The sequence below is a fragment of the Azohydromonas lata genome, from assembly GCF_034427735.1.
GTDB classification, from domain to species: domain Bacteria; phylum Pseudomonadota; class Gammaproteobacteria; order Burkholderiales; family Burkholderiaceae_C; genus Azohydromonas; species Azohydromonas lata.
Map to the genome: position 1 here is coordinate 1 of NZ_JAXOJX010000026.1, position 53766 is coordinate 53766.

Sequence of the window (53766 nt, forward strand, 5' to 3'; positions counted from 1 at the left end):
CATGAGGCGGCGCTCCCAGTCGGCCACGGCGGCGCGCAGCACGGGATGGGCGGCGAGCAGGGTTTCGAAGCGGCGGCGGGCGGGGCCGCGCAGGGTGCCGGCGACGTATTGGGCGGCCAGGGCCTCGGCGCGGTTTGGGCGGGCGTAGTCCATCAGTGCGCCTGCCCGGCTTGCGCCGTGTCGCGCTGCGCCGCGCGCTCCAGGCACTGGCGCAGCGTGGCCAGCGCGCGCCGCACCCAGGACTTCACCGTGCCCAGCGGCTGGTGCAGGCGGTCGGCGACCTCGGCGTGGCTCAGGCCGTCGTAAAAGGCCAGCGCCACGCTCTGGCGCTGCTGGGGCGTGAGGGCCTGCACGCAGCGTTCGAGCTCGCGCGCGTCGCTGGCGCGCTGCAGCAGCTCCAGCGGGCCGCCGCCCTCGGGGGCGGGCGGCTCGGGGGCCGCGTCGTCCTCGTCGCGCGGGGTGGTGGAGACGGTCTGCGGCTGCGCTTGGGCGCGGCGCAGGCTGTCTATGGCGCGGTGGCGGGCGATGCTGGTCATCCAGGTCAGCGGCTGGCTGTGGGCTGCGTCAAAGCTGGCCGCCGCCTTCCAGATGCTCACGTAGATGTCCTGGAGCAACTCCTCGGCTTGGGCCCTGTCGCGCTGGATACGCAGCACCACGGCGAACAGATGCGCGCTGCTGCGCTGGTAGAGCGCGGCGAAGGCGCGGCGCTCACCCAGCGCACAGCGGGAAAGCAGCTCGGCCAGCTCGCGGCTGCGCTCGTTCCAGTCCTGGAGGTGGGTCTTCATCGGCGGGGCGGATGATGGCCCCTCCCTACAATCCGCGGCAAGGAACATTTGCCATGCCGCGCGAACAGGAATTCATACTCACCCTCTCCTGCCAGGATCAACCCGGCATCGTCCATGCCGTCTCGGGGCTGCTGTACCAGGCGGGCTGCAACATCATCGACTCGCAGCAGTTCGGCGACGTCGGCGCGGAGGACTCCACGGGCCTCTTCTTCATGCGCGTGCACTTCGAGGCGCCGGCCCACCTGGCCGACGCCGCCACGCTGGAGCGGCTGCTGGGCAACATGCGCCAGCAGTTCCGCATGGATGCCAAGCTGCACGCCGTCACGCAGCGCCCGCGCGTGCTGCTCATGGTCAGCAAGTTCGGCCACTGCCTCAACGACCTGCTGTTCCGCTGGCGCAGCGGGCAACTGGCGGTGGACATCCCGGCCATCGTCTCCAACCACCCCGACTTCGCCGAGCTGGCCGCGAGTTACGGCCTCGCCTTCCACCACCTGCCGCTGCCCACGGGCGCCTCCGCCGAGGCCAAGCGCGCGCAGGAAAGCGAGATCGAGGCGCTCATCGAGCGCGAGCGCATCGACCTCGTGGTGCTGGCGCGCTACATGCAGATCCTCAGCCCCGAGTTCTGCAAGGTGCTGCATGGTCGCGCGATCAACATCCACCACAGCTTCCTGCCCAGCTTCAAGGGCGCCCGGCCCTATGCGCAGGCGCATGCGCGCGGCGTCAAGCTCATCGGCGCCACGGCCCACTACGTCACGGCCGACCTGGACGAAGGTCCCATCATCGAGCAGGACGTCGAGCGCGTGGACCACGCCCTCTCCGCCGACGACCTCACCGCCGTGGGCCGCGACGTCGAGAGCGTCGTGCTGGCGCGCGCCGTGCGCTGGCACGTCGAGCACCGCGTGCTCATGAACGGGCACAAGACGGTGGTGTTCCGCTGACGGAGAAACGAACGCCATGGCGCGACCGAAGTCCCAGACCGCCGCGCTCATGGCCTCGCCCGAGGACATCGAGGCCGAGTTCTACGAGGCGCTGCAGCGCGGCGACCTCGAGCGGCTCATGGCCGTGTGGAGCGACGACGAGGAGATCATCTGCGTGCACCCCGGCGGCCCGCGGGTGATCGGGCCGCTGGCCGTGCGCGCGACCTTCGAGGCGCTGTTCGCCGAGGGCCCCGTCAACGTGCGGCCCGCGCAGGTGCGCCGCGTGCAGGCCGCGGGCTGCGCCGTGCACAACCTGCTGGAGCGGGTGGAAGTGCTCACGGCCGAGGGGCCCTTGACCGCGTGGGTGCTGGCCACCAACGTCTACGTGAAGGGTGCGTTGGGCTGGCGACTGGTGGCACACCATGCAAGCGGCGGCTCCAGCGAGGAGCCGCCGGAAATCTCCGAGGCTCCTCCAGTCCTGCACTGAAATCCGAGATGGAATACACCGCTCCGTACTGGCTGCCCGGCGGTAACTTGCAGACCATCTGGCCAGCGCTGTTTTCCCGCCGCTTCGAAGGCCCCGCCCCCAACTACACGCGCGAGCGCTGGCGAACGCCGGACGGCGACTTCGTGGACGTGGATTTCCAAAGCGGCCCGCCCGGCGCGCCGCTGCTGGTGCTGTTCCACGGGCTGGAGGGCTCGTCCAGCAGCCACTACGCCCAAGCCTTCGCCGCCACGGCGCGCGCGCTGGGCTGGGCCTACGCGGTGCCGCATTTCCGCGGCTGTTCCGGCGAGATCAACCTCGCGCCGCGCGCCTACCACTCCGGCGACCATGCCGAGGTCGGCTGGATGCTGCAGCGCCTGCGCGAGCGCCACGGCCGGCCCTTCATGGCCGTGGGCGTTTCCTTGGGCGGCAACGCGCTGCTGCGCTGGGTCGAGGAAAGCGGCGACATGGCCGCGCGCTGCGTGCAAGCGGTCGCCGCCATCAGCTCGCCGCTGGACCTCATGGCCGGCGGCCACCACATCGGCGCGGGCTTCAACCGGCTGGTCTACACGCGGCTGTTCCTCAACACCTTGAAGCCGAAAGCGCTGGCCAAGCTGGCGCAGCACCCGGGGCTGTGCGACCGCGACAAAGTGCTGGCCGCGCGCACGCTCTACGAGTTCGACAACGCCTTCACCGCGCCGGTCCACGGCTTCCGCAACACCGAGGACTACTGGACGCGCTGCTCCTCCAAGCCGCATCTGCACCGCATACGCGTGCCGGCCCTGGTGCTCAACGCGCGCAACGACCCTTTCGTCCCCGCAGCCAGCCTGCCGCGGCCGCAGGAAGTGGGCGACCATGTGACGCTGTGGCAGCCGCTGGACGGCGGGCACGTGGGCTTTCCGCACGGCGCCTGGCCCGGCCACGTGCTCACGCTGCCCAGCGCCGTCACGCGCTGGCTGCAGTCGCCGCGCTGAACGAAGTTTTTGGAAATACCGACATGGACGACATCGTCAAGGCCGCGATGAGCAAGTGGCCCAACGTGCCCGCCGCCCGCGGCTGGCTTGGGCTGGACGCACGGGGCCAGTGGTTCCTGCGCGACGAGGCCACGCAGGCCGCCGGCGGCTTCCCGCAGTCCAAGGGCAGCCGCATCGAGCACGAGGCGCTGTGCGCCTTCATAGGCCGCAACTACATGAGCGACGGCGCCGGCGCCTGGTTCTTCCAGAACGGCCCGCAGCGCGTGTACGTGGAGCTCGAAGCCGCGCCCTGGGTATGGCACCTGGACGATGCCTTCCACATCCAGGCCCACAACGGCGCCGCGGCTCAGTGGCGCGGCGCCTGGCTGGACGAGCTGGGCCGCCTCTTCCTGGACACCGACCTGGGCCTGGGGCTCGTCCACAGCCGGGACGTGCCCCTGGCCGCGCAGGCGCTGGAGCAGGGCCACTGGACGCTCAACGGCGAGCTGCGCTTCGAGGAGCTGCCCGCGCGCTTCAACTACCGCCTGAGCCCCGCCGCCCTCGTGGACCGCTGGGAACAGGCCGGCGCGCAGCCGCCCAAGCTGCCCGCAGCCTGAAGCGCGCATCGAGGCGCCCATGAAAAAGCCGGCCCGCGGGCCGGCTTTCGTTGGAGCGCGAGGCGCTTACTTGGACGCGTTGACCATGTAGGTGACGACGGCCTTGATGTCGGCATCGGAAGCGGCCGAGCCGCCCTTGGGCGGCATGGCGCCCTTGCCCTTGATGGCGCTGGCGGTCAGGGCGTCAATGCCCTGCGCGGCGCGCGGGGCCCAGGCGGCCTTGTCGCCCACCTTGGGCGCACCGGCGACGCCGGCGGCGTGGCAGGCCTGGCAGGTCTGGGTGAACAGCGCCGGGGCGGCATCGCCCTGGGCCGCCGCGGGCGCGGCAGCGGGTGCGGCCGCCGTCGCCGTGGCGGCAGGAGCCGCGGCAGCCGGGGCGGCGGCGGTGTCGCCGGCCGGGGCCTTGGGCTCGGGGAACTTGGCGCCGGCCTTGTTGGCCATGTAGACCACGGCGCGGCCGACTTCCACCTCGCTCAGCGCGCCGCCGCCTTGCGGCGGCATGGCGTTCTTGCCCTTGAGCGCCGAGCTCAGCAGCGCCTCGTAGCCGCTCTTGATGCGCGGCGCCCAGGCGGCCTCGTCGCCGAACTTGGGCGAGCCCGCGGCGCCGGTGCCGTGACAGGCCGAGCACTGGGCCTGGAACACCTGCTCGCCGGTCTTGAGCACGCCCGCGCCGCCGGCATTGGCCTCGCGGATCGTCACCGTGCCCACGGGCTGGATGCGGCGCGCCACGGCCTCGGCGGCCATGAAGTCGGAGCCCGCGCCGGGCTTCTTGCCCGCGCCCACGTAGGTCACCAGCAGCACGATGCCGGCGATGGGCACGATGAAGGCGAACAGCACGGCCCAAATGAGCTGCCTGGGCGTCTTGATCGGACCTTCGTGCGGCGCTTCGTGGTCAGGGGTGTGGTGGCTGTTGCTGGTCATAAATCCTCGGCCAAATTCCGGTTGGGCCCGGCGGCGGCTCGGCGCGCACGACGCGCACGCTTTGGGGCGCAAAAAAACCGCCGAAGTATATCGGCGCACCCCCTGGAGAAAGGGGCCTGCGGCGGGGCTTGCCGCGACTTGCCACACGGTCCCGTGCGGCAAGGAAGCGCCCCCGAGTGCACGGCCCAGGCAGCGGCTTGAACACGCCTTTGCACGCACGCGGCGGTAGGGCTTCGCGGCATGGCTACAATGGCGGTTTCGGCGCCTGTAGCTCAATGGATAGAGTACTGCCCTCCGAAGGCAGGGGTTGCTGGTTCGATCCCAGCCAGGCGCGCCAATAACACCAACAACTCAAGCAGTCTCAGACGCCTTCGGCCTGCAACGGGCCCTGGTTTTCCGGAAGGCGTCCGAACAATCCACCGCAGTTCTGTCCACCGGTCGGGTGTGCGTGTCCCGGCCAGCACTGCGGCTGGGCTGGTCGTCCTTGCCGGCGCCTGGCCTTGCCGCCTTCATGAAAGGTGCCGCCGATGCAACGCTCGACGAAACGACTGGCCCTGCTGCTGGCCCTGCTGGCCGGCTGCGCCACGGGCCCGTCCCTGGCCGACACCCCCGCTGCGGCCGACACCCCCGCGCAAGTGCCGCAAGACCTGGTGCAAGGCACCGCCGCCACACCGGCCGACCTCGCCGCCCAACCCGCTGACGCCGCCGAGCGCCCCGCGCCGTCCCGCTCCCTGTTGAGCCAACTGCTGCAGCGCGGCCGCGCCTCCTGGTACGCGCACCACTTCCACGGCCGCCGCACCGCCAGCGGCGAGCGCTACGACCGCACCGAGCTCACGGCCGCGCACCGCACGCTGCCCCTCAACAGCTACGCCCGCGTGCGCAACCCGGCCAATGGCCGCGAGGTGGTGGTGCGCATCAACGACCGCGGCCCCTTCAACCGCGGCCACGTCATCGACGTGAGCCACGCCGCCGCGGCGCGGCTGGGCATCCTGGGCAGCGACCGCGAGGTGGAAATCGAGCCGCTGGCCAACGGCGGCGCGCGCCACGCCAGCCAGGAGCCCACGGCCTCCCGCCTGGTACCCACGTCCTTCTCCAGGCGTGTGGCCGCCAGGACCGCCGCGAAGGCCGCAAAGGCCTCCACCAAGACGGCCGCGAAGACCCGCACGACCACCACCGCCAAAGCCACCGGGAAGGCGGCCCGCAAGCCGCAGCTCGCCGCCGTGTCGGCGCCGTCCCACAAGCTGCGGCGCCACCGCCTGACAGACCGCACGTCGGCCCGCACCTAGTCTCTGCAGCCATCGAGGCTGCGGAGACTTTCATGGCACGGCACAAAGGCAAGGCGGCGCTGGCCCTGGCTTGGGCGCTGTGCGGTGCCCTCGCCTGGGCACAACAGCCCGGCACGGACGCCGGCAGCATGGTGGAGACGGTCGCAACACCCGCCGCCGTGAAATACCTCAACGGCGGTGCGGGCGACGAGGAACGCTCCGCGCTCATGGCGCAATGGCCGCAATTTCCGCTGCTCATCGTCTTCAGCGCCTCCGGCGGCGCCTACGCCGTGGCCGACGGCGTGCGCGTGGCCAACGCCCAGGGCACCACCGTGCTGGAGGTGGCGCAGGCCGGCCCGTTGCTCATGGTCAACCTGCCTCCGGGCGAGTACCGCGTGCAGGCCCGCGTCGGCGACGCCGTGCAGGAACGCCGCCTGCAACTGGGCAGCCAGCCTCAGCGCCTGGACTGGCGCCTTTAAATCCCCGCGCGTGCCGGCCCGGCCTGCCAAAAAAAACGCCCGCCCCTTGCGGGGTGGGCGCGTGAAGTCCTCATGAAAAGGACGTCGTTGGGACCGGCAGGCCGGGTGCGCCGCACGGCTGTGCGGCGCCCTGGGCAACTCTCGCAATTTAGGCAAGGTCGGCACGAGCCAAACCCCCGGACCAGGGGACAATGCCGCGATGAGCCCGCGAAACGCCCCCGAACTTTCCCCACTGGACGAACGCGAGCTGGAAGAGCTTGAAGCCCTGCTCGACGCTGTGCCCGCCCCGCTGGAGCCGCTGGACGTGTCCATGACCGACGGTTTCCTGGTCGGCGTGCTGCTGCAGCCCCAGACCGTCCCGCCCGCACAGTGGCTGCGCCACATCACCGATGCGGACGGCCGCGAACCGCCCAACACCCCGTCGCTGCAGCGGCTGCACGCCCTGGTGCGCCGCCGCCACGCCGAGCTGGAACGCACCATCGCCCAGCGCCAGTGGTTCGACCCCTGGGTGTGGGAGCTGGACGAGGACGCCAGCCCCTCGGAGGCCGTCATGCCCTGGGTGGCCGGTTTCGCCACGGCCATGGAGTTCTTCCCCGCCCTCATGCGCATGGACGGCCCCGCGCTGCTGGAGCCGCTGGCGCAGCTCTTCATGCACCTGGACCCCGAGGACCTGGAAGACGCCGACGAGCTGCTGGCCGAGATCGAAACCCTGGAGCCGCCCGCCGACATGGCCGAGGCCGTGGAGATGCTGGTGCGCGCCAGCCTGCTGCTGGCCGACGTCTCGCGCCCGCGCAAGGTGAACCCTCCCGCACGCAAGACGCACCGCCCGCGCCCGGCGGGCGCCGCCCCCGCCCCCGCCCGCCGCCCGCCGCCACGGCGCTGAGGCCTGCGCCGACGCTCAGCCGCTCAACCGCCCGCCTGGAAGCAGCGCGCCGCGTGCAGCCCTAAACCCTGGGCCACGCTGGCGAAGCGCTCGCCGCGCACGCTGCGCGCGGCCGGGAAGGCGGCGGCAATGCGGCTGGTCAGCGGCTGCAAGCCCGTGGAGCCGCCGGTGAAGTACAGGGCGTCCACCCGGTCCGGCGCCACGCCCGCGCGGCGCACCGTTTCCACAGCGGCGTCGGCAATGCTTTGCAGATCGGCATCCAGCGCCTGCAGCGCCTGAGGCTCGTCCAGTTCCGAGAACAGTCCCGGCTCCAGCAGCGACAAATCCACTCGGGCTTGGCCGGACGACGCGACGTCGATCTTGGCGCCCTCGGCCAGCGCGCCCAGCGCGTGGCCCAGCCGCTCCTGCACGGCCTTCATGAGGCGGCGGTGCTGGTTCGCGTCGGCATAAAAGTCCTTCATGGCGCGCAGCTCGGCCACACGCGGCGGCGTGTAGACGGTATTGATCAGGTGCCAGGTGGCCAGGTCGAAATACACGGCGCTGGGCACCTCGCGCCCGCCCGGGCCCCGGCCCTTGAACCCGCAGGCCGGCAGCACGGACAGCAGCTCGATGCGGCGGTCGAAGTCGGTGCCGGCCACGTGCACGCCGTGGCTGGCCAGGATGTCGTCCTGCCGCTGCAGCCGCGCCGCGCGCTTTGGGCCCACACGCACCAGCGAGAAGTCCGAGGTGCCGCCGCCGATGTCGGCGACCAGGACGAGCTCCTCGCCCTGCACCGTGCGCTCGTGGTCCAGCGCCGCGGCAATGGGCTCGTACTGGAACTGCAGCTCCTCGAAGCCGACGGAGCGCGCCGCGGCCTCCAGCGAGGCTTGCGCCGCCGCGTCGCGCGCGGCGTCCTCGTCCACGAAGAACACCGGCCGGCCCAGCACGGCGCGGGTGATGGGCGCCCCATGCGCGCCTTCGGCCTGTGCCTTCAAGCGGCGCAGGAAGGCGGCAATGACGTCCAGGTATTTCACGCGGTGGCCGGCGCCAATGTCCGTGTCCTGCGTCACCAGCGGCGAGCCCAGCACGCTTTTCATGGAGCGCATCAAGCGGCCATCGAAGCCGTCCACGTAGGCGGCGATGGCCGCGCGGCCGTAGTGCAGCTCGGGGCCGGCCGCCGAGTCGGGGTCCACCGCGTAGAACACGGCGGTGGGCATGGTGGGCTGAGGCCCCTCCAGCGCCACCAGCCGCGTGGCGCCCGCGGCGGCGGCCTGGTCAGGCACGGCCACGGCGGAGTTGGAGGTGCCGAAATCGATGGCGCAGAAGGACATGGGCACTCGCGCAGCGCCGCAGGGGCGCCGGAAAAAAGGGCGCGATTGTAGGCGCGCCCTTCTCAACCGCGGCCCGCGCGGGCCTTCGCCCGGCTCAGACCGCCAACAATTGCCAGGCCACGGCCCCCATGGCCAGCGCCACCAGGGCGTCCACGCAGCGCCAGGTGCGCGGCTGCGCGAGCTTGGGCGCCAGCGCCGCCGCGCCAAAGCCCAGCGCCGTGAACCACATCACCGAGGCCGTGGACGCGCCCGCGGCGAAAACGGCCGGTTGCGCCTGCTGCGCGCCCAATGCGCCGATGAGCAGCACCGTGTCCAGCCAGACATGCGGATTCAGCCAGGTCAGCGCCGCCGTGGTCAGCAGCACGCCGGCGCGGCTCTGCGAGGCGCCGCCCGCGGCCAGCGCGCTGTCCCCCCGCCAGGCGCGCCGCGCGGCGTTCCAGCCGAACCACAGCAGGTACAGGGCGCCTGCCCAGCGCAGCGGCGCCATCAGCGCGGGCGCCTCGCGCAGCAGCCCGCCCAAACCCAGCACGCCGGCGAAGACCAGCACCGCGTCGGACAGCGCGCACAGCGCCACCACCGGACCAACGTGGGCGCGCAGCAAGCCCTGGCGCAGGACGAAGGCGTTCTGCGCGCCAATCGCGACGATCAGGCCGGCCATCGAGAGCCAGCCCTGGACGAAGACGGAAGTTGAAACAGTCATGCCGCACATTGTCGAAAGCCTGGGCTCGCGCATGAAGCTGATTTAATGAAACTCCGCCTTCATCAGAACAGCTTATGGACAACCTGGACTCCGCCGCACTGGACTGCCTGGCCGCGCTGGCCGACGAGGGCAGTTTCGAAGGCGCCGCGCAGCGCCTGGCGGTGACGCAATCGGCCGTGTCGCAGCGGCTGCGCGTGCTGGAATCCCAATTGGGCCGGCCGCTGGTGGTGCGCGCGCGCCCGCTGCGCCTCACGCCCGCGGGCCAGGTGCTGCTGCGGCTGGCCCGGCAGTGGCAGGCGCTGCGGGTGGATGCCGCGGCCGAGCTGGGCCTGCCGCTGCCGCGCTTGAAAATGCCCATTGCCGTCAACGCCGACAGCCTGGCGACCTGGGTGTTGCCGGCGCTGGACGCGCTGGTGCAGCAGGAGGAAACGCTGGCGCTGGAGCTGCTGGTGGACGACCAGGCGTTCACGCAGGAGTGGCTGCGCGATGGCTCGGTGTTGGGCTGCGTGAGCACGGGCCGCGAGCCGCTGCGCGGCTGCAGCGCGCAGGCGCTGGGCGTCATGCCCTATGGCGCCTTCGTGAGCCCCGCCTTCCTGGCGCAGCGGCTGCCGCAGGGCCTGCACGAGGGCAACGTGGCGGCCATGCCTTTCATCGTCTTCAACCGCAAGGACGACATGCACCAGCGCTGGGTGGAACGGGCGATGGACCTGCGCGCGCCGCGCCTGCTGGAGCGCCACGTCCCCTCCAGCGAGGCCTTCATGCAGGCCACGCTCATGGGATGGGGCATCGGCGTGCTGCCGCTGCTGCAGGTGCGCGCGGCGCTGGAGCGCGGCGAGTTGGTCGCGCTGCGGCCGCAGGCACAAGTGCCTGTGGCGCTGTACTGGCACCAGTGGACGCTCAAGGCACCCTCGGCCGCGCCGCCGCTGCTGGACCGCATAGGCCAGGCGCTGCTGGCCCAGGCGCGGTGCGACCTGGAGCCCCCGCCTGCGGCATAGAAAAAGCGCCCCGGAGGGCGCTTTGGCGAGGCGCCGCAGCGGGCGCCGGACGGTGCCGTTGAAACGCTTTTCAGCGCACCAGCAGCACGGGCGTCTTGCAATGCGCCATGACCTTGGTGGCGACGGAGCCCATCACCAGGTTGCCCAGGGCGCTGTGGCCGTGCGAGCCCATGATCAGCAGGTCGAACTGGCCCTTGTCGGCGAGGCCGGCGATGTGGTCGGCGGCATGGCCCACCTTGCTGACGTACTCGATGGCCACGTCCTTCTTCTTGAAGAAGGCGCGGATGGGCTTGAACACCTTGTCGGCCTCGCTGTCGTAGTAGGCCTTGACCACGTCCTTGTCCAGCGCGGCTGCGGCGCGCGGCGGCACCGCGGGCACCACGTGCAGCAAGGTGTACTGGTGCGACCCGGAGAGCCACTCCTCGTGCTCCGCCAGGTAGGCCAGCATGTGCTTGGTGTAGGGGCTGCCGTCGACGGGAACGAGGATCTTCATGTGCTGCCTTCCAGGGGGTATTGGAAAGGCCAGTGTCGCACGCACTCCTCGGGGCGCCTTGTCCAAAGTCAAGGCGCACGCCGCGCGTGCGCCCACGGCCGGGGCCTACAGCTCTATGAGGCGCAACGGGTCAAAACCGTCCGGCTCTCCCTTGTTGGCCGTGCCGCGGGCCTGGCTGACCACGCGGGTGTGCCGACCGTCGGGGTGCTCCACCACGTAGTCGTGGCGCAGGTGCACGTGGCCGTGCAGCCACAGGTCCACGCCGGGGAAGAGGTCGTCGTCGGCGTTGCAGAAGCTCGCCGTGCTGGCCTGGCGGCCGTAGCGCGGGTCGGCGCTGCGCAGGCTGGGGGCGAAGTGCGTCACCACCACGGTGGCGTCCCAGCGCCCCTCGGCCGGCTCGGCCAGCTCCTGCTCCAGCCACTGGCGGCACAGGAGGCCCTCCTCGCGCACCGCGGCGGCGTCGAACACCGCGCCGCCGCGCGTGGACTGCTGCACCCGCGCGAAGTAGCCGCCCGCGCGCTGCGCCTTGGTGCGCTGCAAGGCGCCGAAGACTTCGAAGTCGCTCCAGCGCACCGTGCCCACGAAGCGCACGCGGCGTCCGTCGGCAGCGGTCCAGACGAGGCGCTCGCGCTCCAGCAACGTGAAACCCAGCTCGGCGCAGCGCGCGCGCAGGCCGGTCCAGGCCTCGTCCATGTCGCGGCGGTCGAACTCGTGGTTGCCGGCCACGAAGATCACCGGCACCGGCCAGTGGGCGAACAGTTCCAGCCCCTTCCAGCGGCTGTCCAGGTCGCCGGCCAGCACCAGCAGCTCCGCGCCCGGGGCGGGCTGCGGAGTGAACGACTCGGTTTCGAGATGCAGGTCGGAGAGCAGCTGCAGCCGCATGCGCTTGCTCAGCTCAGGCCTTGCCGTGGCACTGCTTGAACTTCTTGCCGCTGCCGCAGGGGCAGGGGTCGTTGCGGCCGACCTTGGGCGCGTCGCGGCGCACCTGCTGCACGGCGTAGCGCTGGTCCTGGGTCAGGTCCCACAGCTCGGCCACGGCCATGATGAGGTCGTCGATGGCCTCGTCCACGCTGGCCAGGGGCAGTTCCTTGTCCATGGTGGAGAGCACCTCGCGCTCCTCGTCGGACTGCGCGGGCAGGTGCCGGAAGATGCGCGCCAGCGTGAGGTCCACGGCGTCGTCGTCGGACTCCATGAGCGCCGGGAAGCACAGCGTGGCGTGCTGGAAGCCGGCCACCCAGGGCATGAGCGGGCGGGAGGTTTCCGGCAGCGACGCCTGCAGCGCCTTGGCGTCGTCCACGGCCTGCTGCTCGTACTCGCTCAGCGGCACGTCCGGCTCGGCAGCCTCGCCCTCTTCTTCCGGCACGTCCGGGTCGAGGATGATGGGATCGAAACCGCCGTCCTCGGCCAGGGCGCGGTTGAGCGCCTCGTAGCGGCGGCGGATGAGCGTGGTGCAGCGCTCCAGCCAGGCGCCGTCCACGTCGGCGGGCAGCGGCTGCTGCTCGATGTCGAAGATGGGCGGCAGCCAGTCGGCCTCGTCCAGCAGCTGCGGCTGCACCAGCACGCCGCAGAGGTAGCCATCGAGCATCACCACGTCCAGCGGCTGCAGGTCTTCGGGGGCGGCTGCGAGGAGCTCGTCGAGCTCGCCGAGCTCCTGGTCGGTCAGGTCTTGTTTCATGGTTGGGATTGTCGGCGATGGCGCCGCCACGGCCGGCAAAGGGCCGGCGGCGCCGTCAAAAACGCAAAAAGGCCCGCGCGGGGCGGGCCTTCAGAGCGGGGCAAATGCCGCGCCGGGGGCTCAGGCGGCCAGGTGCTGCTCCAGGCGGGCCTTGGCGGCGGCCAGCTCGGCGGGCAGGTGGCTCTTGAGCATTTCGAACAGCTCGTCGTGCAGCTTGATCTCGTGCTGCCAGGCCTCGCGGTCGATGCTGGTGACGCTGTCGAACTGCTCGCGCGAGAAGGCGAGGCCCGTCCAGTTCAGGTCCTCATAGCGCGGCGTGGTGCCGAAGAGGTGCTCCTCGCCCGCCGGGGCGGTGCCGTCCACGCGGCCCAGGATCCACTGCAGCACGCGCATGTTCTCGCCGTAGCCCGGCCAGGTGAACTTGCCGTCGGCGCCCTTGCGGAACCAGTTGACGCAGAAGATGCCGGGCAGCGTGGCGCCCTGCTCCTGCAGCTTGGCGCCCAAGTTGAGCCAATGCTTGAAGTAGGCGCCCATGTGGTAGCCGGCGAAGGGCAGCATGGCGAACGGGTCGCGGCGCACCACGCCTTGCTGGCCGGCGGCCGCGGCGGTGGTCTCGCTGCCCATGGTGGCGGCCATGTAGACGCCCTCGACCCAGTCACGGGCCTCGGTCACCAGCGGCACCGTGGTGGAGCGGCGGCCGCCGAAGATGAAGGCGTCGATCACCACGCCCTCGGGGTTGTCCCACTCGGGGTCCAGCACCGGGTTGTTGGTGGCGGCCACCGTGAAGCGCGCGTTGGGGTGCGCGGCCTTGCGGCCGGTTTCCTTGGCGATCTGCGGCGTCCAGTCCTGGCCCTGCCAGTCGATGAGGTGGGCCGGGGCCTCGTCGGTCATGCCTTCCCACCACACGTCGCCGTCGTCGGTGAGCGCCACGTTCGTGAAGATCACGTCGCGCTGCAGCGAGTCCATGCAGTTGGGGTTGGTCTTGCTGTTGGTGCCCGGGGCCACGCCGAAGTAGCCGGCCTCGGGGTTGATGGCGCGCAGCTTGCCGTCGGCGGTGGGCTTGATCCAGGCGATGTCGTCACCGATGGTGGTGACCTTCCAGCCCTCGAAGCCCGCCGGCGGCACCAGCATGGCGAAGTTGGTCTTGCCGCAGGCGCTGGGGAAGGCGGCGGCGACGTGGTGCTTCTTGCCGGCCGGGTCGGTCACGCCGAGAACCAGCATGTGCTCGGCCAGCCAGCCCTCGTCGCGGCCCATGTTCGAAGCGATGCGCAATGCAAAGCACTTCTTGCCCAGCAGCGCGTTGCCGCCGTAGCCGGAGCCGTAGGACCAGATCTCGCGCGTGGCCGGGTAGTGGACGATGTACTTGGTCTTGTTGCAGGGCCAGGCCACGTCCTTCTGGCCTTCGGCCAGCGGCGCGCCCACGGTGTGCACGCAGGGGACGAACTCGCCGTCCTCGCCCAGCAGCTCCAGCACGCGGCGGCCCATGCGGGTCATGATGCGCATGTTGACAGCCACGTAGGGGCTGTCGGAGAGCTCCACGCCCAGCTGGCTGATGGGCGAGCCCAGCGGGCCCATGGAGAACGGAACGACGTACAGCGTGCGGCCGCGCATGGCGCCGCGGAACAGCGCGTTCTCGCCGGTCTGCAGCAGCGCGCGCATCTCGGCCGGGGCCATCCAGTTGTTGGTCGGGCCGGCGCCTTCGGCGGTTTCGGAGCAGATGAAGGTGCGATCCTCGACGCGGGCCACGTCGCTGGGATCGGAGCAGGCCAGGTAGCTGTTGGCACGCTTGGCCGGATTCAGCCGCTTCATGGTGCCGCCGTCCACCAATTGCTGGCAAAGGCGGTCGTACTCTTCTTGAGAACCGTCGCACCAGTACACGTCGCGGGCTTCGGTCAGCGCAGCGATTTCGGCGACCCAGGTGATCAAACGGCTGTGACGAACATAAGCGGGAACGTTCAAGCGCAAGCCTTCCATGGCGGGTTGGTTCATGAGAACTCCGATCTCTGACTCTGGAAAAAACAAGGCGGCATTGGGTCAACCTCGCCCTCGCGCGAAGTTGGCCGAATACCGTCAGGCTGTGCGACGCGCCCTGGATCGCAGGGGCGGTTTCGCCCGGGTACGGCCTTCGATTCCAACCGCCGGGCGTGCAGTGTGGCGGCAGTGTAATGGCGTGGTAACCGCCCCGGACCTGGGATAGCGCAAGCTTGGTGCATGGCAATTGGAGGGACGTGGGGTCTTTCACGCTGGAGTGCGCCCGGCGGCAAGCGACATGCCGTGGTGCAATTCCGACACCGGCACCTGACTTTTTTCACGATGCAGCTCTTGAGCCTCAACACCCTGATCCTCCGCGCCGACGGCAGCGCCGAGCCCCGCCGCCGGCCTGCGGCCGAAGCCATGGACGTGCAGCGCTTCGGCCTTGCCGGCGAACCGCCCGCACCCACGCTGACACGGGCCCTCTTCGCCTATCCCGCCGAGCACTACCCGCTGTGGCAAACGCTGCGCGCCCAAGCCCGCGCGGGTGAATGGGGCGAGGTCCTCCCCTACGGTGCGTTGGGCGAAGCGCTGACGCTGCAAGGCCTCACCGAAGCCCAGGCCTGCGTGGGCGACGTGCTGGTGTTCGACAGCGGCTGCGAGCTCGCCGTGAGCGAGCCCCACGTGCCCGGCCCCGAGCTGGATGCGGCCCTGGGTTTCAAACACGCGGTGCGCATGATGTTGCAATCCGGCTTCACCGGCTTTCACTTGGGCGTGCGCGTCGGCGGCACGATCCGCAGCGGCGACCGTTTCACGCTGCGGCCCGGGCCGCGCGACGTGAACATCGCCGAGCTGTTCCGCGCCCGAAAAGGTTGAGTGGGAGAGCGGGCCCTGACGGGCCTTCAAGCGGGCGGCCCCGGCGGGCCGTTCCAATCCGGCCGCTGTCAGGTTGCCGCGCGCAGCGCCTGGCGGCGCAGCCGGCGCCGCTCCACCAGCGTGAACAGCGGCCCCATGAGCACCAGCACGGCCAGGTAGCGCATGACGTGGAAGGCCGTCACCAGCGGCACGCCCAACTGCAGCACCTGCGCCGTGATGCACATTTCCGCCATGCCGCCGGGCGAGTTGCCCAGCAGCACCGCCGCGGGCGCCAGGCCCGCCACCTGCGCCAGCAGCCAGGCAAAACCGGCGGAGACGGCCAGCAGCGCCAGCGTGCCGGCGGCCACCGTGCCCATCCAGCGCGGCGCGGCGCGCAGGAATTCCGGCGTGAAGCGTGTACCCAGCGACACGCCAATGAGCAACTGCGCCGCGCTGGTCATGAACTGCGGCACCACCGACTCCGGCAGCACGCCACTGCCCGCCAGCGCCATGCTCACGATCAGCGCCCCCAGCACCCACGGGTTGGGCGTGCCCAGCCGCCGCAGCACCAGCGCGCCCCCCAGCGTGGCCGCGCCCAGCAGCGCCAGTTGCGCAGGCGCCAGCACATGAATGCCGGCGCGCGCTTCCAACGGATGAAAGCCCGCGAGCTGCAGCCCCCACGGCACCGTCAGCACCACCAGCAGCACGCGCAGCGAGTGCGCAGCGGCCACCCGGTCCACCTGCCCGCCATGGCGCTCGGCCAGCACCGCCATTTCGGAGGCGCTGCCAATCGCGCCGGCAAAAAACGCCGTGGCACGGTCCGGCGCGCCGCCATGCCTGAGCAGCAGCCGGAAAAACAGGCCGCCCAACAGCAGTGCCCACAGCACGCCGGCCAGCAGCGCCGGTGCCAGCCCAAGCAACTGCTGCAGCACCAGCGGCGTGAAGTGCAGCCCAAGCGCCATGCCTATGACCCACTGGCCGCCGTTGCGCATCACCTGCGGAATGCCCAGCCGCGCGCCGGCCGAGCAGGCCAGCGCCGTGGCCAGCAGCGGCCCAAGGGTCCAGGCCAGCGGCACGCGCAGCCGCTCGCACACCAGGGCGGCAGCGACGGCCAGCGCCAGCGTCAGCGGCCCGCGCGCCCAAGTGTGGGCGGCGGCGCGCAAGGGGCTGGCAAGGGCCATGGGCCGCGCGGCCTTCAGGCCAGCGTCGGGTAGTCGATGTAGCCGCTGGCGCCGCCGCCGTACAGCGTGTTGGCGTCCAGCGGATTCAGCGGCGCGCCGCGCTGCAGGCGCAGGCCCAGGTCGGGGTTGGCGATGAACGCCTTGCCGAAGGCCACCAAGTCGGCCGCGCCGCTGGCGACGACGTCCATGGCCATGCGGCGGTCGTAGCCGTTGTTGACCATCCAGGCGGCTTGCGTCTGGCGGCGCAGCGCGGCGTAGTCGAACGCAGCGACGTCGCGCGGGCCGCCGGTGGCGCCTTCCACCACGTGGACGAAGGCCAGCTTGTACGGGGCCAACTGCGCCAGCGCGGCCTCATAGAGCGCCTGCGGGTTGCTGTCCTGGCCGATGTCGTTGGCCGGCGTCACCGGGCTCAGGCGCAACCCCGTGCGGCTGCCGCCGATCTCGGCCGTCACGGCCTCCACCACCTCGCGCAGCAGCCGGGTGCGGTTCTCGATGGAGCCGCCGTAGGCGTCGGTGCGGTCGTTGCAGCTGTCGCGCAGGAACTGTTCGATCAGGTAGCCGTTGGCGGCGTGGATTTCCACGCCGTCGAAACCCGCCTCCATGGCGCAGCGCGCGGCATGGCGGTAGTCGGCCACGATGCCGGGGATTTCCGAGGTCGCCAGCGCGCGCGGCGTGCTCACCGGCTCGAAGCCCTTGGCGGTGTAGGTCTTGCTGTTGGCCGCGCGCGCGGTGGAGGACACCGGCGGCTGGCCGCCCGGCAGCAGCGAGACGTGCGAAATGCGGCCCACGTGCCAGAGCTGGATCACGATGCGCCCGCCGCGCGCGTGCACGGCGTCGGTGACCTTCTTCCAGCCTGCGACCTGCTCCGGCGTGTAGATGCCCGGCGTGTCCAGGTAGCCGTGGCCGAAATCGCTGATGGGACTGGCCTCGGTGATGATCAATCCGGCCCCGGTGGCGGGCGTGGCGCGCTGCGCGTAGTACGCCACCATCAGCGCGTTGGGCACGTGGCCGGGGGCGCGGTTGCGCGTCAGCGGCGCCATCACGACGCGGGTATCCAGGGCGATGTCGCCAATGCGTAGGGGGTCGAACAGGCTGGGCATGCTGAAGATGCGTGTACGGAATGAGAAAGTTCGCAGCCTAAGCGATTCAGTACTTACCCGCAGTCCCTGCCGGCGTAAGGCCCGCGGGTGCAACGGCTACAGTGCCGCGCATGCTTGCCTATCGACACGCCTTTCACGCCGGCAACCACGCCGATGTCCTCAAGCACCTGGTCCTGGCCCAGGTGCTGCGCTACATGAACGAGAAGGACAAGCCCTACACCCTCATAGACACCCATGCCGGCGCCGGCGGCTACTCGCTGCAAGGCCGCTATGCACACAAGAAGGACGAGTTTGAAACCGGCATCAAGCCGCTGTGGAGCGAAGCCTCCGGCCTGCCCGCGCCGCTGGCCGACTACGTGCAGCTGGTGCGCGACTTCAACGACGGCGGCAAGTTGACGCAGTACCCGGGCTCGCCGGGCATCGCGCAGCGCATCCTGCGCGAGACGGACCGGCTGCGGCTGTATGAGCTGCACCCCACGGACTGCCGCATCCTGGAGTCCTTCCTGGGCACACGGGCGCACACGCAGGTGTCCATGAGCGACGGCTTCGCCGCCATCGCCCGCGAGCTGCCCCCGCCGTCGCGCCGCGGCGTGCTGCTCATCGACCCGTCCTACGAGCTCAAGACCGACTACGCCCAGGTGGTGCACGCGGTGCGCGACGCGCTGCAGCGCTTCGCGCAGTGCGTGATCCTGGTCTGGTACCCGCAACTGCAACTGGTGGAAGCGGCACAGTTGCCCAAGCGGCTCACCGCCGCCGCGGCCGCCGCGCCCAAGGGCTGGCTCAACGCCAGCTTGAGCGTGGCCCAGGCCGGGCCGAACGGCTTCGGCATGACGGGCAGCGGCATGTTCGTCATCAACCCGCCGTTCACGCTGCACGACGCCCTGGCCGAGAGCCTGCCCGTGCTGGTCAACAAGCTTGGGCAGCACGACGGGGCGCGCTTCAGCATCGAGCAGCAGGCGGCCTGACCTGGCCGCGGCGCACCGATACTGCGCCGCCTATGAATACCGTCGCCTGGATGCCCCGGCGCGCCGCGCTCGTCCGCTGCGCGCCCTTCGCCCTCTTCATGCTGCTGCTGGCGCTGCGCGGCGCCGCGGCCGACCACGGCTGGCCGCACGCGCCCTGGCTGTACGCGCTCAACCTCGTGCTGGTGGGCGGCCTGCTGTGGGCCTGGCGGCGCGAGTACGCGGAACTGCGCGAGCGTCCGTCCGCGCGCGAGGCGCTGCTGTCCGTGGCCGTGGGCCTGCTGGTGATGGTGCTGTGGATTCACCTGGACGCGCCGTGGATGCAGATCGGCGAGCCCACCGCCGCCTTCGTCCCACTGGATGCCACCGGGCAGCCGGACTGGCCGCTGATCGCCGTGCGTTGGACCGGCGCGGCGTTGCTGGTGCCGGTGATGGAGGAGCTTTTCTGGCGCGGTTTCCTCATGCGCTGGCTGGAGCAGCCGGCTTTTGAAACCGTGGACCCGCGCCGCGTGGCGCTGCGGGCGGTGGCGATCTCCACGGCCCTTTTCATGCTGGCCCACACGCTGTGGCTGGCGGCCATCGTCGCGGGCCTGGCCTACGCGCTGCTGTACATGCGCACCGGGCGGCTGTGGAACGCCGTCATCGCCCATGCCGTGACCAACGGCGCGCTGGGAGCCTGGGTGGTGGCGACGGGGAACTGGCAGTTCTGGTGAGCGCCCCTCAGCGGGCCGCCGCTGCGGCGGCCCGCCCGGGTCAGACCCCGCGCGCGCGATCCGCGGCGAACTGCGCGCGGAACTGCTCGAACGTGCCCGCGTCCAGCGAGGCGCGGATCTCGCTCATCAGGTTCAGGTAGTAGTGCAGGTTGTGGATGCTGGTGAGCATGGGGCCCAGCATCTCGCCGCAGCGGTCCAGGTGGTGCAGGTAGGCACGGCTGAAATGGCGGCAGGTGTGGCAGCTGCAGGTCTCGTCCAGCGGGCGCTCGTCGCTGCGGTGGCGGGCGTTGCGGATCTTCAAATCGCCGAAGCGCGTGAAGAGATGGCCGTTGCGCGCGTTGCGGGTGGGCATCACGCAGTCGAACATGTCCACGCCGTTGAGCACGCCGTCCACCAGGTCCTCGGGCGTTCCCACCCCCATCAGGTAGCGCGGCTTGTGCTGCGGCAGCCGGTGCGGCGTGTGCGCCACGATGCGCTGCATCTCCGCCTTGGGCTCGCCCACGCTCACGCCGCCAATGGCGTAGCCGGGCAAGTCCAGCTCCAGCAGCGAGGCCAGCGACGCCTCGCGCAGCTGCTCGAACATGCCGCCCTGCACGATGCCGAACAGCGCGTTGGGATTCTCCAGCCGTTGGAATTCGGTGAGGCAGCGCCGCGCCCAACGCAGGCTCAGCTCCATGGACGACTTGGCCTCCGCCTCCGTCGTGAGGTGGCCCTTGGTCTCGTAGGGCGTGCACTCGTCGAACTGCATGACGATGTCCGAATTCAGCACCGTCTGGATCTGCATGCTGACTTCCGGCGTCAGGAACAGCTTGTCGCCGTTGACCGGCGAGGCGAACTTCACGCCCTCCTCGCTGATCTTGCGCATCTCGCCCAAGCTCCACACCTGGAAGCCGCCGCTGTCGGTCAGGATGGGCTTGTTCCAGGCCTCGAAGCGGTGCAGCCCGCCAAACTGCTTGACCACGTCCAGGCCCGGGCGCATCCACAGGTGAAACGTGTTGCCCAGGATGATTTGGGCGCCCATTTCCTCCAGCGAGGCCGGCAGCACGCCCTTGACGGTGCCGTAGGTGCCCACGGGCATGAAGATGGGCGTCTCCACCACGCCGTGGTTGAGCGTGAGGCGGCCGCGGCGCGCGCGGCCGTCGGTCTTGAGCAGTTCGAATTTCAACATGCGGGAATTGTCCCAAACCCCCGCCACCCGGCCGGTGTCTGGGGCCTCAAACGCCGCCGCCCCGGCGTGCACTTGGGCACGCGCGGGGCGGCGGTTCAAGCGAAAGCGGCGGATCGCGGCTCAGGCCGACCAGCGGCCGGGCGCCATCCGGCGCGGCCTTACTTCTTGGCGGTGTCCAGGGCCAGGATCCACTTCACCAATTGCTTGGCGTCGGCTTCCTTGATAGCGACGTGGTTGGGCGGCATGGCCAGGCCGGAGACCTTGCCCTTCCAGTGGCTCTCGTAGGGGTTGGAGCCGTTGAGCACGGTCTTGGTCAGCTGCTCCTCGGCGCCCTTGACGCCCTTGTACTTGGCCGACACGTCCTTCCAGGCCGGGCCGATGGGGGCCATGCCGTCCGGGCCGCTGGCACCGGGCTCGATGTGGTGGCAGGTCATGCAGCCGCTCTTGGTGGCCAGCGCCACCATGGCGTCGTCCTTCTTGTCGGCGGCCAGGGCGGCGGTCGAAGCCACGGCCAGACCGGCCAGCAGACACAAAGCTTGCTTGTTCATGGTTTACCCCTCTTGCGGTGTTGAATGGCCACACGGTACGCGGCGCAAGAGGCGGCAATTTGACTGACATCAATGTCGCTGGCGCTTTTGCCAGGCTGGAGCAACCGCAGCGTGACCCCTGCAACAGGGCTGCTCCAGGCCGGAGCAGCATGCAAAAACCGGGCAAGGGGCCTTGACGTCAAGCCGCGGCCCGCCCCGCGCCTCCGGCCGCGGTGCCGTATTTTCAGCGCCGGCGCTGCAGCACCATGGCGTCGCCGTAGCTGAAGAAGCGGTAGCGCGCCTCCACCGCGTGGCGGTAGAGCGCCCGCACATGCTCATGGCCGCTGAAGGCGCTGATGAGCATGAGCAGCGTGCTCTTGGGCAAATGGAAATTCGTGACCAGCAGGTCCACCACGCGGAACTCGAAACCCGGGGTGATGAAGATGTCGGTCTCGCGCGCGCCGGCCTGCAACTGGCCGCCGACGGCCGCGGACTCCAGCGCGCGCAGCGTGGTGGTGCCCGCCGAGATCACGCGCCCGCCCGCGGCCCGCGTTTCGCGAATGGCGGCCACCGTCGCCTCGCTGACCTCGAACCACTCGCTGTGCATGCGGTGCTCGGCCAGGTTCTCGCTGCGCACGGGCTGGAAGGTGCCCGCGCCCACGTGCAGCGTGACGCTGGCGCTGCGCACGCCACGGGCTTTCAAGGCGGCGAGCACGGATTCGTCGAAGTGCAGCGAGGCCGTGGGCGCGGCCACGGCGCCCGGGCGCGCGGCGAACACGGTCTGGTAGCGCTGGGTGGCCTGCGCCTCGTCGGCCTCGGTGATGTAGGGCGGCAGAGGCACGTGGCCGTGGCGCTCCAGCAGGGTGAGCGGGTCGCCGGGGAAGCGCAGGTGAAAGAGCGATCCGTCCACCCCGCCGCGGCCCAGCACCTGGGCCTCGAAGCCCTGGGCCAGGTCGTCGCCAAAGCGCACCACGCTGCCCGGCTTGGGCGACTTGCTGGCGCGCAGGTGGGCCAACACCTCGTTGTCGGGAAGCAGCCGCTCCACGAGCGCCTCCACCGCGCCGCCGGTGGACTTCTCGCCGTACAGCCGCGCCTTGATCACGCGCGTGTCGTTGAACACCAGCAGGTCGCCGGGCATCAGCAGCGAGGGCAGCTCGCGAAAGCCGCGATCCACCGGCAGCGGGCCGCGGCCGTCGAGCAGCCGGGAACCACTGCGCTCGGCCGCCGGATGCTGGGCGATGAGCTCGGGGGGCAGGAAGAAATCGAAATCGCTGAGGGTGTAGGTCGTCATGGCACAGGCTGTACCGGCCTGGGAGAGGCGTGGAATGAGCATGGAATGGGAGAAGGCAGAATTGTTCCATGCCAGTCACCGCCGAGTCCGTTCCTTTGCCGCAACGCCCTGCGCCGTCTGGGCGTTCGGCCAGCCCGGCAGGCAAGGCCATGATCAAGCTGGGCCTGGTGCGCGACATCGACCTGGCGCTGCACCTGCCCCTGCGCTACGAGGACGAGACCAGCATCACCCCCATCGCCCGCGCCCGCGAGGGCGACAACGTGCAGGTCGAAGGCATCGTCCGCCACGCCCAAGTGGAGCTGCACCCGCGCCGCCAACTGGTGGTGCGCATGTCCGACGCCAGCGGCGAGCTCACGCTGCGCTTCATTCACTTCTACGCCACGCAGCAGAAGCTGCTCGCGCCCGGCGCACGCGTGCGCGTGCGCGGCGAGGTGCGCGGTGGCTTCTTCGGCCGCGAAATGGTGCACCCGGTGTTTCGCGCCGTGGAGGCCGACACGCCGCTGGCCACCTCGCTCACGCCCGTCTACCCGGCCAGCGCGCAACTGCCGCAGGCGTATTTGCGCAAGGCCGTGGTGTCGGGGCTGGCGCGCGCGCCGCTCAACGAGATCCTGCCGCCGCAGGTGCTGCCCGCGGGCCTGCCCACGCTGCGCCAGGCGCTGGACTTCCTGCACCACCCGCCGCCGGACGTGAGCATGGCCACGCTGGAGGACCACAGCCACCCGGCCTGGCAGCGGCTGAAATTCGAGGAGCTGCTGGCACAGCAGATCAGCCAACTGCAGGCGCAGCGCGAGCGCGCCAAGCTGCAGGCGCCCTCCCTCGTGGCGCGCGAGGACGGTTTACGCCAGCAACTGCTGGGGCAACTGCCCTTCGGCCTGACCGGCGCGCAGCAGCGCGTGGTCGACGAGATCGCCGCCGACTTGGCGCTGAGCCAGCCCATGCACCGCCTGCTGCAGGGCGATGTGGGCTCCGGCAAGACCGTGGTGGCCGCCCTGGCCGCGGCGGTGGCCATGGACGCCGGCTGGCAATGCGCGCTGATGGCGCCCACCGAAATCCTGGCCGAGCAGCATTTCCGCAAGCTCATCCAGTGGCTGGAGCCCTTGGGCGTGGGCATCGCCTGGCTCACCGGCAGCCGCAAGGGCAAACAGCGCCAGCAGATGCTGGAGCGCGTGGCCAGCGGCGAGGCGAAATTGGTGGTGGGCACGCACGCCGTCATCCAGCAGGACGTGCATTTCGCCCGGCTGGGCCTGGCCATCGTGGACGAGCAGCACCGCTTCGGCGTGGCGCAGCGGCTGGAGCTGCGCAAGAAGCTCGCGCTGGAGGCGCTGGAGCCGCACCTGCTGATGATGAGCGCCACGCCCATCCCGCGAACCCTCGCGATGACCTACTACGCCGACCTGGACGTGAGCACCATCGACGAGCTGCCGCCGGGCCGCTCGCCCATCGTCACCAAGGTGTTCGCCGACACGCGGCGCGAGGAGGTGATCGCCCGCATCGCCGACGAGGTGGCCAACGGCCGCCAGGCCTACTGGGTGCTGCCGCTCATCGAGGAAAGCGAGACGTTGGACCTGCGCAACGCCACCGAAACCCATGCCGAGCTGCAGGACGTCCTGCCCGGCGTGAAGGTGGGCCTGCTGCACGGGCGCATGCCCGCGGCGGACAAGGCGGCCGTGATGGCGGCGTTCTCGGCGGGCGCCATGGGGTTGCTGGTGGCCACCACGGTGATCGAAGTGGGCGTGGACGTGCCCAACGCCAGCCTGATGGTGATCGAGCACGCCGAGCGTTTTGGCCTGTCGCAACTGCACCAGTTGCGCGGCCGCGTGGGCCGCGGCGCGGTGGCCAGCGTGTGCGTGCTGGTCTACACCGGGCCGCTGTCGCAGACGGGCAAGTCGCGCCTGCGCGCCATGGCGGAAACGACGGACGGGTTCGAGATTGCCCGGCGCGACCTGGAAATCCGCGGCCCCGGTGAATTCATGGGCGCGCGCCAGAGCGGCGACGCCTTGTTGCGCTTCGCCGACCTGGTGCAGGACGCGGCGCTGCTGGAGCGGGCGCGGCGCGTGGCGCCCAAGCTGCTCGACCAGTTCCCCGACGCGGCCCAGGCCCACGTGGCGCGCTGGCTGGGCAGCAAGGCGGAGTTCCTGAAGGCGTGAGCCCCCGGCCCCGCCGGGCCGGCACCGTCGTTCAGGCCCCTGGCCGCCCCGGACAGCCGGGACCGCCCGCGATGGCGTGCGCCAGCTTGCCGTCGCCGTAGGCGTGCAGCACCTGCGCCACCACCACCTGGTAGCCCGCCAGCCAGCGGCCCTGCCGGGCCTTGGCCTCCAGGTGGCGGGGATGCTCCATCAGCGCGCGCAGCGCCTCCAGGGAGCTCCAGTAGTACACGTTGCAAAGCTGCCCCGTGGCCGCGTTCTCCCAGGACTCCTCGCCCAAGTAGCCGGGAATGGACTTCGCGGCCTGCGCGATGGCCGCGTCCAGGCGGTGGAACTCCTCGTCGTACTCGCCCTTGGCGAAGGTGAACGTCGAGGTGTAGAGGGCCGCAGCGGCCCCGGGCGAGCCGGGCGCCATGGCGTCAGATCTCCACGTTGTCGATCAGCCGCGTCTTGCCCAGCTTGGCCGCGGCCAGCACCACCATGGGCTCCTGCAGGCTTTGCGGCTCCAGCAGGTCGGCCTGGCGGCGCACGACCACGTAGTCGGGCTGCCAGCCGCGGCGCTGCAGCGCGGCCATGGCCTCGCGCTCCAGGGTGTGGGCGTCGCTGCCGCTGTCGCGCACGGCGCGCGCCATGGAGTCCAGCAGCCGGTGCAGCTCCACCGCCTCGGCGCGCTCGGCCGGGCTCAGGTAGCCGTTGCGCGAGGACAGCGCCAGGCCGTCGGCGGCGCGGCAGGTCTCGCCGGCGACGATCTCCACCGGCAGCGCCATCTGCCGCACCAGGGCCTTGATCACGAGCTGCTGCTGGTAGTCCTTCTTGCCGAAGTAGGCCGCCGCGGGCTGGACGATGTTGAACAGCTTCAACACCACCGTGCACACGCCGGTGAAGAAGCCGGGGCGGAAGTGCCCTTCCAGGATGTCGGCCAGCTCGGACGGCGGCTGCACCTTGAAGGCCTGCGGCTCGGGATACAGCTCGGCCTCGTCCGGCGCGAACACGACGTCGCAGCCCGCGGCCTCCAGCATCGCGCAGTCGGCCTGCAGGGTGCGGGGGTAGCGGTCGAAATCCTCGTGGGGGCCGAACTGCAGCCGGTTGACGAAGATGCTGGCCACCACCGGGCGCCCCGAGGCCTTGGCCTGCCGCACCAGCGCCAAGTGGCCCTCGTGCAGGTTGCCCATGGTCGGGACGAACGCCGGGCGCGGCCCCTGGGCCAGCGCGGCGCGCAGTTCGGCAATGCCGTGCAGCACTTGCATGTTCTCAGCCTCTCCTCGTTGTTTTGGTCAATAGCCGTGCAGGGCGTCGTCCGGGAAACGGCCCGCCTTCACCTCGCGCACGTAGTCGCGCACGGCAGCCTCGACGCTGGGCGCGCCTTCCATGAAATTGCGGACGAAGCGCGGCTTCTTGCCGCGCGTGATGTCCAGCATGTCGTGCAGCACCAGCACCTGGCCGCTGCAGCCCGGGCCCGCGCCAATGCCTATCGTCGGGATGGGCAGCGCCTGCGTGATCTCGCGCGCCAGCTCGGAAGGCATGAGCTCCAGCACCACCATGGCCGCACCCGCCTCGGCCAGCTCACGCGCGTGGCGCTTGAGCGTGGCGGCCGCCTCGCCGCTGCGGCCCTGCACGCGCCAGCCGCCCAGGGCGTGCACCGCTTGCGGCGTCAGGCCCAGGTGGGCGCACACCGGAATGCCGCGATCCACCAGCGCGCGCACCAGCGGCGCCGTCCAGCCGCCGCCTTCGAGCTTGACCATGTGGGCACCCGCCTGCATCAGCGCCACGGCGCTACGCACGGCCTGCGCCTCGCCCTCGTGGTAGCTGCCAAAGGGCAGGTCCGCGATGACCCACGCCGTGCGGTTGCCGCGCGCCACGCAGCGCGTGTGGTAGGCCATCTCCTCCAGCGTCGCCGGCAGCGTGCTGGGCTGGCCCTGCAGCACCATGCCCAGCGAATCCCCGATCAGCAGCATCTCCACGCCCGCGGCATCCAGCACCTGGGCAAAGGCGGCGTCGTAGCAGGTGAGCATCGTGAGCTTCTCGCCGGCGGCGTGCAGCTCGCGCAAACGGTGCAGGGTCAGGGGCTTGCGGTCCATGATGTTTCCACTCCATGCCGGCGCATGGCTCGCGCGGGCGGGCCGGGATTTGAGCACAATCCCGGGATGACCCTGACCGAACTGCGTTACATCGTGGCCGTGGCCCGGGAGAAACATTTCGGCCGCGCCGCCGAGGCCTGCTTCGTGTCACAGCCGACGCTGTCGGTGGCCATCAAGAAGCTGGAGGAAGAGCTCGACGTGAAGCTCTTCGAGCGCGGCAGCAACGAAGTGAGCGTCACCCCGTTGGGCGAGGACATCGTCCGCCAGGCCCAATCCGTGATCGAACAAGCCGCCGCCATCAAGGAAATCGCCCGCCGCGGCAAGGACCCGCTCAGCGGCCCGCTGCGCCTGGGCATCATCTACACCATAGGCCCCTACCTGCTGCCGGAGCTGGTGCGCAACGCCATCGCGCAAACGCCCCAGATGCCGCTGATCCTGCAGGAGAACTTCACGGCCAAGCTGCTGGAGATGCTGCGCACCGGCGAGCTGGACTGCGCCATCATGGCCGAGCCCTTCCCCGACACGGGCCTGGCCCTGGCGCCGCTGTACGACGAGCCCTTCGTCGTGGCCGTCCCGAAAAGCCACCCGCTGGCCGAGCGCCGGGCCATCAGCGCCGAGGAGCTCAAGCAGGAAACCATGCTGCTGCTGGGCACGGGCCACTGCTTCCGCGACCACGTGCTGGAGGTCTGCCCCGAGTTCGCCCGCTTCTCCAGCAACACCGAGGGCATCCGCAAGAGCTTCGAGGGCAGCTCGCTGGAGACCATCAAGCACATGGTGGCCTCGGGCATGGGCATCACCGTGGTGCCGTCGCTCTCGGTGCCGCGCGAGCCCAACAACCTGGTGAAGTACGTCCCCTTCCAGGCACCGGTGCCCTCGCGCCGCGTGGTCCTGGCCTGGCGCCGCACGTTCACGCGCTACGAAGCCATCGCCGCGCTGCGCAACGCGGTCTATGCCTGCGAGCTGGACGGCGTCACGCGGCTGAGCGCCTGAGCGCCGGCGGCGGCCCGGCGATGGCAGAGCTATCGCCGTTTTAGGCTATTTGAATGGCATTTATGATAGTTCAGCACTATCATTCTTCGCATGCCGTCGCGCTTGAAAGTCTGGCGCGACACCCAGGCCCAACGAGGAGAACCGCCATGCAACGAGCCGCCACCGCCCTGCAAGCCCAAGATGCACAGCGCCTGCGCCGCGCCATCGGCTGGACGGTCCTCGTGGCCGGCGCGCTGCACGGCTTGTCGCAGGCACTGCCTTTGCTCACGCGCGGCTTCTGAATTTTTCCGCCGCGGGTCTGCCACAAGGTCTGGCCGCTGCGGCATCCCTCGCCGTCTCGCACAACGCCACCAGGAGAAGCACATGCCCTCGCCCATCAATATCGGCATCAGTGAAGAGCACCGCGCCGCCATCGCCGGCGGCTTGAACAAGCTGCTGGCCGACACCTTCACGCTCTACCTGAAGACGCACAACTTCCACTGGAACGTCACAGGGCCGATGTTCAACACGCTGCACACCATGTTCATGACGCAGTACACGGAGCTGTGGAACGCGGTGGACCCGATTGCCGAGCGCATCCGCGCCCTGGGCCACACGGCCCAGGGCTCCTACGCGCAGTTCGGCCAGGCCGCCACGGTGGCCGACGCCCCGGCGCAGCCGCCCAAGGCGCTGGAGATGGTGCGGCAACTGGTGGAAGGCCACGAGACCGTGGCCCGCACCGCGCGCGAGCTCTTCCCCATCGCCGACGAGGCCGGCGACGAGCCCACGGCCGACCTGCTCACCCAGCGCCTGACCATCCACGAGCAGACCGCCTGGATGCTGCGCTCGCTGCTGGAAGAGTGATTCCGGGCTGAACGGCCCTGGGCCGCCCCGCCCGGGGCGGCAGCCCTGCACGGCGCGGCGGCGCCGGCAATGACCGCTTGCGGCCAAGACCCGGCGCCAACACCGATAATTGAGGGTTTTCCTTCACACGGGCGGTCGGGTTTGCGGCCGCGAGCCGCATGTCCGCCGATCTGCTTTCCCAGGTGCGCCGCCGCCGCACCTTCGCCATCATTTCCCACCCCGACGCGGGCAAGACCACGCTCACCGAGAAGCTGCTGCTGTTCTCGGGCGCCATCCAGATCGCCGGCTCGGTCAAGGCGCGCAAGGCCAGCCGCCACGCCACCTCGGACTGGATGGAGATCGAAAAGCAGCGCGGCATCTCGGTGGCCTCCTCGGTCATGCAGATGGAGTACCGCGACTGCGTGATCAACCTGCTCGACACCCCGGGCCACCAGGACTTCTCGGAAGACACCTACCGGGTGCTGACCGCCGTGGATGCGGCGCTGATGGTCATCGACGCCGCCAACGGCGTGGAACCGCAGACCCGGCGCCTGCTGCAGGTCTGCCGCGCGCGCAACACGCCCATCCTCACCTTCGTCAACAAGATGGACCGCGAGGTGCAGGAGCCGCTGGCGCTGCTGGACGAGATCGAGCGCGAGCTGGGCATGTCGGTGGTGCCCTTCACGTGGCCCGTGGGCATGGCCAAGCATTTCGGCGGCGTGCTGGACCTGCGCCGCGACCAGATGCGCGTGTTCTCCCCCGGCGAGGACCGCCACCACGACGACGACGAGATCATCGACGGCGTGCACAACCCGGCGCTGGCGCAGCGCTTCGGCATGTCCTACGAGCAGGCCGAGGGCGAGATCGAGCTGGTCCAGGAGGCCGCGCCGTCCTTCGACGAGGCCGAATTCCTCGCCGGCCGCCAGACGCCCATGTTCTTCGGCTCGGCCATCAACAACTTCGGCGTCAAGGAAGTGCTGGACGCCCTGGTGGAGCTGGCCCCCGCGCCGGGCTCGCGCATGGCCATACAGCGCGAGGTGCAGCCCGAGGAGCCCAAGTTCACGGGCGTGGTGTTCAAGATCCAGGCCAACATGGACCCGGCGCACCGCGACCGCATCGCCTTCCTGCGCGTGGCCAGCGGCCACTTCGAGCGCGGCATGCGTTTGAAAGTCGTGCGCTCCGGCAAGGAGCTGCGGCCCAACTCGGTGGTGAGTTTTCTTTCGCAGCGCCGCGAGCTGCTGGACGAGGCCTTCGCCGGCGACATCATCGGCATCCCCAACCACGGCGTGCTGCAGTTGGGCGACACCATCACCGAGGGCGAGGCGCTGCAGTACACGGGCCTGCCCTTCTTCGCGCCGGAAATGTTCCGCGCGGTGGAAGTGGCCGACCCGCTCAAGACCAAGCAGTTGCGCGCGGGCCTGACGCAGTTGGGCGAGGAAGGCGCGATCCAGGTCTTCCGCCCCGCGGCCGGCTCCGTGCTGCTGCTGGGCGCCGTGGGCCAGCTTCAGTTTGAAGTGGTGGCGCACCGCCTGGAGCACGAATACGGCGTGCGCGCCCGCATACAGCCCGTGCGCTACAACGTGGCGCGCTGGGTGACCTGCCCGGATGAGAACGGCGGCGCCAAGGAACTGCAGCGCTTCATAGACCACAACGCCCACCGCGTGGCGTTCGATGCCGTGGACGCGCCCTGCGTGCTGTTGGAATACGCCGGCGAGCTGCGCGCCATGCAGGACAACTGGCCCAAGATCAGGTTCCACGCGCTGCGCGAGCACGCGGGCCTGATGTTCCAGCAGCGGCTGGATGCGTGAGGCGCTTGGGCGGACTCAGCGCTCCGCCTGGGGCCTGTCCTCCCGGATCGCCTGGCTCACGTCCGCGCGCGTCAGGCCCCAGCGCAGCAGCAGGTAGTCGAACAGCACGCGCTCGCTCTCCTGCACGCGGCCGTCGGCGGTGATGGCAGCCGCCCCGAGCCGCGCCACCAGCAGCCGCTTGGCCGGGTCGCGCACGGCCTGCAGCTCGGCTTCTATGAGCGCCTGCTCCGACAGCGACAGCCACGGCCGCGCCTGCAGCCGCTCGCCCAACTCTTCGCACAAGTCGCTGGCCACGCGCATGAACTCGGCGCGCTCCAGGCCCAGCCGGCCAAAGGCGTCCAGCTCATCCAGCATGGCCAGCTCGCGCGGGTCCAGCTTGGTGTCGGCCACGATCAGCAGGGCGATCAGCCGGGCCATGGCCTGGGGGCTGTCGATGTCGCGGGCATTGAGGGACATGGCGGCTCTCCTTGAGGTGTGAGGGATAAAAGGCCCCCGTGCGCGGCCTGGGCTCACCGGGGCACACCCGCCGTGGAGCAAGCCCCGTGCGCCGGAGTTCCCTGCGGCGGCCGCGCGAAAATCCGCCGCCATGAGCACGCATGCCGTTCCCACCCCTTCCCGCCTCACGCTGTACCTGGACCTGATTCGCTGGAACCGCCCGGCCGGCTGGCTGCTGCTGCTGTGGCCCACGCTCTCGGCGCTGTGGATGGCGGCCGACGGCTTTCCCGGCTGGCACCTGCTGGCGGTGTTCGTCCTGGGCACCATCCTCATGCGCAGCGCCGGCTGCTGCGTCAACGACGTGGCCGACCAGGAATTCGACCGCCATGTGAAACGCACGGCGCAGCGACCCATCACCCGCGGCGCCATGGGCACGCGCGAGGCGCTGCTGGTGGGCGCGGCGCTGGCCCTGCTGGCGTTCTTCCTGGTGCTCACCACCAACGCGCCCACCATCGCGCTGTCCTTCCCGGCCCTGGCCATCGCCATTGCCTACCCGTGGGCCAAGCGGCTGGTGTCCATGCCGCAGGCGGTGCTGGGCGTGGCATTCAGCTTCGGCATTCCCATGGCCTTCTCGGCAGTGCTGGGCGGCAGCGACTGGCACTTGGCCGCCATCGCCGACGCCGTGCCCTGGCACGCTTGGGCGCTGCTGATCTCGAACCTGTTCTGGGTGCTGGCCTACGACACCGAGTACGCCATGGTGGACCGCGACGACGACATCCGCATCGGCATCAAGACCTCGGCGCTGACGCTGGGCCGTTTCGACGTGATCGGCGTGACGGCCTTTTACCTGCTGCACCTGGCGAGCTGGGCCGCCATCGGCCTGTATCTCGGCCTGGGGGCCTGGTTCCTGGCCGGTATCGCCGCCGCGCTGGCGCAGGTGGCCTGGCACTGGGGCCTGATCCGCCACCGCACGCGTGAAGGCTGCTTCAAAGCCTTCCGGATCAACCACTGGCTGGGGTTCGCAGTGTTTGCCGGGACGGTGGTGGATTTGGCGCTGCGCTGAAAAGCCGCGCCCACGCGTCCCGGTTGGAGCGAGGCGTAAGGGGCGTTACCGGCCGCGACGGCAGGCCGGCAGCGATGGCGCAAACGCCTCGTAGACCCGCAATTTCACCCCGTGCCGGACGAACACCGAGCTGCGCCCGGCCACTACCGCGCCGCCCCAGTGGCCGCCGGTGAAGGCCTGCCAATCGCGCCGGACCCGCCCGTGCCCTTCGCCGCCGCGGCACCAGCGGTGCGGTTTCAAGGGCGAGCGCGCCACGCGCGCGTCATCGAACAGCAACTGACCGAGCGGCCGCGTGCCCAAACCACCCAGCGCCCGCCAGGGGCCCGCAAGAGAGCGTGCCGGCGCCACGCTGCGCGCCCACACCAGCGGCTGCCCATCCACGAGCAGGATGACTTCACGCACCAGGAAGCGCCCAACGCCCAGCTCGCGCCGCTCTTCGCGCAGCAGCGGCGCCACGCGCTGGCGCAGCGTCTGCACCTCGAAGTGCTTACCCAGTTGCTTGAGCCGGGCCGTCAGCGAGCCCGGCGCGCGCTGCCAGCGCCCAAGCGCCAGGCTCACGCCCGGCCGAACTCGTCGCCCAGCTCGCGGGCGCGGGTCTGTGCGGCCTGCAGCGCACGGACGAAGGCGTCGCGAACGCCGTCCTTTTCCAGCGAGGTCAGCGCCGCGTAGGTGGTGCCGCCCTTGGACGTGACGCGCTCGCGCAGCACCGCGGGGCTCTCGTCGGACTGCTGCGCCAGCGCCGCCGCGCCAGCCACGGTGGCCAGCGCCAGTTCGCGGCCCTGCGCGGCGGTGAGGCCCATCTGCTCGGCCGCGGCCATCATGGCCTCCACCACGTAGAAGACGTAGGCGGGGCCGGAGCCGGAGAGCGCCGTCACGGCGTCCAGGTCGGATTCCTGATCCACCCACACCGTGCGGCCCGTGGGCGCCAGCAGCGCGTCAACTTCCGCCTTTTGCGCATCGCTCACGCCGGGACGGGCGTAGAGGCCGGCGATGCCCTGGCCGATCAGCGCCGGCGTGTTGGGCATGGCGCGCACCACGGCCTGGCTGCCCGTGGCCTGGACGATGGCGTCGCTGCGTATGCCCGCCATCACGCTGAGCTGCAGCGCGCCGTTGATGCGCCCGGCGCAGGGCGCGGCGGCTTCCTTGAACAGCTGGGGTTTCACCGCCCACACCACGATTTGCGCCTGCGACAGCGCCGGCGCCGCCGCGGGCAGCGCCACCACGCCGAAGGTCTGCAGCAGCTTCACGCGCTGCGCCTCGAAGGGCTCCACGACCAGGATGGACGAGGCCGGACGGCCGGACTGCAGCAGCCCGCCGATGAGGGCGCCGGCCATGTTGCCGCCGCCGATGAATGCAACTGTGCTCATCCGGAAAGTGTAGGCGGGCCGCGCAGCCCGCCGGCCCGGGCACGGCGGCTGCCCGCGGGGCGCGCGAGCCTGGCACGTCTTGCCAAGCTTTTCGCTCCTGGGAGGCCTACAGTGCCCTTGACGGCCCAAGAGAAAGCGCCGCCGGGCACAACGTCCAACATGAGAGGAGAGCACTCGCCATGTCCATGAACCTGTCCTACGTGAATCCCACGGCCGACAGCCCCTGGGGCACCTACCTGTCGCAGGTCGAGCGCGTCACGCCCTACCTGGGGCACCTGGCACGCTGGGTGGAAACGCTCAAGCGGCCCAAGCGCGCCCTCATCGTGGACGTGCCCATAGAGCTGGACGACGGCACCGTCGCGCACTACGAGGGCTACCGCGTGCAGCACAACTTGAGCCGCGGCCCCGGCAAGGGCGGCGTGCGCTACCACCCCAGCGTCACGCTGGAGGAGGTCATGGCGCTGGCGGCATGGATGTCCATCAAGAACGCCGCCGTCAACCTGCCCTACGGCGGCGCCAAGGGCGGCATTCGCGTGGAGCCCAAGCAGCTCTCGCGCAAGGAGCTGGAGCGCCTCACGCGCCGCTACACCAGCGAGATCGGCCTGATCATCGGCCCGCAGCAGGACATCCCGGCCCCGGACGTCAACACCAACGCCCAAGTCATGGCCTGGATGATGGACACCTACTCCATGAACACCGGCGCCACCGCCACCGGCGTGGTCACGGGCAAGCCCATCCACTTGGGCGGCTCATTGGGCCGGGTGAAAGCCACCGGCCGAGGCGTGTTCGTCACCGGGCGCGAGGCGGCACGGCGCATCAACCTGCCGCTGGACGGCGCGCGCGTGGCCGTGCAGGGCTTCGGCAACGTGGGCTCGTCGGCGGCGGAGCTGTTCGTCCAGGCCGGCGCCAAGGTCGTCGCCATCCAGGACCACACGGGCACCCTCTACAACGGCGGCGGCATCGAGTTCGCCGATCTCATGCCGCTGGTGCAGCGCCAGGGCTCCATCGCCGGCTTCACCGGCGCGGAGGCGATGGCCGACGAGGACTTCTGGGACGTGGACTGCGAGATCCTCGTCCCCGCCGCGCTGGAGGGCCAGATCACCCCAGCACGCGCCCAGCGCCTGAAGGCGAAGCTGGTGCTGGAAGGCGCCAACGGGCCGACGCTGCCCTCGGCCGACGACGTGCTGGCCGACCGCGGCGTGCTGGTGGTGCCGGACGTGATCTGCAACGCCGGCGGCGTGACGGTCTCCTACTTCGAGTGGGTGCAGGACTTCTCCAGCTTCTTCTGGACCGAGGACGAGATCAACGTGCGGCTGGAAAAGATCATGATCGGCGCGCTGCGCCGCATCTGGGACACGGCCGACCAGCACCGCATCTCGCTGCGCACCGCCACTTTCGCCGTGGCCTGCGAGCGCATCCTCACGGCGCGCGAGGAGCGCGGGCTCTATCCCTGACCGGCGCCCTGCGCGCGGCGCGCGGCGCGCGGCGCGCTTAGCATGCGCGGTTTCGTCCGATTCCCTTGCCCGCCATGCACCGCCGATCCCTGCTGGCCGCCGCCGCGGCCCTCGCGCTTCCCACCGCAGCCGCCCTCGCCCAGGGCGGCTGGCCCAACCGGCCGGTACGGCTGATCGTCCCGGCCCCGGCGGGCAGCTCGCTGGACATCATTGCCCGCCTCCTGGGCGACAAGTTGAAAGACCGCTGGGGCCAGAGCGTGGTGGTGGAGAACAAGCCCGGCGCCGGCGGGCTGCTGGGCATGGACGCGGCGGCCAAGGCGCCGCCTGACGGCCACGTGCTGGCACTGGGCTTCAACGGCCCCATCGCCTTCGCGCCCTTCATGTATTCCAAGCTGCCGTTCGACCCGGCGCACGACCTGGCACCCGTGGCCATGACCACCTCGCAGCCCAACGTGCTGGCCGTGCACGCCGCGCTGCCGGTGAGGACCGTGCGCGAGTTCGTCGGCTGGGCCCGCGAGCGCGGCGGGCGCATGAGCTACGCCTCGCTGGGCAAGGGCAGCAGCTCGCACCTGACCATGGAGCTGTTCATGGCCGAGGCCGGCATCCAGGGCACGCACATTCCCTTCAACGGCTCGCCGCCCAGCGCCATGTCGGTGGCCCAGGGCGAGACGGACGCCACCATGATGGTCGCCCCCGCGCTGCTGCCCCATGTGCGCTCAGGCCGCGTGCGGCTGCTGGCCGTCACCAGCCGCCAGCGGCTGGACTCCCTGCGCGACGTGCCCACGCTGGCCGAGTCCGGCTACCCGGACATCGAGGCGCTGGCCTGGAACGGTTTTTTCACCGCCGCGGCCACACCGCAGGCGCTGGTGGAGCGCATCAACGCCGACGTCAACGCCGTGCTGCAGGACGCCGGCGTACGCGCCGCGCTGGAGCAGCAGGGGCTCACGCCCGTGGGTGGCAGCGCGGCGGCCTTCCGCGAGCTCGTGGCCAACGACACCCGGCGCTGGGGCGCCATCATCCGCAAGATCGGCCTGAAGCTGGAGTCCTGAGCGGCGGCGGTGCTCAGCGCGCCGCGAACAGGCCGGCGTGCAGCGCGTCGGCCATGGCGTCCAGCATGGCCCAGCGGCGGCGGTACATGGCGCGCTTGCGCGAGGGCACGTCCGAGAGGTCGCGCGGCAGTGGCTTGAGGGTGGTTTCCCAGTAGCCGTCCTCGCGTTGCCCGGCGCCCACCTCGCTCCAGAAGCGGCGGTAGTCGAAGCGCAGGCGGCGCCCGCGCAGGTTCCAGCGGCCCTTGATGTGGTCGAGCGGGTCTATGCCCACCAGGGCCGTGACGCCCCAGGTGGCGGCCGCGGCGCGCAGCGCCTCGAACAGCAGCCAGGCCGGACGCATGCCCTCGGCCGTCTTGGTGATGTCGCGCACCACCTCCTCCATGCCCGGCGCGCCCTGCACCGAGCCCACCAACAGCGCACCACAGGGCAGGAAGCCGAAGCTGACGTAGTACAGCCGCTGCCCGCTCGTGCTGCGCAGGCTCAGCGTCCAGCGGCCCTCGTGCCAGCTCACGTCGTTGATGCTGAGCACCAGGTGGCAGTCCTCGCTGAGCGACCACAGCTTCACCTGCTCGCCGCGCGCCAGGCGCAGCGCCAGGCGCCGGCCAAAGCGCGACTCGGCTTGCTCCAGGTCGGCCCGTGCCACGGTGAAGCGCTCGCGCAGGCTGAACCGCCGGTCCAGGAAGTAGGTGAGCGTGGGGTAGTAGCAGTCAGGGAAGCGCTGGTGCAGCTCGCGCCACACCGGCGCGCCCTGGACGAAATCCATGAAGCCCCGGCGCTGCGGCTGCGACAGCAGCAGCCGCAGGCGGTACTTGAAGCGCTTCATCACGCCCGGCCAGCCCGGGCGCGTGGGCAACTCGTCCGGGCGCGGCCAGCGGCCCTCCACGCAACCCAAGTCCCCTGCGCCCGCAAACTTCAGCGCCAGCCCGCCGCTTGACTCCATGCCCACCTCTCGAAAAAAAGCGTAGGCAAATTTAGCGTTCAGTTATGTACGACAGCTTTCAGCAATCTTGCAGCAACATGGCATACGTCACGCCGTGGCGCGGCGCGTGCGGCCGCCGAAGATGGCCGTTCCGATGCGCACGATGGTGGCGCCCTCGGCCACGGCCGCTTCCAGGTCCGCGCTCATGCCCATGGACAGCGTGTCCAGCGGCAGGCCCTGCCGTCGCAGCGCCTGCAGCAGCGCGAACAGCTCGCGGTGGGGCTCGCGCTGAGCGTCGAACGTGCCGGCAGGCTCGGGGATGGACATGAGCCCGCGCAGCCGCAACCTGGGCAGCGCCGCGACCTGTGCCGCCAGGGCGGGGAGCGCCTGCGGCGCCACGCCGCTCTTGCTGGCCTCGCCGCTGACGTTGACCTGCAGGCACACCTGCAGCGGCGGCAGGTGCGGCGGGCGCTGGGCCGACAGCCGTTCGGCCACCTTGAGCCGGTCCACGGAATGGACCCAGTCGAAGCTCTCGGCGACCACGCGCGTCTTGTTGCTCTGCAGCGGGCCGATGAGGTGCCATTGCAGCCCGGCGCGCAGATCGGCCAAGGCGGCGATCTTGTCCAGAGCCTCCTGCACGTAGTTCTCGCCGAAGGCGCGCTGGCCGGCGGCATGGGCCTCGCGCACGGCGGCGGGGCCAAAGGTCTTGCTCACCGCCAGCAGCGTCACGTCCTGCTCGGCCCGGCCGGCGGCGGCGCAGGCGGCGGTGATGCGCGCGTGCGTGTCTTGAAGGGTGTCAGCTATGCCAGTCATGGGCGGCGAGCCTAGCCCATGCCACGCCCTGGGCGGCTGACGGCCGTCGATGCCGCCTGAAGCCGTCCGGCGCCGGGCAGCCGGGGCGTTCTGGGCCATGATTTGCGCTTTGCCGGCGCGGCCCAAGCACTGTTTGGGCCGTGCGGGACGGATCAACGCGCCGGGCGCGGGAGTAAATGGCAATGAGCGAACAACAAGCAAGCGGACAACCAGCGGCAACGGCGTCCATGGGCGGCGCGCGGGTGGCTTTCCTGGGCCTGGGCGTCATGGGCTACCCGATGGCCGGCCACCTGGCCCGCGCCGGGCACCAGGTGACGGTCTACAACCGCACGGTGGCCAAGGCGCAGGCCTGGGCCGCCGAGCACGGCGGGCGCGCCGCGGCCACGCCGCGCGAGGCGGCGCAGGGAGCGGACTTCGTCTTCGCCTGCGTGGGCAACGACGACGACCTGCGCAGCGTGGTGCTGGGTGCCGATGGGGCGCTGGCGGGCATGCGCGAGGGCGCGGTGTTCGTGGACCACACCACGGCCTCGGCCGAGGTGGCGCGCGAGCTGTACACGGCCGCGCGCACGCTGGGCCTGCATTTCGTGGACGCGCCGGTGTCCGGCGGCCAGGCCGGTGCCGTCAACGGCGTGCTCACGGTGATGTGCGGCGGCGACGCGGCGCCTTTTGAAGCCATGAAGCCCGTGGCGCTGGCCTACTCGCGCGCCGTCACGCGCGTGGGCCAGGCGGGCGCGGGGCAACTGGCCAAGATGGTCAACCAGGTCTGCATCGCCGGGCTGCTGCAGGGCCTGTCCGAGGCCCTGGCCTTCGGCCAGCGCGCGGGGCTGGACGTCAAGCAGGTGCTGGAAGTCATCTCCAAGGGCGCAGCGCAGAGCTGGCAGATGGAGAACCGCGGCGCGACCATGGCCGATGGGAAATTCGACTTCGGCTTCGCCGTGGACTGGATGCGCAAGGACCTGGGCCTGGTGCTGGAAGAAGCCCGCCGCAACGGCGCGCGGCTGCCGGTGACGGCGCTGGTGGACCAGTTCTACGCCGATGTGCAGGCCGAGGGCGGCGGACGCTGGGACACGTCCAGCCTGATCACGCGCTTGAAGTAAGGGGTGGCGCGGGCAGCCGCACTGCGGCGACGCAAGCGGCCCATCGTTCGCCGGCGTGTCCATCGGTCCCCCATGGCACGCAGGCCATCGTTCAGATTTCTGAACGATGCGGCCTGCAAACCGCGGGCGGCTCAGCGTGCCGTCTGCAGGTTGGCCAGCTCGGCCTCGGTGAGGATCTCGAACACGCGCACCACCTTCTCCACGCCGCCGATGTTGCGGGCGAGGTCGGCCGCGCGCACGGCCTCACGCTCGGTGACGCGGCCCATCAGGTAGACCGTGCCGCGCTCGGTGACGACCTTGATGGCGTTGGACTGCAGGTCCTTGGCGTCCACGAAGGTGGCCTTGACCTTGCTGGTGATGATGGCGTCGCTGGAGCGCGAGGTCAGCGAGCTGTTGCCCAGCACGCCCAACTCGTTGACCACCGAGCGCAGGTTTTCCACACCGGCGATGGCGCGCTCCACCGACTGGCGCTCGGCCTCGCTGGGCACCTCGCCGGTGATGAGCAGCGTGCGGTTGTAGCTGGTGAGGTTGACGTGGCCGCGCTCGCCCAGCACCTCGCGCACGCGGGTGGCGGCCTTGACCTCTATGGCCTGGTCCTCGACCTGGGTGCCGGAGGTGCGCCGGTCGGTGGCCACCAGGGCGCCGCCCACGGCCGCACCGCCCACCAGCAGCGGTGCGCAACCGCTCATCCACGCGGCAGCGCCCAACGCGGCCAGCACGCGCGCGGCCCGCAGGCCGGCGCTTGTCCAATCAGAAGAAAGCTTGCTCATTCGTCCTGTTCGCCCATGAGTTGGAGGTCCACCGCGTCGCAGATGGCATGCAGCGCCAGCAGGTGCAACTCCAGGATGCGCGCCGTGCGCTCGTGCGGCACGGCGATGTGCACGTCGGTTTCGGCCAGGCGCAGCGCCTGGGCCCCGTTGGCGCGGCCGGTGAAGGCCAGCACCGTCATGTCTCGGCCATGCGCGGCCTGCACCGCGGCCACCAGCACCGGCGTGGCCACCGCGCCCAGCGCGATAAGCACGTCGCCCGGCGCGCCCAGCGCCTGCAACTGGCGCGCCTGCGCGGGCTCGTCCAGCGCGGGCAGGCTCATCAGCCCCGCGTCGCCCAGCGCCAGCGCGGCCAGCCCCGGGCGCTCGCGCTCGAAGCGGCCGGTGAGCTGCGTTGCAAAAGCCTGCGCCAGCCCAAGCCAGGGACCCTGGCCCACCAGCAGCACCTTGCCGCCGCCGGTGATGCTGGCCACCACCACCTGCGCGGCGTCGGCGATTGGGCGCGACAGCGTCTCGGCCACCTGGTAGAGCAGGTCGGCGCTTTCGAAGAAATGTTGTTGGATGCGCTGTTCAAGCATGGGCGGGGATGATAGCGACGCCCTGTGAAGCCCCTGTTGCGGTGCCGCAGCGGGTGCGCGGGCAACCGCATCGCGGGGGCCAGCGGCCAGGGCCGGCCGGGCTCAGTCGATGTCGAAGGCACCGCGCAGCCAGGCGATCTCGCCGCCTTCTATCGTCACCACGTCGAAGCGGCAGGGCGGCAGCACGGGCCAGCGCATGAGGAAAGCCTCGGCGGCGCGGCGCAGCCGGCGCTGCTTGGTGGCGCCTATGCTGGCCGCCGCGCCACCGCAGGCCGCACCGCGCCGGGCGCGCACCTCGACGAAGACCAGCGTGCCGTCGTGCTCGCGCAGGATCAGGTCGATCTCGCCGCCGTGGGCGCCGGGCCCCTGTGCCAGCCGATAATTGCGCATCACGAGCCGCAGGCCGTGGCGCTGCAGATGCGCCAACGCCAGCGTCTCGGCCTCTTCTCCCCGCGCCCTGGTCGTACCCGCCTTGAACATTTCGTCCTTGCTCCAGCAGGCGGCGGCCGCTGCCGCCGGTGCGCAGCAGTATCCCGCCGCAAGCCTTTACGTGGTGGCCACGCCCATAGGCAACCTGGCCGATCTGACGCTGCGCGCCATCCAGGTGCTGGCCCGCGCCGACGCCGTGGCCTGCGAGGACACGCGCGTGAGCGCGGCGCTGCTGCGCCACCTTGGGCTGGACCGGCCGCTGCTGTCCGTGCACGAGCACAACGAGGCCGCCGCCGCACAGGGCGTGGTTGCGCGGCTGGCGCAGGGCCAGCGCGTGGCCTACGTGAGCGACGCGGGCACGCCCGCCGTGTCCGACCCCGGCGCAGTGCTGGTGGCCGCGGTGCGCGAGGCGGGCTACCGCGTCGTGCCCATTCCCGGCGCCAGCAGCGCGGTGACGGCACTGAGCGCCGCGGGCGATGCGCGCACCAGCGGCTTCACGTTCGTGGGCTTCCTGCCGGCCAAGGGCGCGGAGCGCAAGGCCGCTTTGCAGGCACTGGCAGCGCAGCCGCAGGCGCAGGTGCTGTTCGAGGCACCGCACCGCGTGCAGACCCTGGCCGCGGAGCTGGCGCAGGCCATGCCGCAGCGCCAACTGTCCTGCTGCCGCGAGCTGACCAAGCAGTTCGAGAGCATTCATACGCTGGCGGCGGCGGAGTTCCCCGAATGGCTCGCCGCCGACGCGCAGCGCCAGCGCGGCGAGTTCGTTTTGGTGCTGCATGCGGCTCCAGCCGTGCCCGCGGCGCAGGACGAAGACGCCCTGCCCCCGGAGGCCGAGCGCGCGCTGCGCACGCTGCTGGCCGAATTGCCGCTCAAGCAGGCCGTGTCGCTGGCGGCCACGCTCAGCGGCGCGCCGCGCAACGCGCTGTACCAGCGCGCGCTGGCGCTCAAGAACGAGGCTTGAGCATCGGCCGCCCGCCCTGGAACGGCCGGCCTGGCCTGCCAGGCGGCCGGCACCCGGGGCGGCTGCGCGCCACCAGGCCGGGGCCGTCGACATCGCAGCGCCGTTGAACGCCACTTACTGGGCGTGCTGCCGGTCGTGCTTCTGGTGGTGGATGTCGGCGCTGGCGCGTTGCTGCATGCGTTCCAGTCGGGTGCGCTCGGCGCCGCTGACATGGCCGTCGGCATTGGCGCGGGCCTCGGCGGCGCTGATGCGCGACTGCTCGCGCTCCAGGCGTTCGGCCTCGCGGGCGTCTATCTGGCCACTGGCGATGCCCTGGCGAATGCGCGCGTCCTGCGCGGATTCACGGCGGTCCACCAGCGCGCCGGACGTGGGCGGCGCGGCCGGCGCCATGCGGGTGCTGGCGGTGTTGACGTCGTGCTTTTGCTGCGCGATGGCGGCGTTGGCGTTGTTCTGCATGCGGTTGAGGCGCTCGCGCTCGGCGCCGCTGACGTTGCCGTCGGCCTTGGCCGCGGCCTCGGCGGCGTCTATGCGGCCCTGCTGGCGCTCCAGGCGGTAGGCCTCGCGGGCGCTGACGCTGCCGTTGGCGATGCCTTGCTGAATGCGCTGCTCCTGGTGGGCCTCGCGCTGGTCGGCGACGCTGGGAGCGGCGGCCTGCTGCGCGAAGGAGGCGGCACAGGCCAGCGCCAGCGCGGCACCGGTCAGGACATTCGAAAACTGCTTCATGCTGTGGTCCTTGGCGTGGGAACATCTCGCCACGGCTTTTCAACGGTGTCCGGACCACCCAGATGACGGGGCAATTGTCGCCTCGCGTAACGACGGTGGGTCCGGCGTAACCCAGGCGCTGCCCTCGAACCCTCCATGATCTCCCGCGAACCCACTCTTGAACGGCTGGCCCAGGCGCAGTCGCTGCTGCTGGACCCTTATGGCCTGAGCGAGACGACGCTGACGCAGGCGCTGCGCCTGATCAGTGAGCACCGCATCGACGATGCGGATCTGTACTTTCAGACCACGCGCCACGAGGGCTGGAGCCTGGAGGAAGGCATCGTCAAGAGCGGCAGCTTCAGCATCGACCAGGGCGTGGGCGTGCGCGCCGTGGCCGGCGAGAAGACGGCCTTCGCCTACTCCGACGACATCTCCGAAGCCGCGCTGCTGGACGCCGCGCGCACGGTGCGCACCATCGCCGCGGCCGGGCAGAGCCGCCGTGTGAAGGTGCCCTCCTCCGGCACCGTGGCGGGCAGCCGCATGCTCTACGCGCCCACCGACCCCATCAACACGCTGGACAGCGCGCAGAAGGTGGCGCTGCTGGAGAAGGTGGAGCAGCGCGCCCGCGCGCGCGACCCGCGCATCGTCCAGGTGATGGCGGGCCTGGCGGCTGAGCACGACGTGGTGATGGTGGCGCGCGCCGACGGCACGCGCGCGGCGGACGTGCGGCCGCTGGTGCGGCTGTCGGTGACCGTGATCGCCGAATCCAACGGGCGGCGCGAGATCGGCTCCGGCGGCGGCGGCGGGCGCTTCGGCCTCAATTACTTCCAGGACGACGTGATTGACCGCTACGTGGACCAGGCCGTCAACGCCGCGCTCACCAACCTGGAGGCGCGCCCGGCCCCGGCGGGCGAGATGACCGTGGTGCTGGGCCCGGGCTGGCCGGGCATCCTGCTGCACGAGGCCATTGGCCACGGGCTGGAGGGCGACTTCAACCGCAAGGGCTCCAGCGCGTTCGCCGGACGCGTCGGACAGCGCGTGGCGGCCAAGGGCGTGACGGTGCTGGACGACGGCACGCTGCCCGACCGCCGCGGCTCGCTCAACGTGGACGATGAGGGCTGCGCCACGCAGCGCACGGTGCTCATCGAGGACGGCATCCTGCGCGGCTACATCCAGGACTCGCTCAATGCGCGGCTCATGAAGGTCAAGCCCACGGGCAACGGCCGGCGCGAGAGCTACGCCCACCTGCCCATGCCGCGCATGACCAACACCTACATGCTGGCCGGCGACAAGCCCAAGGACGAGATCGTCGCCTCCATCAAGAAGGGCCTGTACGCGGTGAACTTCGGCGGCGGGCAGGTGGACATCACCAGCGGCAAGTTCGTGTTCTCGGCCAGCGAAGCCTACTGGGTGGAGAACGGCAAGATCCTCTACCCGGTCAAGGGCGCCACGCTCATAGGCAACGGTCCGGACGCGCTCACGCGCGTGTCCATGATCGGCAACGACCTGCAGCTCGACACCGGCGTGGGCACCTGCGGCAAGGAAGGCCAGAGCGTGCCCGTGGGCGTGGGCCAGCCCACGCTGCGCATCGACGGCCTGACCGTGGGCGGCACGGCCTGAGCATTCACACCGGGTGCGGGCTGGAGAAATGAACGATCTGGTACGTACCCGAAATGCGTTGACGCGTTCATGGGGTTCACCCCATGATCCGGGACTTATGCGTTTCGCACGATTTTTCTTCGGCTTTTATTGGTTCTCGCACCGCCCCGGCGGAGGAGAGGCCCGCGCTTAAGCCGACAGACGAAGCGCAGAGCAGATTCCTCAAAACCGCCGGGAGACCCCCGGCGGTTTTTTTTCATCCCTACCGACCCGAACCCGTCATTTCCTGGAGCCGAGTGCCATGACCGAGAACCTGAAATCGCCGCCTGCCGTCGCTGAGGGCTGGCAAGCCCCTCCGGATCGAACCAGCCAGACCGACGACGCCCGCATCCAGGACATCACGCCCTTGCCTCCGCCCGAGCACCTCATCCGCTTCTTCCCCATTCGCAGCACGCCCGTGGAGGCGCTGGTGACGCAGACGCGCCAGCGCATCGGCCAGATGCTGCACGGCCAGGACGACCGGCTGCTGGTCATCATGGGCCCCTGCTCCATCCATGACCCGCAGGCCGCGCTGGAGTACGCGCGCCGCCTCATGGAGCAGCGCACGCGCTACGCCGACACGCTGGAAGTGGTGATGCGCGTGTACTTCGAGAAGCCGCGCACCACGGTGGGCTGGAAGGGGCTGATCAACGACCCGTACCTGGACGAGAGCTACCGCATCGACGAGGGCCTGCGCATCGCGCGTCAACTGCTGGTGGAGATCAACCGCCTGGGACTGCCCGCGGCCAGCGAGTTTCTGGACGTGATCTCGCCGCAGTACATCGGCGACCTCATCGCCTGGGGTGCCATCGGCGCGCGCACCACCGAGAGCCAGGTGCACCGCGAGCTGGCCTCCGGCATCTCGGCGCCTATCGGCTTCAAGAACGGCACGGACGGCAACATCAAGATCGCCATCGACGCCATCCAGGCCGCCTCGCGCCCGCACCACTTCCTGTCGGTGCACAAGAACGGCCAGGTCGCCACGGTGCAAACCAAGGGCAACCCGGACTGCCACGTCATCCTGCGCGGCGGCAAGGCGCCCAACTACGACGCCGACCACGTGGCCGCCGCCTGCCGCGACCTGCAGGCCGCCGGGCTGGACTGCTCGCTGATGGTGGACTTCAGCCACGCCAACAGCAGCAAGAAGCACGAGCGCCAGGTGGATGTGGCTCGCGACATCGCGGGGCAGATCCGCGGCGGCAGCCGCTCCGTTTTCGGCGTGATGGTGGAAAGCCACCTGGTGGCCGGCGCCCAAAAGTTCACGCCGGGCAAGGACGACGCCACGAAGCTCGCTTACGGCCAGAGCATCACCGACGCCTGCATCGGCTGGGACGACTCGCTCACCGTGCTGGAAGAACTCAGCGCCGCCGTGAAGGCGCGCCGCGGCTGACGCGCGGGCAGTGCTGCGTTCCGCGCTCGTGCGCGGATGCGGCAGCTTGAAAAGCAACAGCGGCCCTGCCGGAAGGCAAGGGCCGCTGCCGTTTTGAAGACTGGAAAACGGAGGGCGGCGGGGCTCAGCCGCGCTGCAGCCGCTCGCTGTGCCAGTACACGTCGTCTCCACCCAGGCCATCGAGATTGGCGCGGTTGAGCACGCGGGCCAGGACGAAGAGCAGGTCCGACAGCCGGTTGAGGTAGTGGCGCGGCTCGGGACGCAGTGGATCCTGCGCACCCAGCGTCACCAGCGCGCGCTCGGCGCGGCGCGCCACGGTGCGGGCCACGTGGGCCAGCGCGGCACTGCGGCTGCCACCGGGCAATATGAATTCTTGCAGGCGCGGCAAGCGGCTGTTGTAGTCGGCCAGCGCCTCGTCCAGCCGAATCACGGCGTCACCCTTGAGCAACTCGTAGCCGGGGATGGAGAGCTCGCCGCCCAAGTTGAACAGCTCGTGCTGGATGGTCACCAGCAGCTCGCGCACCTCATCCGGCAGCGGCTCGCACAGCAGCACGCCAAGGTGGGAGTTGAGCTCGTCCACCTCGCCCAAGGCATGGATGCGCAGGTGGTCCTTGGGCACACGGCTGCCGTCGCCCAAGCCGGTGGAGCCGTCGTCGCCAGTGCGGGTGGCGATTTGTGTGAGTCGGTTGGCCATCGCGGGATGCTAGCAGCGCCCGCGCGGCCCTCTGGCCGGGTCAGAAGGGCTCAAGACGGTAGGCAACGGACGCACAGCGTTTCGCAGCCGGAAGTGAGACCGCGGTGCGGCCTTCAGAGTACGCAGCCAGAAGGATCTGGACGGGCACGCCCGTTGCCATCAACCAAAGAGCGTGATGAGCGCCTGGTACACCCCCAAGAGCGCAGCACCCAGGCCCACATTGAGGGCCAAGTGCGGCAGGCCGCGGCCGACATGGATGCCTAGGCGCACGCACACGCAGCCCCAGAAGATGACCAGCAGCGTAGCGCCGGCGTTGATGGGTTCGAAGACGCCGCCGCTGGCATGCAGCGCGGCGACGTAGAGCAGCCACAGGCCAGCGGCCATGACGGCAGATGCGGTGACTTCGTTGAAAGAAGGTTTGCGGAGTTGAACGCCCAGAAGTTTCATGCGGGTACTGCGACGGATGGCTCCACCGGCGGCGCGGCGGAAAGATGCGGCAAAGCGGGGCACGGCCACAACGCAACGCGCGGCAAGGCGCGGTGACATCGCGTGTGCAAGAAAGAATGAGGAGCCCAACGGCCTGGCAACCACGGCTCCGTCAAACCCCATTGTTGGGGTTAACACCCGGCAAGTGAAGCGCGGGGGTTTTAAGTTGTCCGCATCTGCCGTGAATTTCCACGCATCGGCAGCTTTTACCGGCATCGCCGCTGGTATCGCGCTGCGCTGCCCAAGTGGTGGGCGCAGCGCAGCGTCAATTCGAACCCCATGAGCCGCTGGAAACAGCCTGAGGCTGCCCGTTGAGGCAGCGCAGCCTCAGGCCCCAAAGCGCCTCAGACCGGCGGTGCCGGCACGGACCAACGCTTGCGCACCTCGCCGCGGCTATCCACGCTTTCCAGATGCACGCCGAATCCCCACAGGCGGGCGACGTGGCGCAGCACTTCCTGCGCAGTGTCGGCCAGGGGGCGGTCTTGGTGCTGCATATGCCGCAGGGTGAGCGAGCGGTCGCCGCGCAGGTTGACGTTCCAGACCTGGATGTTGGGCTCGCGGGTACCCAGGTCGTACTGACGGGAGAGCGCCTCGCGCACGCGGCGGTAGCCCTGCTCGTCGTGGATGGCGCTGACTTCGATCTCGCTGTCCTTTTCGTCATCGACGATGGCGAAAAGGCGGAAGTCGCGCATCATTTTGGGCGAAAGGTACTGGCCAATGAAGCTCTCGTCCTTGAAGTTGCGCATGGCCTCGTCCAGCGTGGGTAGCCAGGGGGCGCCGGCAATGTCCGGGAACCACTGCTTGTCCTCGACCGTGGGCTCCTCGCAGATGCGCTTGAGGTCGGTGTACATCGCAAAGCCCAGCGCATACGGGTTGAGCCCGCTGTAGGCCTTGTGGCCCACGGGCGGCTGGTAGATGACGTTGGTGTGCGACTTGAGCCACTCCATCATCACGCCGTCGGTGAGGTAGCCGTCGTCGTACATCTGATTGAGCAGCCGGTGGTGCCAAAAGGTGGCCCAGCCCTCGTTCATCACCTGCGTCTGGCGCTGCGGGTAGAAGTACTGAGCCACCTTGCGCACGATGCGCACGATCTCGCGCTGCCAGGGCTCCAGCAGCGGGGCATTCTTTTCGATGAAGTAGAGCAGGTTCTCCTGCGGCTCATCGGGGAAGCGGCGCTGCGACTCGGCGGCTTCCTTGGGGTCGTCCTGGCGGCGCGGCAGGGTGCGCCAGAGGTCGTTGACCTGCTGCTGCGCGTAGTTCTCGCGGTCCTTGCGCTCGGCCAGTTCCTGCGCCAGCGTGCGCTTGCTTGGGCGGCGGTAGCGGTCCACGCCGTGGTTGGCCAGGGCGTGGCAGGAGTCCAGGAAGGACTCGACCGTGTCCAGCCCGTGGCGCTCCTCGCATTCGGCGATGTAGTTCTTGGCGTAGACCAGGTAGTCGATGATGGAGGACGCGTCCGTCCACATCCGGAACAGGTAGTTGCCCTTGAAGAAGCTGTTGTGGCCGTAAGCGGCGTGGGCGATGACCAGGGCCTGCATCGCCATCGTGTTCTCCTCCATCAGATAGCTGATGCAGGGGTTCGAATTGATGACGATCTCGTAAGCCAAGCCCATGAAGCCGCGGCGGTAGTTCTTCTCGGTGGCGATGAACTCCTTGCCGTAGCTCCAGTGCCGGTAGTTCACGGGCATGCCCACGGAGGCGTAGGCATCCATCATCTGCTCGGCGGTGATGATTTCGAGCTGGTTGGGATAGGTGTCCAGGCCGAAACGGTCCGCTGTGGAGCGGATCACGTCGTGGTACTGCTGTATGAGTTCGAAAGTCCAGTCGCTGGGACCGGGTAGCGGCTCGCGTGGCCGCGCGGCCAACGGCAGCGGCTCGCGCAGCGGATTCCTGATGACGACGGCGTTCATGCAGCCACCGCTCCTTCCTTTTTGAAGAGGTCGCGGAACACGGGATAAATCTGCGAGGCCTCGGTGGCCTTGCGCATGGCGAAGTGGGCGTGCGTGCCCAGCAGCTGTGTGTATTCCTCCCAGAGGTTTTGCTCTTCCTCGGCCACCTGCACGTAGGCGTAGTAGCGGCACAGCGGCAGGATTTTTTCGGACAGCAACTCGCGGCAGCGACCGCTGTCGTGGTGCCAGTTGTCGCCGTCGCTGGCCTGTGCGCCGTAGATGTTCCAGTCGCCACCGGCGTAGCGCTGGCGCACGATTTCCTCCATCAGCACCAGCGCGCTGGAGACCACGGTGCCGCCGGTTTCCGTGGCGTGGAAAAAGTTCTGCTCGTCCACTTCCTGCGCCTGGGTGTGGTGGCGGATGAAGACGAGCTCGATCTTCTCGTAGTGCTTGGTCAGGAACAGGTAGAGCAGGATGAAGAAGCGCTTGGCCAGGTCCTTGCGCGACTCGTCCATGGAGCCCGAGACGTCCATGAGGCAGAACATGACCGCCTTGGACGAGGGCACGGGCACGCGCACCCGGTTGCGAAAGCGCAGGTCTATCGGGTCCAGGTAAGGGATGCGCGCCAGACGGCTGCGCAGCGCCTGGATCTGCTCCTGGATCTCCGCGATCTCACGCTCGGCCAGGGCCGGCGTGGGATGCGGATGCGCCTGCAGCTTCTCCAGCCGCTCCTCCAGCTCGCGCAGCTCGCGCCGCGACTCCGAGCCCAGTGCGATGCGCCGGCCCAGGGCACCGCGCATGGAGCGCAGCACGTGCAGGTTGTTGGGCGTGCCGTCGGCGGTGAAGCCCGCGCGCTGGCTCTTCCACTCCGGCACCTCGGCGATCTGGGTGCGCACGAGGTGCGGCAGGGCCAGGTCCTCGAAGAAGACCTGCATGAACTCCTCCTTGGAGAGGGTGAAGACGAAATCATCCTCGCCCTCGCCGGAGTCGCTGGCCTGACCGCTGCCGCTGCCCCCCCCACCACCCCCTTTGGGCCGCTGTATGCGGTCGCCGCGGATGTACTCCTGGTTGCCCGGGTGCACGACCTCGCGGATGCCGCCCTGGCCGTGGTGGAACACCGGCTCGGAGATGTCCTTCTTCGGGATGGAGATCTCCTCGCCGCGCTCTATGTCACGGATGCCGCGCCCGTCCACCGCGCGCTTGACCGCCTCGCGGATCTGGTCGCGGTAACGGCGCAGAAAGCGCTCGCGGTTGCCTATGGACTTGTTTTTGCCCGCGAGCCTGCGATCGATGATCTGTTGAAGCATGACGTCTCCCGTCGGTGCCGTGGCGCACGGCGGTCAGCTGCTCTTGCGAACGCGCAGGTACCACTCGCACAGCAGCCGCACCTGCTTGGGCGTGTAGCCCTTTTGCACCATGCGGGTGACGAAGTCCTCGTGCTTCTTGGCTTCGTCGGCGCTGGCCTTGGCGTTGAAGCTGATGACGGGCAACAACTCCTCGGTGTTGCTGAACATCTTCTTCTCGATCACGGTGCGCAGCTTCTCGTAACTGGTCCACACCGGGTTCTTGCCCTGGTTGTTGGCCCGCGCACGCAACACAAAGTTGACGATCTCGTTGCGGAAGTCCTTGGGATTGGCAATGCCCGCGGGCTTCTCGATCTTTTCCAACTCCGCGTTGAGCGAGGCGCGATCGAACACCTCGCCGGTGTCGGTGTCGCGGTACTCGTGGTCTTGTATCCAGTAGTCGGCGTAGGTGACGTAGCGGTCGAAGATGTTCTGCCCGTACTCGCTGTAGCTCTCCAGGTAGGCAGTCTGTATCTCCTTGCCTATGAACTCCGCGTAGCGCGGCGCCAGCTGCTCCTTGATGAAGGCGATGTACTTCTGCTCCAGCTCCGGCGGGAACTGCTCGCGCTCGATCTGCTGCTCTAGCACGTACATCAGGTGCACGGGGTTGGCGGCGACTTCGGTGGAGTCGAAGTTGAAGACCTTGGAAATGATCTTGAAGGCGAAGCGCGTGCTGATGCCGCTCATGCCTTCGTCCACGCCGGCGTAGTCGCGGTACTCCTGGTAGCTCTTGGCGCGCGGGTCAGTGTCCTTCAGGTTTTCACCGTCATACACCTGCATCTTGCTGAAGAGGCTGGAGTTCTCGGGCTCCTTGAGCCGCGTGAGCGCGGCGAACTGGCTCATCATCTTGAGCGTGCCCGGCGCGCAAGTGGCCTGCGCCAGCGAGGAGTTGCGGATGAGCTTCTCGTAGATCTTGATTTCCTCGCTCACGCGCAGGCAGTACGGCACCTTGACGATGTAGATGCGGTCGAGGAACGCCTCGTTGTTCTTGTTATTGCGGAAAGCCTTCCACTCGCTCTCGTTGCTGTGCGCCAGTACCACGCCGTCGAAGGGAATGGCGCCAAAGCCTTCGGTGCCCTTGAAGTTGCTCTCTTGCGTGGCCGTGAGCAACGGGTGCAGCACCTTGATGGGCGCCTTGAACATTTCCACGAACTCCAGCAGTCCCTGGTTGGCCAGGCACAGGCCGCCGGAGTAGCTGTAGGCGTCGGGGTCGTCCTGCGCGTAGGTTTCGAGCTTGCGGATGTCGACCTTGCCCACCAGGGAGCTGATGTCCTGGTTGTTCTCGTCGCCCGGCTCGGTCTTGGCGATGCCGATCTGCTTGAGCACAGACGGATAGCGCTTGACGACGCGGAAGCGCCGGATGTCGCCGCCGAACTCCTCCAGCCGCTTTACCGCCCAGGGCGAAAGGATGCGGTTGAGGTAGCGGCGCGGGATGCCGTATTCCTTTTCCAGGATGGGACCATCCTCCACCGCGTCGAAGAGGCCCAGCGGGCTCTCGTTCACCGGCGAGCCTTTGATTGAATAGAAGGGCACTTCCTGCATGAGCTGCTTGAGCCGCTCGGCGATGGAGCTCTTGCCGCCGCCCACGGGGCCCAGCAGATAGAGGATCTGCTTCTTTTCCTCCAGCCCCTGCGCGGCATGGCGGAAGTAGGAGACGACCTGCTCGATCGAGTCCTCCATGCCGTAGAACTCGGCGAAGGCCGGGTAGATCTTGATGACCTTGTTGGCGAAGATGCGTGAGAGGCGCGGATCGTTGCGCGTATCAACCATCTGCGGCTCGCCTATGGCCTTGAGCATGCGCTCGGCCGCGGTGGCGTAGGCCAGCGGGTTGCGCTTGCACTCCGCGAGGTATTCCTCCAGCGAGAGCTCTTCCTCGCGGGTGCGTTCGTAACGGGCGGCGAAGCTGCTGATCACGTCCATGGGACCTCCTTGAATGGAAGACGCACACAGGCGGTAGCCGGCCGCCAGAGCGTCTGGGAAGTTCTGATGAAGTCCCGGCTGTACGGGCCCGGGCGCCATCAGAGCTTTCCGGTCTTCAGCGTGTGGCTTGCGTGATCGTCCCTCCAAGGGAGCCAAAGTCAGCGCGATTCACAAGGCGGGTCTTGCGACAGCGCCTGTCCCTCTCTCAGCAAGGACCGTGCCCCGCTGGGTCCCTCCTTTCTGGTGCAGGTTTGGCGCGCCCGCATGAGCCATTTCAACGATGCTGCCTTGTCGGCGGCTGACATGCACGCTGTGTCTTGTTCGCGTTACAACCGCGTCGCTTGTTTGCCTCATTCGTTCACATTTCGATGGGGCGAGTTCTGAGGGCTTTCCCGCACTTTGAACGCCTTCCGGGCCACAAGCCACGGGCAGGTTCAATCCCCCTGCGGCGGCCGTTGCATTCGTTTTCGGCACTGTAGGCGCCGACGGCTAGGCTGACCGGATGTCTGAATTGCCGCCTCCCAGCACCGCTTGTGCCGTATTTCTGGACTTCGACGGCACGCTGGCCGATATCGCTGCCCATCCGCAAGCCGTCACCGTGCACGCTGACATCCCGTCCTTGCTGGACCAGTTGGCCGGCGCGCTGGACAGGGCACTGGCCATCGTCACCGGCCGTCCCATCGCCGAGATAGACCATTTCCTCTCTCCGCTGCAACTGCCGGCCGCGGGCGTGCACGGGGCCGAGCGGCGCGCCGCAGACGGGCGCTGGCACCGCCTGCCCGCGCCCAAGCTGGACAAGGTGCTGCCCGCCCTGCGTGCCTTGGTGGCAGCCCATCCGGGATTGCTGCTGGAAGAAAAGTCCAGCGCCATCGCCCTGCACTACCGCCAGGCACCGTCGCTTGAAGCCCCATGCCTGACCGCCATGACGGAGGCGCTGCAGCAACTGCCGGATATGGCGCTCATGCGCGGCAAGCAGGTGCTGGAGATGAAACCCCGTGCTGCCGGCAAGGGTGCCGCCGTGCGCGCCTTCCTGGAGGAAGCGCCCTTCCAGGGCCGGTGTCCGTGGTTTTTTGGCGACGACGTCACTGACGAGGCCGCTTTCGAGACGGTGCAGGCATTGGGCGGCATCGCCGTCAAGGTGGGCGCCGGCGATACCTGTGCACACCACCGCCTGGGCGATCCGGCGGCGCTGCAAGCCTGGCTGCGGCAGGCGCTGGCAACGCTGACGACTCCTTCTCCAGCATCACGCTAGGCGATACGCCAGCGGCATCTCCAGCCGCGTCCGCAAGCCAAGCGTGAGCCACGCACGCCGTTTGCCCGCTGCACCGCAACAGGGCAAGCGCGCCCACAGACAGTGCCTCTGCCCGGCAAGGCTCAGGTGTTGCCTTGAACGGCCGCGGGCTGTCGAGCAGGCAGGCGCTCATGCCGGCTTTGCCGGGCGCTGCACACGCCCAAGGCAAGGCACATGGCCTGCCCTGGGCGCAGCACGGGCCCGTTCCGCGCCGGCAAGGCGGCGGCGGGAAATTGGAAGCAAAGGCATGCGCCCCGCGCGTGCTGCAAAGAGGAAGAACAGACATGCCGCGATTGGTCGTTGTCTCCAACCGCGTGGCCGACCCGCGCAAAACCGCGGCGGGCGGCTTGGCCGTGGCGCTGGGCGAGGCGCTCAACGCCACCGGCGGCCTTTGGTTCGGCTGGAGCGGCAACATCGTCGAGAAAACCGATGCCGCCGCGCAGGCGCAGCCCCAATTGCACGTGCAGCGTGCCGGTGACGTCACCCTGGCCACCGTGGACCTCACCCAGGAGGACCACGACGCCTACTACCTGGGCTACTCCAACGGCGTGCTGTGGCCTGTGTTCCATTACCGGCTGGATCTGGCCGACTTCGATGCCGGCTACATAGGCGGCTACCGGCGCGTGAACCGCATGTTCGCGCAGCAAGTGCTGCCGCTGCTGCGCCCGGACGACTTGATCTGGGTGCACGACTACCACCTCATCCCGCTGGCCGAGGAGCTGCGCTCCCTGGGCTGCCGCCAGCGCATAGGTTTTTTCCTGCACATTCCGCTGCCGCCGCCGCTGATCATGGCCGCCATCCCGGCGCACGAATGGCTCATACGCGCCCTCTTCGCCTACGACCTGGTGGGCCTGCAAAGCCAGACCGACCTCAACCACTTCGCGCGCTACGTCTACACCGAGGCCCAGGCCGAGCAGGCGGCCGACGGCCGCTTCAGCGCCTTCGGCCGCGAGCTGCGCGTGCAGGCCTTTCCCATCGGCATAGACGTGGACGAGTTCGCCTCGCTCACCCAGGGCCGCGAGGCGCAGGAAACGCTGGCCACCATGCGCGACCAGTACGCCAAGCGCCGGCTGCTGGTGGGTGTGGACCGGCTGGACTACTCCAAGGGCCTGCCGCAGCGCCTGCGCGCCATGCGCAGCCTGCTGCAGCGCTACCCGGGCAACTGCAACAGCGCCACGCTCATACAGATTGCCTCGCCCTCGCGCGAGACGGTGGGGGCCTACAACGACCTGCGCCGCCAGTTGGAGGGCCTGTGCGGCTCCATCAACGGCAACTACGGCGAGCTGGACTGGATGCCCATCCGCTACATCCACCGCACCGTGGCGCGCAAGCGGCTGCCGGGCCTCTACAGGGCCAGCCGCGTGGCACTGGTGACGCCGCTGCGCGACGGCATGAATCTG

At 69.7% G+C, this 53766-nt stretch carries 55 protein-coding genes and 1 tRNA gene (1 of these 56 only partly in view); 26 read left to right on the forward strand and 30 right to left on the reverse strand.

Annotated elements, in window-relative coordinates:
• Positions 1-152: 152 nt before the first annotated feature.
• Positions 153-785: a sigma-70 family RNA polymerase sigma factor gene (locus SM757_RS16120; protein WP_066337857.1), complete on the reverse strand. Its 633-nt coding sequence runs from the start codon at positions 783-785 to the stop codon at positions 153-155.
• A 53-nt stretch (positions 786-838) separates the two neighbouring features.
• On the opposite strand from SM757_RS16120, the gene purU reads away from it, so the two are divergent.
• From purU to SM757_RS16140, 4 genes are read left to right on the forward strand one after another with little or no spacing between them, the layout of a single operon-like run.
• A complete protein-coding gene (gene purU / locus SM757_RS16125) occupies positions 839-1723 on the forward strand; it encodes a formyltetrahydrofolate deformylase (RefSeq protein ID WP_066337859.1) in 885 nt (294 codons plus the stop codon).
• A gap of 16 nt (positions 1724-1739) precedes the next feature.
• A complete protein-coding gene (locus SM757_RS16130) occupies positions 1740-2189 on the forward strand; it encodes a YybH family protein (RefSeq protein WP_322466277.1) in 450 nt (149 codons plus the stop codon).
• 8 nt (positions 2190-2197) lie between these two features.
• The gene (locus tag SM757_RS16135) at positions 2198-3160 is read left to right on the forward strand and encodes a YheT family hydrolase (protein WP_066337861.1); all 963 of its coding nucleotides are present in this window, start codon (positions 2198-2200) and stop codon (positions 3158-3160) included.
• A 23-nt stretch (positions 3161-3183) separates the two neighbouring features.
• Positions 3184-3756 carry a DUF2946 family protein gene (locus tag SM757_RS16140; protein ID WP_322466278.1) on the forward strand — a complete coding sequence of 191 codons (573 nt, stop codon included), beginning with the start codon at positions 3184-3186 and terminating at the stop codon, positions 3754-3756.
• Positions 3757-3822: 66 nt separating this feature from the next.
• Here the strand turns inward: SM757_RS16140 and SM757_RS16145 are convergent, their stop codons facing one another.
• Entirely contained in the window at positions 3823-4677 is an 855-nt protein-coding gene (locus SM757_RS16145) for a c-type cytochrome (RefSeq protein WP_322466279.1), read from the reverse strand.
• A 261-nt stretch (positions 4678-4938) separates the two neighbouring features.
• Between SM757_RS16145 and SM757_RS16150 the strand changes: the two genes are divergently transcribed.
• The 4 genes from SM757_RS16150 (at position 4939) to SM757_RS16165 (ending at position 7304) form a co-directional block, all read left to right on the forward strand.
• Positions 4939-5014, forward strand: a tRNA-Arg gene (locus tag SM757_RS16150).
• 190 nt (positions 5015-5204) lie between these two features.
• Complete coding sequence (locus SM757_RS16155) at positions 5205-5963, forward strand: septal ring lytic transglycosylase RlpA family protein (RefSeq protein ID WP_322466280.1); 759 nt, start codon at positions 5205-5207, stop codon at positions 5961-5963.
• A 32-nt stretch (positions 5964-5995) separates the two neighbouring features.
• Positions 5996-6421 (forward strand): hypothetical protein, encoded by a 426-nt coding sequence (locus SM757_RS16160; protein ID WP_322466281.1) that lies wholly within the window; start codon positions 5996-5998, stop codon positions 6419-6421.
• A 199-nt stretch (positions 6422-6620) separates the two neighbouring features.
• Positions 6621-7304 carry a YecA/YgfB family protein gene (locus SM757_RS16165; RefSeq protein ID WP_322466282.1) on the forward strand — a complete coding sequence of 228 codons (684 nt, stop codon included), beginning with the start codon at positions 6621-6623 and terminating at the stop codon, positions 7302-7304.
• A gap of 23 nt (positions 7305-7327) precedes the next feature.
• Here the strand turns inward: SM757_RS16165 and SM757_RS16170 are convergent, their stop codons facing one another.
• On the reverse strand, positions 7328-8614 hold the full coding sequence (locus SM757_RS16170; protein WP_066337867.1) for an Hsp70 family protein: 1287 nt from the start codon (positions 8612-8614) through the stop codon (positions 7328-7330).
• Positions 8615-8708: 94 nt separating this feature from the next.
• Positions 8709-9314: a LysE/ArgO family amino acid transporter gene (locus tag SM757_RS16175; protein ID WP_322466283.1), complete on the reverse strand. Its 606-nt coding sequence runs from the start codon at positions 9312-9314 to the stop codon at positions 8709-8711.
• A 74-nt stretch (positions 9315-9388) separates the two neighbouring features.
• Here SM757_RS16175 and SM757_RS16180 point away from each other — a divergent pair, with 74 nt between their 5' ends.
• The gene (locus tag SM757_RS16180) at positions 9389-10309 is read left to right on the forward strand and encodes a LysR family transcriptional regulator ArgP (RefSeq protein ID WP_322466284.1); all 921 of its coding nucleotides are present in this window, start codon (positions 9389-9391) and stop codon (positions 10307-10309) included.
• Between the two features lie 70 nt (positions 10310-10379).
• Here SM757_RS16180 and SM757_RS16185 read toward each other — a convergent pair whose 3' ends face one another.
• The 4 genes from SM757_RS16185 to SM757_RS16200 all read right to left on the reverse strand — a co-directional run bounded on the left by SM757_RS16185 (position 10380) and on the right by SM757_RS16200 (position 14466).
• A complete protein-coding gene (locus tag SM757_RS16185) occupies positions 10380-10802 on the reverse strand; it encodes a universal stress protein (protein WP_322466285.1) in 423 nt (140 codons plus the stop codon).
• A gap of 105 nt (positions 10803-10907) precedes the next feature.
• Positions 10908-11684: a metallophosphoesterase gene (locus SM757_RS16190; RefSeq protein ID WP_322466286.1), complete on the reverse strand. Its 777-nt coding sequence runs from the start codon at positions 11682-11684 to the stop codon at positions 10908-10910.
• A gap of 13 nt (positions 11685-11697) precedes the next feature.
• Complete coding sequence (locus tag SM757_RS16195; protein WP_066337872.1) at positions 11698-12477, reverse strand: YecA/YgfB family protein; 780 nt, start codon at positions 12475-12477, stop codon at positions 11698-11700.
• Positions 12478-12597: 120 nt separating this feature from the next.
• The gene (locus tag SM757_RS16200) at positions 12598-14466 is read right to left on the reverse strand and encodes a phosphoenolpyruvate carboxykinase (GTP) (RefSeq protein WP_066337874.1); all 1869 of its coding nucleotides are present in this window, start codon (positions 14464-14466) and stop codon (positions 12598-12600) included.
• Between the two features lie 333 nt (positions 14467-14799).
• On the opposite strand from SM757_RS16200, the gene SM757_RS16205 reads away from it, so the two are divergent.
• Positions 14800-15324, forward strand: coding sequence for an MOSC domain-containing protein (locus SM757_RS16205; RefSeq protein ID WP_322466287.1), 525 nt, complete (start codon positions 14800-14802; stop codon positions 15322-15324).
• Positions 15325-15392: 68 nt separating this feature from the next.
• On the opposite strand, the gene SM757_RS16210 is transcribed toward SM757_RS16205, so the two are convergent.
• Both SM757_RS16210 and SM757_RS16215 read right to left on the reverse strand, forming a co-directional pair.
• Entirely contained in the window at positions 15393-16484 is a 1092-nt protein-coding gene (locus SM757_RS16210; RefSeq protein ID WP_322466288.1) for an AbrB family transcriptional regulator, read from the reverse strand.
• 14 nt (positions 16485-16498) lie between these two features.
• The gene (locus SM757_RS16215) at positions 16499-17584 is read right to left on the reverse strand and encodes an alkene reductase (protein WP_322466289.1); all 1086 of its coding nucleotides are present in this window, start codon (positions 17582-17584) and stop codon (positions 16499-16501) included.
• Between the two features lie 110 nt (positions 17585-17694).
• Here SM757_RS16215 and SM757_RS16220 point away from each other — a divergent pair, with 110 nt between their 5' ends.
• The gene (locus tag SM757_RS16220; protein ID WP_066337881.1) at positions 17695-18549 is read left to right on the forward strand and encodes a 23S rRNA (adenine(2030)-N(6))-methyltransferase RlmJ; all 855 of its coding nucleotides are present in this window, start codon (positions 17695-17697) and stop codon (positions 18547-18549) included.
• Between the two features lie 32 nt (positions 18550-18581).
• On the forward strand, positions 18582-19259 hold the full coding sequence (locus tag SM757_RS16225; RefSeq protein ID WP_322466290.1) for a CAAX prenyl protease-related protein: 678 nt from the start codon (positions 18582-18584) through the stop codon (positions 19257-19259).
• Positions 19260-19299: 40 nt separating this feature from the next.
• On the opposite strand, the gene tgt is transcribed toward SM757_RS16225, so the two are convergent.
• The 3 genes from tgt to queA all read right to left on the reverse strand — a co-directional run bounded on the left by tgt (position 19300) and on the right by queA (position 22245).
• Entirely contained in the window at positions 19300-20427 is a 1128-nt protein-coding gene (gene tgt, locus SM757_RS16230) for a tRNA guanosine(34) transglycosylase Tgt (protein ID WP_066337884.1), read from the reverse strand.
• Between the two features lie 158 nt (positions 20428-20585).
• Complete coding sequence (locus SM757_RS16235; protein ID WP_066337885.1) at positions 20586-20975, reverse strand: c-type cytochrome; 390 nt, start codon at positions 20973-20975, stop codon at positions 20586-20588.
• Between the two features lie 223 nt (positions 20976-21198).
• On the reverse strand, positions 21199-22245 hold the full coding sequence (queA, locus tag SM757_RS16240; protein ID WP_066337886.1) for a tRNA preQ1(34) S-adenosylmethionine ribosyltransferase-isomerase QueA: 1047 nt from the start codon (positions 22243-22245) through the stop codon (positions 21199-21201).
• Positions 22246-22313: 68 nt separating this feature from the next.
• On the opposite strand from queA, the gene recG reads away from it, so the two are divergent.
• Positions 22314-24392: an ATP-dependent DNA helicase RecG gene (recG, locus tag SM757_RS16245; protein ID WP_322466291.1), complete on the forward strand. Its 2079-nt coding sequence runs from the start codon at positions 22314-22316 to the stop codon at positions 24390-24392.
• A gap of 31 nt (positions 24393-24423) precedes the next feature.
• Here the strand turns inward: recG and SM757_RS16250 are convergent, their stop codons facing one another.
• From SM757_RS16250 to panB, 3 genes are read right to left on the reverse strand one after another with little or no spacing between them, the layout of a single operon-like run.
• Positions 24424-24804 (reverse strand): antibiotic biosynthesis monooxygenase family protein, encoded by a 381-nt coding sequence (locus SM757_RS16250; RefSeq protein WP_066337889.1) that lies wholly within the window; start codon positions 24802-24804, stop codon positions 24424-24426.
• Between the two features lie 4 nt (positions 24805-24808).
• Positions 24809-25636, reverse strand: a complete 828-nt coding sequence (gene panC / locus SM757_RS16255; protein ID WP_066337890.1) for a pantoate--beta-alanine ligase — start codon at positions 25634-25636, stop codon at positions 24809-24811.
• 27 nt (positions 25637-25663) lie between these two features.
• Positions 25664-26467, reverse strand: a complete 804-nt coding sequence (gene panB / locus SM757_RS16260; protein ID WP_066337892.1) for a 3-methyl-2-oxobutanoate hydroxymethyltransferase — start codon at positions 26465-26467, stop codon at positions 25664-25666.
• A 66-nt stretch (positions 26468-26533) separates the two neighbouring features.
• Between panB and SM757_RS16265 the strand changes: the two genes are divergently transcribed.
• The 4 genes from SM757_RS16265 to SM757_RS16280 all read left to right on the forward strand — a co-directional run bounded on the left by SM757_RS16265 (position 26534) and on the right by SM757_RS16280 (position 30087).
• Positions 26534-27457 carry a LysR substrate-binding domain-containing protein gene (locus tag SM757_RS16265; protein ID WP_066337893.1) on the forward strand — a complete coding sequence of 308 codons (924 nt, stop codon included), beginning with the start codon at positions 26534-26536 and terminating at the stop codon, positions 27455-27457.
• A 146-nt stretch (positions 27458-27603) separates the two neighbouring features.
• Positions 27604-27738, forward strand: coding sequence for a hypothetical protein (locus SM757_RS16270; RefSeq protein ID WP_322466292.1), 135 nt, complete (start codon positions 27604-27606; stop codon positions 27736-27738).
• A gap of 82 nt (positions 27739-27820) precedes the next feature.
• Positions 27821-28300, forward strand: coding sequence for a Dps family protein (locus SM757_RS16275; protein ID WP_066337895.1), 480 nt, complete (start codon positions 27821-27823; stop codon positions 28298-28300).
• A 158-nt stretch (positions 28301-28458) separates the two neighbouring features.
• Positions 28459-30087, forward strand: a complete 1629-nt coding sequence (locus SM757_RS16280) for a peptide chain release factor 3 (protein ID WP_322466293.1) — start codon at positions 28459-28461, stop codon at positions 30085-30087.
• 15 nt (positions 30088-30102) lie between these two features.
• Here the strand turns inward: SM757_RS16280 and SM757_RS16285 are convergent, their stop codons facing one another.
• Positions 30103-30543: a hypothetical protein gene (locus SM757_RS16285; protein ID WP_322466294.1), complete on the reverse strand. Its 441-nt coding sequence runs from the start codon at positions 30541-30543 to the stop codon at positions 30103-30105.
• A gap of 130 nt (positions 30544-30673) precedes the next feature.
• Between SM757_RS16285 and ubiA the strand changes: the two genes are divergently transcribed.
• A complete protein-coding gene (gene ubiA / locus SM757_RS16290) occupies positions 30674-31585 on the forward strand; it encodes a 4-hydroxybenzoate octaprenyltransferase (RefSeq protein WP_322466295.1) in 912 nt (303 codons plus the stop codon).
• 45 nt (positions 31586-31630) lie between these two features.
• Here the strand turns inward: ubiA and SM757_RS16295 are convergent, their stop codons facing one another.
• Positions 31631-32143, reverse strand: coding sequence for a chorismate--pyruvate lyase family protein (locus tag SM757_RS16295; protein WP_322466296.1), 513 nt, complete (start codon positions 32141-32143; stop codon positions 31631-31633).
• On the reverse strand, positions 32140-32952 hold the full coding sequence (gene proC / locus SM757_RS16300) for a pyrroline-5-carboxylate reductase (protein ID WP_066337901.1): 813 nt from the start codon (positions 32950-32952) through the stop codon (positions 32140-32142). The genes SM757_RS16295 and proC overlap by 4 nt, the downstream gene beginning before the upstream one ends.
• A 179-nt stretch (positions 32953-33131) precedes the next feature.
• Here proC and SM757_RS16305 point away from each other — a divergent pair, with 179 nt between their 5' ends.
• Positions 33132-34406 carry a Glu/Leu/Phe/Val family dehydrogenase gene (locus SM757_RS16305; protein ID WP_322466297.1) on the forward strand — a complete coding sequence of 425 codons (1275 nt, stop codon included), beginning with the start codon at positions 33132-33134 and terminating at the stop codon, positions 34404-34406.
• Positions 34407-34480: 74 nt separating this feature from the next.
• A complete protein-coding gene (locus SM757_RS16310; RefSeq protein ID WP_322466298.1) occupies positions 34481-35455 on the forward strand; it encodes a Bug family tripartite tricarboxylate transporter substrate binding protein in 975 nt (324 codons plus the stop codon).
• A 13-nt stretch (positions 35456-35468) separates the two neighbouring features.
• On the opposite strand, the gene SM757_RS16315 is transcribed toward SM757_RS16310, so the two are convergent.
• A complete protein-coding gene (locus SM757_RS16315) occupies positions 35469-36395 on the reverse strand; it encodes a DUF535 family protein (protein ID WP_322466299.1) in 927 nt (308 codons plus the stop codon).
• A gap of 87 nt (positions 36396-36482) precedes the next feature.
• Positions 36483-37187 (reverse strand): YggS family pyridoxal phosphate-dependent enzyme, encoded by a 705-nt coding sequence (locus SM757_RS16320; RefSeq protein WP_322466300.1) that lies wholly within the window; start codon positions 37185-37187, stop codon positions 36483-36485.
• Positions 37188-37369: 182 nt separating this feature from the next.
• On the opposite strand from SM757_RS16320, the gene SM757_RS16325 reads away from it, so the two are divergent.
• Positions 37370-38284 (forward strand): NAD(P)-dependent oxidoreductase, encoded by a 915-nt coding sequence (locus SM757_RS16325; RefSeq protein WP_066342735.1) that lies wholly within the window; start codon positions 37370-37372, stop codon positions 38282-38284.
• Positions 38285-38415: 131 nt separating this feature from the next.
• Here SM757_RS16325 and SM757_RS16330 read toward each other — a convergent pair whose 3' ends face one another.
• The 3 genes from SM757_RS16330 to SM757_RS16340 all read right to left on the reverse strand — a co-directional run bounded on the left by SM757_RS16330 (position 38416) and on the right by SM757_RS16340 (position 40109).
• Positions 38416-39054, reverse strand: a complete 639-nt coding sequence (locus tag SM757_RS16330; RefSeq protein WP_322466301.1) for a BON domain-containing protein — start codon at positions 39052-39054, stop codon at positions 38416-38418.
• Positions 39051-39629, reverse strand: a complete 579-nt coding sequence (locus SM757_RS16335; protein ID WP_322466302.1) for an SIS domain-containing protein — start codon at positions 39627-39629, stop codon at positions 39051-39053. Before SM757_RS16335 ends, SM757_RS16330 begins: the two co-directional genes overlap by 4 nt.
• A gap of 102 nt (positions 39630-39731) precedes the next feature.
• Positions 39732-40109, reverse strand: coding sequence for a YraN family protein (locus SM757_RS16340; protein ID WP_066342742.1), 378 nt, complete (start codon positions 40107-40109; stop codon positions 39732-39734).
• Between SM757_RS16340 and rsmI the strand changes: the two genes are divergently transcribed.
• Positions 40102-41016, forward strand: coding sequence for a 16S rRNA (cytidine(1402)-2'-O)-methyltransferase (gene rsmI, locus SM757_RS16345; protein ID WP_066342744.1), 915 nt, complete (start codon positions 40102-40104; stop codon positions 41014-41016). The genes SM757_RS16340 and rsmI overlap by 8 nt on opposite strands.
• A 114-nt stretch (positions 41017-41130) precedes the next feature.
• On the opposite strand, the gene SM757_RS16350 is transcribed toward rsmI, so the two are convergent.
• Positions 41131-41739, reverse strand: a complete 609-nt coding sequence (locus SM757_RS16350; protein WP_322466303.1) for a hypothetical protein — start codon at positions 41737-41739, stop codon at positions 41131-41133.
• A 135-nt stretch (positions 41740-41874) separates the two neighbouring features.
• On the opposite strand from SM757_RS16350, the gene tldD reads away from it, so the two are divergent.
• A complete protein-coding gene (gene tldD / locus SM757_RS16355) occupies positions 41875-43338 on the forward strand; it encodes a metalloprotease TldD (protein ID WP_066342752.1) in 1464 nt (487 codons plus the stop codon).
• Between the two features lie 280 nt (positions 43339-43618).
• A complete protein-coding gene (locus SM757_RS16360; RefSeq protein WP_066342756.1) occupies positions 43619-44746 on the forward strand; it encodes a 3-deoxy-7-phosphoheptulonate synthase in 1128 nt (375 codons plus the stop codon).
• A gap of 124 nt (positions 44747-44870) precedes the next feature.
• Here the strand turns inward: SM757_RS16360 and SM757_RS16365 are convergent, their stop codons facing one another.
• The 5 genes from SM757_RS16365 to SM757_RS16385 all read right to left on the reverse strand — a co-directional run bounded on the left by SM757_RS16365 (position 44871) and on the right by SM757_RS16385 (position 51075).
• On the reverse strand, positions 44871-45440 hold the full coding sequence (locus tag SM757_RS16365) for a cob(I)yrinic acid a,c-diamide adenosyltransferase (protein WP_322466304.1): 570 nt from the start codon (positions 45438-45440) through the stop codon (positions 44871-44873).
• A gap of 159 nt (positions 45441-45599) precedes the next feature.
• Complete coding sequence (locus tag SM757_RS16370; RefSeq protein ID WP_322466305.1) at positions 45600-45887, reverse strand: hypothetical protein; 288 nt, start codon at positions 45885-45887, stop codon at positions 45600-45602.
• Positions 45888-46270: 383 nt separating this feature from the next.
• Entirely contained in the window at positions 46271-47833 is a 1563-nt protein-coding gene (locus SM757_RS16375; protein ID WP_322466306.1) for a SpoVR family protein, read from the reverse strand.
• Positions 47830-49119, reverse strand: a complete 1290-nt coding sequence (locus SM757_RS16380; protein ID WP_322466307.1) for a YeaH/YhbH family protein — start codon at positions 49117-49119, stop codon at positions 47830-47832. The genes SM757_RS16375 and SM757_RS16380 overlap by 4 nt, the downstream gene beginning before the upstream one ends.
• Positions 49120-49152: 33 nt before the next feature.
• Entirely contained in the window at positions 49153-51075 is a 1923-nt protein-coding gene (locus SM757_RS16385; RefSeq protein ID WP_066340798.1) for a PrkA family serine protein kinase, read from the reverse strand.
• A gap of 502 nt (positions 51076-51577) precedes the next feature.
• On the opposite strand from SM757_RS16385, the gene otsB reads away from it, so the two are divergent.
• Together otsB and otsA are read left to right on the forward strand one after the other, a co-directional pair.
• On the forward strand, positions 51578-52327 hold the full coding sequence (otsB, locus tag SM757_RS16390; protein WP_322466308.1) for a trehalose-phosphatase: 750 nt from the start codon (positions 51578-51580) through the stop codon (positions 52325-52327).
• Between the two features lie 323 nt (positions 52328-52650).
• Positions 52651-53766, forward strand: the 5' portion of a protein-coding gene (gene otsA / locus SM757_RS16395) for an alpha,alpha-trehalose-phosphate synthase (UDP-forming) (RefSeq protein ID WP_322466309.1). 264 nt of this gene lie beyond the right edge of the window; only the first 1116 of its 1380 coding nucleotides appear in the window; the start codon lies at positions 52651-52653; its stop codon lies beyond the right edge, outside the window.

Bases quoted from the DNA above. Each gene is read 5' to 3' on its own strand.
- SM757_RS16120 (WP_066337857.1), bottom strand. From the start codon at position 785: ATGAAGACCCACCTCCAGGACTGGAACGAGCGCAGCCGCGAGCTGGCC.
- purU (WP_066337859.1), top strand. From the start codon at position 839: ATGCCGCGCGAACAGGAATTCATACTCACCCTCTCCTGCCAGGATCAA.
- SM757_RS16130 (WP_322466277.1), top strand. From the start codon at position 1,740: ATGGCGCGACCGAAGTCCCAGACCGCCGCGCTCATGGCCTCGCCCGAG.
- SM757_RS16135 (WP_066337861.1), top strand. From the start codon at position 2,198: ATGGAATACACCGCTCCGTACTGGCTGCCCGGCGGTAACTTGCAGACC.
- SM757_RS16140 (WP_322466278.1), top strand. From the start codon at position 3,184: ATGGACGACATCGTCAAGGCCGCGATGAGCAAGTGGCCCAACGTGCCC.
- SM757_RS16145 (WP_322466279.1), bottom strand. From the start codon at position 4,677: ATGACCAGCAACAGCCACCACACCCCTGACCACGAAGCGCCGCACGAA.
- SM757_RS16155 (WP_322466280.1), top strand. From the start codon at position 5,205: ATGCAACGCTCGACGAAACGACTGGCCCTGCTGCTGGCCCTGCTGGCC.
- SM757_RS16160 (WP_322466281.1), top strand. From the start codon at position 5,996: ATGGCACGGCACAAAGGCAAGGCGGCGCTGGCCCTGGCTTGGGCGCTG.
- SM757_RS16165 (WP_322466282.1), top strand. From the start codon at position 6,621: ATGAGCCCGCGAAACGCCCCCGAACTTTCCCCACTGGACGAACGCGAG.
- SM757_RS16170 (WP_066337867.1), bottom strand. From the start codon at position 8,614: ATGTCCTTCTGCGCCATCGATTTCGGCACCTCCAACTCCGCCGTGGCC.
- SM757_RS16175 (WP_322466283.1), bottom strand. From the start codon at position 9,314: ATGACTGTTTCAACTTCCGTCTTCGTCCAGGGCTGGCTCTCGATGGCC.
- SM757_RS16180 (WP_322466284.1), top strand. From the start codon at position 9,389: ATGGACAACCTGGACTCCGCCGCACTGGACTGCCTGGCCGCGCTGGCC.
- SM757_RS16185 (WP_322466285.1), bottom strand. From the start codon at position 10,802: ATGAAGATCCTCGTTCCCGTCGACGGCAGCCCCTACACCAAGCACATG.
- SM757_RS16190 (WP_322466286.1), bottom strand. From the start codon at position 11,684: ATGCGGCTGCAGCTGCTCTCCGACCTGCATCTCGAAACCGAGTCGTTC.
- SM757_RS16195 (WP_066337872.1), bottom strand. From the start codon at position 12,477: ATGAAACAAGACCTGACCGACCAGGAGCTCGGCGAGCTCGACGAGCTC.
- SM757_RS16200 (WP_066337874.1), bottom strand. From the start codon at position 14,466: ATGAACCAACCCGCCATGGAAGGCTTGCGCTTGAACGTTCCCGCTTAT.
- SM757_RS16210 (WP_322466288.1), bottom strand. From the start codon at position 16,484: ATGGCCCTTGCCAGCCCCTTGCGCGCCGCCGCCCACACTTGGGCGCGC.
- SM757_RS16215 (WP_322466289.1), bottom strand. From the start codon at position 17,584: ATGCCCAGCCTGTTCGACCCCCTACGCATTGGCGACATCGCCCTGGAT.
- SM757_RS16220 (WP_066337881.1), top strand. From the start codon at position 17,695: ATGCTTGCCTATCGACACGCCTTTCACGCCGGCAACCACGCCGATGTC.
- SM757_RS16225 (WP_322466290.1), top strand. From the start codon at position 18,582: ATGAATACCGTCGCCTGGATGCCCCGGCGCGCCGCGCTCGTCCGCTGC.
- tgt (WP_066337884.1), bottom strand. From the start codon at position 20,427: ATGTTGAAATTCGAACTGCTCAAGACCGACGGCCGCGCGCGCCGCGGC.
- SM757_RS16235 (WP_066337885.1), bottom strand. From the start codon at position 20,975: ATGAACAAGCAAGCTTTGTGTCTGCTGGCCGGTCTGGCCGTGGCTTCG.
- queA (WP_066337886.1), bottom strand. From the start codon at position 22,245: ATGACGACCTACACCCTCAGCGATTTCGATTTCTTCCTGCCCCCCGAG.
- recG (WP_322466291.1), top strand. From the start codon at position 22,314: ATGCCAGTCACCGCCGAGTCCGTTCCTTTGCCGCAACGCCCTGCGCCG.
- SM757_RS16250 (WP_066337889.1), bottom strand. From the start codon at position 24,804: ATGGCGCCCGGCTCGCCCGGGGCCGCTGCGGCCCTCTACACCTCGACG.
- panC (WP_066337890.1), bottom strand. From the start codon at position 25,636: ATGCAAGTGCTGCACGGCATTGCCGAACTGCGCGCCGCGCTGGCCCAG.
- panB (WP_066337892.1), bottom strand. From the start codon at position 26,467: ATGGACCGCAAGCCCCTGACCCTGCACCGTTTGCGCGAGCTGCACGCC.
- SM757_RS16265 (WP_066337893.1), top strand. From the start codon at position 26,534: ATGACCCTGACCGAACTGCGTTACATCGTGGCCGTGGCCCGGGAGAAA.
- SM757_RS16270 (WP_322466292.1), top strand. From the start codon at position 27,604: ATGCAACGAGCCGCCACCGCCCTGCAAGCCCAAGATGCACAGCGCCTG.
- SM757_RS16275 (WP_066337895.1), top strand. From the start codon at position 27,821: ATGCCCTCGCCCATCAATATCGGCATCAGTGAAGAGCACCGCGCCGCC.
- SM757_RS16280 (WP_322466293.1), top strand. From the start codon at position 28,459: ATGTCCGCCGATCTGCTTTCCCAGGTGCGCCGCCGCCGCACCTTCGCC.
- SM757_RS16285 (WP_322466294.1), bottom strand. From the start codon at position 30,543: ATGTCCCTCAATGCCCGCGACATCGACAGCCCCCAGGCCATGGCCCGG.
- ubiA (WP_322466295.1), top strand. From the start codon at position 30,674: ATGAGCACGCATGCCGTTCCCACCCCTTCCCGCCTCACGCTGTACCTG.
- proC (WP_066337901.1), bottom strand. From the start codon at position 32,952: ATGAGCACAGTTGCATTCATCGGCGGCGGCAACATGGCCGGCGCCCTC.
- SM757_RS16305 (WP_322466297.1), top strand. From the start codon at position 33,132: ATGTCCATGAACCTGTCCTACGTGAATCCCACGGCCGACAGCCCCTGG.
- SM757_RS16310 (WP_322466298.1), top strand. From the start codon at position 34,481: ATGCACCGCCGATCCCTGCTGGCCGCCGCCGCGGCCCTCGCGCTTCCC.
- SM757_RS16315 (WP_322466299.1), bottom strand. From the start codon at position 36,395: ATGGAGTCAAGCGGCGGGCTGGCGCTGAAGTTTGCGGGCGCAGGGGAC.
- SM757_RS16320 (WP_322466300.1), bottom strand. From the start codon at position 37,187: ATGACTGGCATAGCTGACACCCTTCAAGACACGCACGCGCGCATCACC.
- SM757_RS16325 (WP_066342735.1), top strand. From the start codon at position 37,370: ATGAGCGAACAACAAGCAAGCGGACAACCAGCGGCAACGGCGTCCATG.
- SM757_RS16330 (WP_322466301.1), bottom strand. From the start codon at position 39,054: ATGAGCAAGCTTTCTTCTGATTGGACAAGCGCCGGCCTGCGGGCCGCG.
- SM757_RS16335 (WP_322466302.1), bottom strand. From the start codon at position 39,629: ATGCTTGAACAGCGCATCCAACAACATTTCTTCGAAAGCGCCGACCTG.
- SM757_RS16340 (WP_066342742.1), bottom strand. From the start codon at position 40,109: ATGTTCAAGGCGGGTACGACCAGGGCGCGGGGAGAAGAGGCCGAGACG.
- SM757_RS16350 (WP_322466303.1), bottom strand. From the start codon at position 41,739: ATGAAGCAGTTTTCGAATGTCCTGACCGGTGCCGCGCTGGCGCTGGCC.
- tldD (WP_066342752.1), top strand. From the start codon at position 41,875: ATGATCTCCCGCGAACCCACTCTTGAACGGCTGGCCCAGGCGCAGTCG.
- SM757_RS16360 (WP_066342756.1), top strand. From the start codon at position 43,619: ATGACCGAGAACCTGAAATCGCCGCCTGCCGTCGCTGAGGGCTGGCAA.
- SM757_RS16365 (WP_322466304.1), bottom strand. From the start codon at position 45,440: ATGGCCAACCGACTCACACAAATCGCCACCCGCACTGGCGACGACGGC.
- SM757_RS16370 (WP_322466305.1), bottom strand. From the start codon at position 45,887: ATGAAACTTCTGGGCGTTCAACTCCGCAAACCTTCTTTCAACGAAGTC.
- SM757_RS16375 (WP_322466306.1), bottom strand. From the start codon at position 47,833: ATGAACGCCGTCGTCATCAGGAATCCGCTGCGCGAGCCGCTGCCGTTG.
- SM757_RS16380 (WP_322466307.1), bottom strand. From the start codon at position 49,119: ATGCTTCAACAGATCATCGATCGCAGGCTCGCGGGCAAAAACAAGTCC.
- SM757_RS16385 (WP_066340798.1), bottom strand. From the start codon at position 51,075: ATGGACGTGATCAGCAGCTTCGCCGCCCGTTACGAACGCACCCGCGAG.
- otsB (WP_322466308.1), top strand. From the start codon at position 51,578: ATGTCTGAATTGCCGCCTCCCAGCACCGCTTGTGCCGTATTTCTGGAC.